50 protein-coding genes, 2 pseudogenes and 1 riboswitch (1 of these 53 running past the window's edge) are annotated in these 57671 nt (G+C 68.5%); of the genes and pseudogenes, 25 read left to right on the top strand and 27 right to left on the bottom strand.

Features of this window, described 5'->3' with window-relative positions:
- The 11 genes from secA2 to gcvP form a co-directional block, all read left to right on the top strand.
- On the top strand, nucleotides 1–1035 hold the 3' end of the coding sequence (gene secA2 / locus A5773_RS18670) for an accessory Sec system translocase SecA2 (protein WP_067792069.1). 1290 nt of this gene lie to the left of the window's left edge; 1035 of the gene's 2325 nt are visible here — the last part of the coding sequence; its start codon lies off the left edge, out of view; its stop codon occupies nucleotides 1033–1035.
- A gap of 97 nt (nucleotides 1036–1132) precedes the next feature.
- The gene (locus A5773_RS18665) at nucleotides 1133–1762 is read left to right on the top strand and encodes a CDP-alcohol phosphatidyltransferase family protein (RefSeq protein WP_066954123.1); all 630 of its coding nucleotides are present in this window, start codon (nucleotides 1133–1135) and stop codon (nucleotides 1760–1762) included.
- Nucleotides 1755–2687 (top strand): DUF881 domain-containing protein, encoded by a 933-nt coding sequence (locus tag A5773_RS18660; RefSeq protein WP_066954126.1) that lies wholly within the window; start codon nucleotides 1755–1757, stop codon nucleotides 2685–2687. The genes A5773_RS18665 and A5773_RS18660 overlap by 8 nt, the downstream gene beginning before the upstream one ends.
- A 55-nt stretch (nucleotides 2688–2742) precedes the next feature.
- Complete coding sequence (locus A5773_RS18655; RefSeq protein WP_007170008.1) at nucleotides 2743–3075, top strand: small basic family protein; 333 nt, start codon at nucleotides 2743–2745, stop codon at nucleotides 3073–3075.
- Nucleotides 3076–3120: 45 nt separating this feature from the next.
- Nucleotides 3121–3960 carry a DUF881 domain-containing protein gene (locus tag A5773_RS18650; RefSeq protein WP_066954685.1) on the top strand — a complete coding sequence of 280 codons (840 nt, stop codon included), beginning with the start codon at nucleotides 3121–3123 and terminating at the stop codon, nucleotides 3958–3960.
- A gap of 29 nt (nucleotides 3961–3989) precedes the next feature.
- Nucleotides 3990–4388, top strand: a complete 399-nt coding sequence (gene gcvH / locus A5773_RS18645) for a glycine cleavage system protein GcvH (RefSeq protein WP_066954128.1) — start codon at nucleotides 3990–3992, stop codon at nucleotides 4386–4388.
- A 261-nt stretch (nucleotides 4389–4649) separates the two neighbouring features.
- On the top strand, nucleotides 4650–5123 hold the full coding sequence (garA, locus tag A5773_RS18640; RefSeq protein WP_369817373.1) for a glycogen accumulation regulator GarA: 474 nt from the start codon (nucleotides 4650–4652) through the stop codon (nucleotides 5121–5123).
- Nucleotides 5123–5884, top strand: coding sequence for a MerR family transcriptional regulator (locus A5773_RS18635; RefSeq protein ID WP_066954135.1), 762 nt, complete (start codon nucleotides 5123–5125; stop codon nucleotides 5882–5884). The genes garA and A5773_RS18635 overlap by 1 nt, the downstream gene beginning before the upstream one ends.
- Nucleotides 5885–5989: 105 nt before the next feature.
- Nucleotides 5990–6484: a bifunctional nuclease family protein gene (locus A5773_RS18630; protein ID WP_046184273.1), complete on the top strand. Its 495-nt coding sequence runs from the start codon at nucleotides 5990–5992 to the stop codon at nucleotides 6482–6484.
- 273 nt (nucleotides 6485–6757) lie between these two features.
- Nucleotides 6758–7363 carry a MerR family transcriptional regulator gene (locus A5773_RS18625; RefSeq protein ID WP_066954138.1) on the top strand — a complete coding sequence of 202 codons (606 nt, stop codon included), beginning with the start codon at nucleotides 6758–6760 and terminating at the stop codon, nucleotides 7361–7363.
- Nucleotides 7364–7399: 36 nt separating this feature from the next.
- Nucleotides 7400–7497, top strand: a riboswitch (glycine riboswitch).
- 178 nt (nucleotides 7498–7675) lie between these two features.
- Nucleotides 7676–10513, top strand: a complete 2838-nt coding sequence (gcvP, locus tag A5773_RS18620) for an aminomethyl-transferring glycine dehydrogenase (RefSeq protein WP_067792066.1) — start codon at nucleotides 7676–7678, stop codon at nucleotides 10511–10513.
- 15 nt (nucleotides 10514–10528) lie between these two features.
- Here gcvP and A5773_RS18615 read toward each other — a convergent pair whose 3' ends face one another.
- The 5 genes from A5773_RS18615 to A5773_RS18595 all read right to left on the bottom strand — a co-directional run bounded on the left by A5773_RS18615 (nucleotide 10529) and on the right by A5773_RS18595 (nucleotide 18482).
- Nucleotides 10529–11401, bottom strand: a complete 873-nt coding sequence (locus tag A5773_RS18615) for a haloalkane dehalogenase (protein WP_066954144.1) — start codon at nucleotides 11399–11401, stop codon at nucleotides 10529–10531.
- A gap of 67 nt (nucleotides 11402–11468) precedes the next feature.
- On the bottom strand, nucleotides 11469–13496 hold the full coding sequence (locus tag A5773_RS18610) for a substrate-binding domain-containing protein (protein WP_066954147.1): 2028 nt from the start codon (nucleotides 13494–13496) through the stop codon (nucleotides 11469–11471).
- Between the two features lie 108 nt (nucleotides 13497–13604).
- Nucleotides 13605–15800 carry a malate synthase G gene (locus tag A5773_RS18605; protein WP_066954150.1) on the bottom strand — a complete coding sequence of 732 codons (2196 nt, stop codon included), beginning with the start codon at nucleotides 15798–15800 and terminating at the stop codon, nucleotides 13605–13607.
- A gap of 280 nt (nucleotides 15801–16080) precedes the next feature.
- Entirely contained in the window at nucleotides 16081–17121 is a 1041-nt protein-coding gene (locus A5773_RS18600; RefSeq protein WP_066954153.1) for a hemolysin family protein, read from the bottom strand.
- A complete protein-coding gene (locus A5773_RS18595; RefSeq protein ID WP_067792063.1) occupies nucleotides 17118–18482 on the bottom strand; it encodes a hemolysin family protein in 1365 nt (454 codons plus the stop codon). Before A5773_RS18595 ends, A5773_RS18600 begins: the two co-directional genes overlap by 4 nt.
- A gap of 295 nt (nucleotides 18483–18777) precedes the next feature.
- Here A5773_RS18595 and A5773_RS18590 point away from each other — a divergent pair, with 295 nt between their 5' ends.
- A complete protein-coding gene (locus tag A5773_RS18590) occupies nucleotides 18778–19404 on the top strand; it encodes a GNAT family N-acetyltransferase (RefSeq protein ID WP_067792060.1) in 627 nt (208 codons plus the stop codon).
- A gap of 25 nt (nucleotides 19405–19429) precedes the next feature.
- Here A5773_RS18590 and A5773_RS18585 read toward each other — a convergent pair whose 3' ends face one another.
- The 4 genes from A5773_RS18585 to A5773_RS18570 all read right to left on the bottom strand — a co-directional run bounded on the left by A5773_RS18585 (nucleotide 19430) and on the right by A5773_RS18570 (nucleotide 23854).
- Entirely contained in the window at nucleotides 19430–20866 is a 1437-nt protein-coding gene (locus A5773_RS18585; RefSeq protein WP_067792056.1) for a GuaB1 family IMP dehydrogenase-related protein, read from the bottom strand.
- Between the two features lie 41 nt (nucleotides 20867–20907).
- Nucleotides 20908–22365, bottom strand: coding sequence for an NADP-dependent phosphogluconate dehydrogenase (gene gndA, locus A5773_RS18580; protein WP_067792053.1), 1458 nt, complete (start codon nucleotides 22363–22365; stop codon nucleotides 20908–20910).
- A gap of 104 nt (nucleotides 22366–22469) precedes the next feature.
- On the bottom strand, nucleotides 22470–23420 hold the full coding sequence (locus tag A5773_RS18575) for a M56 family metallopeptidase (RefSeq protein ID WP_066954168.1): 951 nt from the start codon (nucleotides 23418–23420) through the stop codon (nucleotides 22470–22472).
- 14 nt (nucleotides 23421–23434) lie between these two features.
- Nucleotides 23435–23854 (bottom strand): BlaI/MecI/CopY family transcriptional regulator, encoded by a 420-nt coding sequence (locus tag A5773_RS18570; RefSeq protein WP_066954170.1) that lies wholly within the window; start codon nucleotides 23852–23854, stop codon nucleotides 23435–23437.
- 288 nt (nucleotides 23855–24142) lie between these two features.
- Here A5773_RS18570 and A5773_RS18565 point away from each other — a divergent pair, with 288 nt between their 5' ends.
- Nucleotides 24143–24556, top strand: a complete 414-nt coding sequence (locus tag A5773_RS18565) for a PaaI family thioesterase (RefSeq protein ID WP_066954173.1) — start codon at nucleotides 24143–24145, stop codon at nucleotides 24554–24556.
- Between the two features lie 85 nt (nucleotides 24557–24641).
- Here A5773_RS18565 and A5773_RS18560 read toward each other — a convergent pair whose 3' ends face one another.
- From A5773_RS18560 to A5773_RS18545, 4 genes are all read right to left on the bottom strand, one after another.
- The gene (locus tag A5773_RS18560; RefSeq protein WP_066954176.1) at nucleotides 24642–26030 is read right to left on the bottom strand and encodes an NAD(P)/FAD-dependent oxidoreductase; all 1389 of its coding nucleotides are present in this window, start codon (nucleotides 26028–26030) and stop codon (nucleotides 24642–24644) included.
- A 188-nt stretch (nucleotides 26031–26218) separates the two neighbouring features.
- Complete coding sequence (locus A5773_RS18555; RefSeq protein ID WP_066954179.1) at nucleotides 26219–26599, bottom strand: DUF4189 domain-containing protein; 381 nt, start codon at nucleotides 26597–26599, stop codon at nucleotides 26219–26221.
- Nucleotides 26600–26714: 115 nt separating this feature from the next.
- Nucleotides 26715–27632, bottom strand: a complete 918-nt coding sequence (locus tag A5773_RS18550; RefSeq protein ID WP_067792050.1) for an LLM class F420-dependent oxidoreductase — start codon at nucleotides 27630–27632, stop codon at nucleotides 26715–26717.
- A 59-nt stretch (nucleotides 27633–27691) separates the two neighbouring features.
- Entirely contained in the window at nucleotides 27692–28369 is a 678-nt protein-coding gene (locus A5773_RS18545; protein WP_066954185.1) for an SDR family oxidoreductase, read from the bottom strand.
- Nucleotides 28370–28620: 251 nt separating this feature from the next.
- Here A5773_RS18545 and modA point away from each other — a divergent pair, with 251 nt between their 5' ends.
- From modA to A5773_RS18515, 6 genes are all read left to right on the top strand, one after another.
- A complete protein-coding gene (gene modA / locus A5773_RS18540; RefSeq protein ID WP_067792047.1) occupies nucleotides 28621–29385 on the top strand; it encodes a molybdate ABC transporter substrate-binding protein in 765 nt (254 codons plus the stop codon).
- A 101-nt stretch (nucleotides 29386–29486) separates the two neighbouring features.
- Nucleotides 29487–30290, top strand: a complete 804-nt coding sequence (locus tag A5773_RS18535) for an ABC transporter permease (RefSeq protein ID WP_197507895.1) — start codon at nucleotides 29487–29489, stop codon at nucleotides 30288–30290.
- On the top strand, nucleotides 30287–31405 hold the full coding sequence (locus tag A5773_RS18530; RefSeq protein WP_067792041.1) for a sulfate/molybdate ABC transporter ATP-binding protein: 1119 nt from the start codon (nucleotides 30287–30289) through the stop codon (nucleotides 31403–31405). Before A5773_RS18535 ends, A5773_RS18530 begins: the two co-directional genes overlap by 4 nt.
- 107 nt (nucleotides 31406–31512) lie before the next feature.
- Entirely contained in the window at nucleotides 31513–32562 is a 1050-nt protein-coding gene (locus A5773_RS18525; RefSeq protein ID WP_067792038.1) for an alanine and proline-rich secreted protein Apa, read from the top strand.
- Between the two features lie 133 nt (nucleotides 32563–32695).
- Nucleotides 32696–32995 carry a GlsB/YeaQ/YmgE family stress response membrane protein gene (locus A5773_RS18520; RefSeq protein WP_066954198.1) on the top strand — a complete coding sequence of 100 codons (300 nt, stop codon included), beginning with the start codon at nucleotides 32696–32698 and terminating at the stop codon, nucleotides 32993–32995.
- A 46-nt stretch (nucleotides 32996–33041) separates the two neighbouring features.
- Nucleotides 33042–34070, top strand: a complete 1029-nt coding sequence (locus tag A5773_RS18515; RefSeq protein ID WP_067792036.1) for a zinc-binding alcohol dehydrogenase family protein — start codon at nucleotides 33042–33044, stop codon at nucleotides 34068–34070.
- A gap of 6 nt (nucleotides 34071–34076) precedes the next feature.
- Here the strand turns inward: A5773_RS18515 and A5773_RS18510 are convergent, their stop codons facing one another.
- The 3 genes from A5773_RS18510 to A5773_RS18500 form a co-directional block, all read right to left on the bottom strand.
- Nucleotides 34077–34841 carry a CPBP family intramembrane glutamic endopeptidase gene (locus A5773_RS18510; protein WP_067792033.1) on the bottom strand — a complete coding sequence of 255 codons (765 nt, stop codon included), beginning with the start codon at nucleotides 34839–34841 and terminating at the stop codon, nucleotides 34077–34079.
- A gap of 99 nt (nucleotides 34842–34940) precedes the next feature.
- Nucleotides 34941–37334 (bottom strand): phosphoketolase, encoded by a 2394-nt coding sequence (locus A5773_RS18505; RefSeq protein ID WP_067792030.1) that lies wholly within the window; start codon nucleotides 37332–37334, stop codon nucleotides 34941–34943.
- A gap of 160 nt (nucleotides 37335–37494) precedes the next feature.
- Entirely contained in the window at nucleotides 37495–38343 is an 849-nt protein-coding gene (locus A5773_RS18500; protein WP_067792027.1) for an SDR family oxidoreductase, read from the bottom strand.
- Nucleotides 38344–38415: 72 nt separating this feature from the next.
- Here A5773_RS18500 and A5773_RS18495 point away from each other — a divergent pair, with 72 nt between their 5' ends.
- Nucleotides 38416–38925 (top strand): GNAT family N-acetyltransferase, encoded by a 510-nt coding sequence (locus A5773_RS18495; protein WP_067792024.1) that lies wholly within the window; start codon nucleotides 38416–38418, stop codon nucleotides 38923–38925.
- 8 nt (nucleotides 38926–38933) lie between these two features.
- On the opposite strand, the pseudogene A5773_RS18490 reads toward A5773_RS18495, so the two are convergent.
- Nucleotides 38934–39429: pseudogene (locus A5773_RS18490) on the bottom strand (DUF427 domain-containing protein).
- 80 nt (nucleotides 39430–39509) lie between these two features.
- Complete coding sequence (locus A5773_RS18485; protein WP_066954220.1) at nucleotides 39510–40427, bottom strand: undecaprenyl-diphosphate phosphatase; 918 nt, start codon at nucleotides 40425–40427, stop codon at nucleotides 39510–39512.
- A gap of 152 nt (nucleotides 40428–40579) precedes the next feature.
- On the opposite strand from A5773_RS18485, the gene A5773_RS18480 reads away from it, so the two are divergent.
- The 3 genes from A5773_RS18480 (at nucleotide 40580) to A5773_RS18470 (ending at nucleotide 46737) form a co-directional block, all read left to right on the top strand.
- On the top strand, nucleotides 40580–42973 hold the full coding sequence (locus A5773_RS18480) for a CaiB/BaiF CoA transferase family protein (RefSeq protein ID WP_369817372.1): 2394 nt from the start codon (nucleotides 40580–40582) through the stop codon (nucleotides 42971–42973).
- 59 nt (nucleotides 42974–43032) lie between these two features.
- Complete coding sequence (locus A5773_RS18475; RefSeq protein ID WP_067792020.1) at nucleotides 43033–44517, top strand: acetyl-CoA acetyltransferase; 1485 nt, start codon at nucleotides 43033–43035, stop codon at nucleotides 44515–44517.
- A gap of 108 nt (nucleotides 44518–44625) precedes the next feature.
- Nucleotides 44626–46737 (top strand): NAD-dependent epimerase/dehydratase family protein, encoded by a 2112-nt coding sequence (locus A5773_RS18470; RefSeq protein ID WP_067792017.1) that lies wholly within the window; start codon nucleotides 44626–44628, stop codon nucleotides 46735–46737.
- Here A5773_RS18470 and A5773_RS18465 read toward each other — a convergent pair.
- From A5773_RS18465 to lon, 7 genes and pseudogenes are all read right to left on the bottom strand, one after another.
- Nucleotides 46726–47967, bottom strand: coding sequence for an NAD(P)/FAD-dependent oxidoreductase (locus A5773_RS18465; protein ID WP_067792014.1), 1242 nt, complete (start codon nucleotides 47965–47967; stop codon nucleotides 46726–46728). The genes A5773_RS18470 and A5773_RS18465 overlap by 12 nt on opposite strands.
- 49 nt (nucleotides 47968–48016) lie before the next feature.
- Nucleotides 48017–48742, bottom strand: coding sequence for a DUF72 domain-containing protein (locus A5773_RS18460; protein WP_066954234.1), 726 nt, complete (start codon nucleotides 48740–48742; stop codon nucleotides 48017–48019).
- Nucleotides 48739–49373, bottom strand: a pseudogene (locus tag A5773_RS18455) (endonuclease). The gene A5773_RS18460 and the pseudogene A5773_RS18455 overlap by 4 nt, the downstream one beginning before the upstream one ends.
- Before the next feature lie 43 nt (nucleotides 49374–49416).
- A complete protein-coding gene (locus A5773_RS18450; protein WP_066954240.1) occupies nucleotides 49417–49749 on the bottom strand; it encodes a TfoX/Sxy family protein in 333 nt (110 codons plus the stop codon).
- A 10-nt stretch (nucleotides 49750–49759) separates the two neighbouring features.
- Nucleotides 49760–50167: a nitroreductase family deazaflavin-dependent oxidoreductase gene (locus tag A5773_RS18445; protein ID WP_369817371.1), complete on the bottom strand. Its 408-nt coding sequence runs from the start codon at nucleotides 50165–50167 to the stop codon at nucleotides 49760–49762.
- A 57-nt stretch (nucleotides 50168–50224) separates the two neighbouring features.
- Complete coding sequence (locus A5773_RS26575) at nucleotides 50225–50680, bottom strand: hypothetical protein (protein WP_232001889.1); 456 nt, start codon at nucleotides 50678–50680, stop codon at nucleotides 50225–50227.
- Nucleotides 50681–51127: 447 nt separating this feature from the next.
- Entirely contained in the window at nucleotides 51128–53449 is a 2322-nt protein-coding gene (lon, locus tag A5773_RS18435) for an endopeptidase La (RefSeq protein WP_067792011.1), read from the bottom strand.
- 120 nt (nucleotides 53450–53569) lie between these two features.
- Between lon and A5773_RS18430 the strand changes: the two genes are divergently transcribed.
- Complete coding sequence (locus A5773_RS18430) at nucleotides 53570–54700, top strand: phytanoyl-CoA dioxygenase family protein (RefSeq protein WP_156664326.1); 1131 nt, start codon at nucleotides 53570–53572, stop codon at nucleotides 54698–54700.
- Nucleotides 54701–54705: 5 nt separating this feature from the next.
- Here the strand turns inward: A5773_RS18430 and A5773_RS18425 are convergent, their stop codons facing one another.
- On the bottom strand, nucleotides 54706–55950 hold the full coding sequence (locus tag A5773_RS18425) for an alpha-hydroxy acid oxidase (protein ID WP_067792008.1): 1245 nt from the start codon (nucleotides 55948–55950) through the stop codon (nucleotides 54706–54708).
- Between the two features lie 18 nt (nucleotides 55951–55968).
- On the opposite strand from A5773_RS18425, the gene A5773_RS18420 reads away from it, so the two are divergent.
- Nucleotides 55969–56406 (top strand): DUF1810 domain-containing protein, encoded by a 438-nt coding sequence (locus A5773_RS18420; protein ID WP_066954252.1) that lies wholly within the window; start codon nucleotides 55969–55971, stop codon nucleotides 56404–56406.
- Here A5773_RS18420 and A5773_RS18415 read toward each other — a convergent pair.
- Nucleotides 56392–57671, bottom strand: a 1280-nt coding sequence (locus tag A5773_RS18415; RefSeq protein ID WP_232001888.1) for an alpha-amylase family glycosyl hydrolase, incomplete at its 5' end; no start/stop codon positions are given. The two genes, A5773_RS18420 and A5773_RS18415, sit on opposite strands and share 15 nt — an antisense overlap.

Here is a 57671-nt window from a genome sequence, read left to right as displayed (position 1 = left end):
ATCGCCGAGGTGCATGAGACCGGGCAACCGGTGCTGGTCGGCACGCGGGACGTGGCCGAATCCGAGGAGCTGCACGAGCGGCTGCTGCGCCGGGGCGTACCCGCGGTGGTGCTAAACGCGAAGAACGACGCCGAGGAAGCCGAGGTCATCGCCGAGGCCGGGAAGTACGGGGCGGTCACCGTGTCGACGCAAATGGCGGGGCGCGGCACCGACATTCGGCTCGGCGGCTCCGACGAAGCCGACCATGACAGGGTCGCCGAACTCGGCGGGCTGCACGTGGTCGGCACCGGACGGCATCACACCGAGCGGCTGGACAACCAGCTGCGCGGCCGCGCCGGACGCCAGGGCGACCCCGGCTCGTCCGTGTTTTTCTCGAGTTGGGAAGACGACGTGGTGGCGGCCAACCTCGACCACAACAAGCTTCCGATGGAAACCGACGAAGACGGCCGGATCGTCAGCCCCAAGGCGGCCGGGCTGCTCGACCACGCCCAGCGCGTAGCCGAGGGCCGGATGCTCGACGTGCACGCTAATACCTGGCGCTACAACCACCTGATCGCCCAGCAGCGCGCCATCATCGTCGATCGGCGAAACACGTTGCTGCGCACCGCAAGCGCGCGCGAGGAGCTCGCCGAGCTGGCGCCCAAGCGGTACAAGGAGTTGTCGAAGGACATTCCCGAGGATCGCCTCGAGAAGATCTGCCGGCAGATCATGCTCTATCACCTCGACCGCGGCTGGGCCGATCATCTGGCGTACCTCGCCGACATCCGCGAAAGCATCCACCTGCGGGCGCTGGGCCGGCAGAATCCGCTGGACGAGTTCCACCGGCTGGCGGTCGACGCGTTCGCGTCGCTGGCCGCGGATGCGATCGAGGCCGCGCAGCAGACGTTCGAGACGGCGAACGTCCTCGAGGAGGAACAGGGCCTGGATCTGTCCAAGCTGGCCCGGCCCACCTCGACGTGGACCTACATGGTCAACGACAACCCGCTGTCCGACGACACGCTATCCACGCTGAGCCTGCCCGGCGTTTTCCGCTAGGTCGTCGACGGCGGGCGCCGAATGTGCGTCCAGCCGCACACCGGGGACCGAGTGTGCGTCCAGCCGCGCACTCGGCGTTCGACTAAGGTCACGGCTTATGGAGCCGGCGCTTCCGCCCAATCGGGTGCTGACGGTCCCCAACGCGCTGAGCGCGATCCGCCTGGTGCTCATCGGAGTGTTCGTCTACGCCCTGCTGGTCGCGCACGCCAACGGCTGGGCGGTCGGAATTTTGATGTTCAGCGGGGCGTCCGACTGGGCCGACGGCAAGATCGCCCGGCTGCTCGATCAGTCGTCGCGGCTCGGCGTTCTGCTCGACCCGGCGGTCGACCGCCTCTACATGGTCTGCGTTCCCGTCGTGATGGCGCTGAGCGGGATCGTGCCGTGGTGGTTTGTCGCCATCCTGCTGGCGCGCGACGGGCTGCTGGCCGCGACGCTGCCGCTGCTGTGGAGCCGCGGGCTGTCCGCGCTGCCCGTCACCTACATCGGAAAGGCCGCCACGTTCGCACTGATGTCCGGTTTTCCGCTGGTGCTGCTCGGGACGTGGGACGCCCTGTGGAGCAGGGTCGTCGGGGCCTGCGGCTGGGCGTTCCTGATCTGGGGCATGTACGGCTACCTCTGGGCGTTCACGCAGTACGTGGTGCAGATGACGTTGGTGCTGCGCCGGATGCCCCGGGTCAAACACGGCGGACGCCCGCCCGCCGCACCGAAGGCGGTCGAACATGGCTGACCCGGACCGCCTGCTCGGCGGCTACGACCCCAACGCCGGGCGCAGCGCCCACGTGGCGGCGCGCCCGCAGCTGATCCCGGTGCCGTCCCTGCTGCGTGCCCTGCTCTCCGAGCACCTGGACCCCGGCTACGCCGCGGCGGCGGCCAAACGCAGCGACGCCGCGGGGCACGGGCACGGGCACGGGCGCGACCGCGCCTTCGGCTGGCTGTGGCAGGCGTTGGCGGCGCTGCTGATCGCCACGGTCTTCGCCGCCGCCGTCGCGCAGGCCCGCTCGGTGGCGCCCGGTGTGCGCTCGGCGCAGCAACTGCTGCTGGGCAATGTGCGTTCCACCGAGAACACCGCGGCCAAACTCGCCCAGCGGCGCACCGAACTGTCCGCCCGGGTGGATGGCGTGCAGCGCCGCGCACTGGCCGACGACGCCGAAGGGCAGCGGCTGCTGGCCCGCCTCGATGCGCTCGGCCTGGCGGCGGCCAGCACGGCGGTCATCGGCCCCGGGCTGAAGGTCACCGTGACCGACCCGGGCGCCAGCCCGAACCTTTCCGACGTTTCCAAGCAGCGGCTCGGCGGCAGCAGGCAGATCATTTTGGACCGGGATCTGCAGCTGGTCGTCAACTCGTTGTGGGCCAGCGGCGCCGAGGCGATTTCGGTCGGCGGGGTCCGCATCGGGCCCAACGTGACCATCCGGCAAGCCGGCGGCGCGATCCTGGTTGACAACAATCCCACCAGCAGCCCGTACACGATCCTGGCGGTGGGGCCGCCCCGCGCGATGCGAGACGTCTTCGACCAGAGCTCCGGCCGACAGCGTCTTAAGCTGCTTGAGGTCTCCTACGGTGTCGTCGTCACCGTCGACGCCGCCGACGGGCTGACGCTGCCCGCGGGATCGATCCGGGATATCAAGTTCGCCAAACAGATTGGGCCACAGTGAGAACAGCCCTCGACAGGCATCTACGGCTTTGCGAGTCGCGGACGGGAACTCAAGCATGATCGGCATCGCGGCGCTGGCGATCGGCATCGTGCTCGGCCTGGTCTTCCACCCCGCCGTGCCCGAGGTCGTCCAGCCGTACCTGCCCATCGCGGTGGTCGCGGCGCTGGACGCGGTGTTCGGCGGGTTGCGCGCCTATCTGGAACGCATCTTCGATCCGAAAGTCTTCGTGATCTCCTTCGTGTTCAACGTTTTCGTGGCCGCACTGATCGTGTACGTCGGCGACCAGCTGGGCGTCGGTACCCAGTTGTCCACGGCGATCATCGTGGTGTTGGGAATCCGCATCTTCGGCAACGCCGCCGCCCTGCGGCGCCGGCTGTTCGGGGCGTGACGGAGCGATGTGCAGGAGCGGCGCGATGACCGGGAGGAGGCCAGCGTGAGCCAGGACCCGGCGGACGGCGCCGCCGAAAGTGGTGACGCAGCAAGCCCTACGCAGCACGGCCGCCACGAACTTCCCGCGAAACGCCCCCGCCCGGAGATCGGGCCGGTGCGCCGCACGGGACTGTCCGCGCTGGTCCGCGGCGGTCGTTCCCGGCTGGCTTTCGGGATGTTGGCGGCCCTGTTGTGTCTGCTGTTGGGCGTCGCCATCGTCACGCAGGTCCGCCAGAACGAATCGGGCGATTCGCTGGAAACGGCGCGCCCCGCGGACTTGTTGGTCTTGTTGGACTCGCTACGTCAGCGCGAGGCCACCCTCAACGCCGAAGTGAATGAACTGCAGAACACGCTGAATTCGCTGCAGGCGTCCGGTAATAACGACCAGGCCGCCATCCAGGCCGCGCAGGCCAAGCTGGCCGCGCTGTCCATCTTGGCCGGCGCGGTCGGCGCCACCGGGCCGGGCGTCACCGTCACGATCGACGACCCCGGGCCGGGGGTTTCGCCGGAGGTGATACTCGACGTGATCAACGAACTGCGTGCCGCCGGTGCCGAGGCGATCGAAATCAACGACGCGCACCAATCCGTCCGAGTCGGTGTCGATACCTGGGTAGTGGGTATGCCTGGCTCGCTGACGGTCGACGCCAAGACGCTGTCGCCCCCGTATTCGATTCTGGCGATTGGCGATCCGCCCACCCTGGCCGCGGCGATGAACATTCCGGGCGGCGCCGAGGACAGCATCAAGCGCGTCGGTGCGCGGATGTCCGTCCGGCAGGCCGACCGGGTGGACGTGACCACCTTGCGACAACCAAAACCGCACCAATACGCTCAGCCCGTCAAGTGAGCAATTCTCCCAACCGAACAGGACGACTTGTGAGCGATATCCCGCCCGATCTGCACTACACCGCCGAACACGAGTGGGTTCGCCGCAGCGGTGAGGACACCGTGCGCGTCGGTATCACCGACTTTGCGCAGTCGGCCCTGGGCGATGTCGTCTTTGTTCAGCTGCCCGAGGTGGGCACCGAACTGACCGCGGGTGAATCGTTCGGCGAGGTCGAGTCGACGAAATCGGTCTCGGATCTGTACGCCCCGGTGTCGGGCACGGTGTCCGCGGTCAACGGCGATCTGGAAGGCAGCCCGCAGCTGGTCAACTCCGAGCCCTACGGGGGCGGGTGGCTGCTGGACGTGCAGGTGCCGGACGTCGCCGCGCTGGAGTCGGCCATTTCGTCGCTGCTTGACGCCGAGGCCTACCGCGGAACACTGACCGAATGACGATTGCTAATGTGCCTGCCAGCCCCGCGCGGCGACGCGAGCGGTGCGGCGGGCCGGCGGGGGGAAGGCGGGCAATCGGTCTTCCGATCGTCGGGTGGGGGGCACATTGCAGGCCTATGCGCGGTACCGTCGACACATCGACACTTGAACGCACGAGTCTTGTAATCGGCAGTACCGGGCGAGAAAACCCAGTGAGCAGCCGGCCGAGCGGCCCGGTCAGACAACGCCACAGCGGCCAGTGAGGAGCAGCGCGTGACGGATATGGACTCCGGAAGTCCCCAAGACCAGACCTCTGACGAAGTCACGGTGGAGACGACTTCCGTCTTTCGTGCCGACTTCCTCAATGAACTGGACGCTCCCGCGCAGGCGGGCACCGAGAGCGCGGTCTCCGGGGTGGAAGGCCTCCCGGCAGGCTCCGCGCTGCTGGTCGTCAAACGGGGGCCTAACGCGGGGTCGCGCTTCTTGCTCGACCAGCCCATCACCTCCGCCGGCCGGCATCCCGACAGCGACATCTTTCTGGACGACGTCACCGTCAGTCGCCGCCACGCCGAATTCAGGTTGGAAAACAACGAATTCAGCGTGGTCGATGTCGGTAGCCTGAATGGCACGTACGTCAACCGGGAGCCCGTCGACTCGGCGGTGCTCGCCAACGGCGACGAGGTACAGATCGGCAAGTTCCGCTTGGTGTTTTTGACCGGGCCCAAGCAGGGTGAGGACGGAGGATCCGGAGGCTAGTGAGCGCACCCGATAGCCCGGCACTGGCCGGGATGTCGATTGGGGCGGTCCTGGAACTGTTGAGGCCGGACTTTCCCGATGTCACGATCTCCAAGATTCGCTTCCTGGAGGCCGAAGGACTGGTGACGCCGCAGCGCGCCGCGTCGGGTTATCGGAGATTTACCGCATACGACTGTGCCCGGTTGAGGTTCATCCTGACCGCGCAGCGCGACCACTACCTACCGCTCAAGGTCATCCGGTCGCAATTGGACGCGCAGCCCGACGGCGAACTGCCGCCCTTCGGCTCGCCCTACGCCGGGCCACGTCTGGTGTCGGTGGCGGGAGTTGGGGAGGCCAGTGCCGAGCCGGGCTCCGGGGCCGGTTCCGACGCGGCGGCGGTGGCGCCGTCGAGCATCCGGCTGAGTCGTGAAGATCTGCTGGAGCGCTCCGGGGTGGGCGACGACCTGTTGACGGCACTGCTCAAGGCGGGCGTGATCACCACCGGCCCGGGCGGCTTCTTCGACGAACACGCCGTGGTCATCCTGCAATGCGCGCGAGCGTTGTCGGAATACGGTGTGGAGCCGCGGCATCTGCGTGCTTTCCGCTCGGCAGCGGACCGGCAATCCGACCTGATCGCCCAAATCGCCGGGCCGCTAGTCAAAGCCGACAAGGCCGGCGCCCGCGATCGCGCCGACGACCTGGCGCGTGAGGTGGCGGCCCTCGCCATCACCTTGCACACGTCGCTGATCAAATCCGCCGTTCGCGACGTACTGCATCGCTGAGGACTAGACTTCGTCGATAGCTTGGTTTTCAGCGGCATAGCGACGATCCGGCGTCGTCGTTGCGCCAAGAACCGACACGGCAGCATATGCGGAGGGCAGACACAAATGGGTGAAGTTCGTGTTGTCGGCATTCGCGTTGAGCAGCCGCAGAACCAGCCGGTCCTGTTACTGCGCGAGACCGACGGCGACCGATACCTGCCGATCTGGATCGGTCAATCGGAGGCTGCCGCCATCGCGCTCGAGCAGCAAGGCGTCGAGCCGCCCCGCCCCCTGACACACGATCTGATCAGGGATGTCATTGCCGCGCTTGGTCATTCGCTGAAAGAGGTGCGGATCGTCGATCTGCAAGAGGGCACCTTCTACGCCGATCTGGTCTTCGACCGCAACATCACCGTGTCGGCTCGGCCGTCGGATTCGGTGGCAATAGCGCTGCGCGTCGGTGTTCCGATCTACGTCGAGGAGGCCGTGCTGGCCCAGGCCGGCCTGCTCATCCCCGACGAGACCGACGAAGAGGGGGGCACCGCCGTCCGCGAGGACGAGGTGGAGAAGTTCAAGGAGTTTCTCGACAGCGTGTCTCCGGACGACTTCAAGGCCACTTAGCCGGGTTTCGGGAGCGTCCGAGCGGCTTGGCGCGGCGCGGCAGTCGGGTACTACCCTGGACACCGACATCACGGGTGGATCTCGGGATGTCGACACGCCTGGCGGATAGCGCCCTCACTTGGCCCGACGGCAGCCATACTTTGATCACGACTTAAGGGCGCGGTAGCTATCGAACAGCGTAAGCTCTCTAGCACTCGGGCCTGAGCAAACGTGGCTGCGACGCAGCCAGTGACGCAGCTGGAAACGAAAGCGCGATCGGCGAGAGGAAGCACCGTGAGCGAGCAGCCACGCCAAGAACAGCTGGACCTAGCTGACCATCCGACCGCCGCACCGGAAGTGCCCGTGCAGCCCGGACTATTTCCCGACGACTCCGTACCGGACGAGCTGGTCGGGTACCGCGGTCCCAGCGCCTGCCAGATCGCCGGAATCACCTACCGCCAGCTGGACTACTGGGCGCGCACGTCGTTGGTGGTGCCGTCGATCCGCAGCGCGGCGGGCTCGGGCAGCCAGCGGCTCTACTCGTTCAAGGACATCCTGGTTCTCAAGATCGTCAAGCGGCTGCTCGACACCGGGATCTCGCTGCACAACATCCGGGTTGCCGTCGATCACCTGCGCCAGCGCGGCGTGCAGGATCTGGCCAACATCACCTTGTTCTCCGACGGCACCACGGTTTACGAATGCACCTCCGCCGAAGAGGTGGTCGACCTACTGCAGGGCGGGCAGGGCGTGTTCGGTATCGCCGTGTCGGGCGCAATGCGCGAGCTGACCGGCGTGATCGCCGACTTCCCCGGTGAGCGCGCCGACGGCGGCGAATCGATCGCCGCCCCGGAAGACGAGCTGGCGTCCCGGCGCAAGACCCGTGACCGCAAGATCGGTTAAGCGCACTCGCTCGACCGGGTAAACTGGGCTCCGCATCGCACTCGTGCGGGAGAGTTCCGTGACGGCCAGCCACGGACGCCGAAGGAGCAACACCTCTCCGCTAACCTCTCAGGCACCCGGACCGCCCGAGTTAACGATGCCTCTGGAAAGCGGTGCCGACCCTAGCGGTCGGCACCCGCCGATGGGGAAAGGCGCTCAGACATCAGCGGGCGCCGAATCTCTCAGGCGCCCGGCGCACGGGTGAAGACAGAGGGAGAGGACCGCTAGTCCTCTCCCTTGCACGCTTCGTCTCTGCCACCAGGAGTTTCGCCAGTGCCCGAGCAAACAACCTTCGCCGCCCGCCACATCGGTCCGGACGCCCAGGCCGTCGCGGCCATGCTGGCCGTCATCGGAGTCGACTCGCTCGACGAGCTGGCCGCCAAGGCCGTCCCGGCGGGCATCCTCGACAAGCTCACCGGCAGCGGTGCGGCACCGGGGCTGGATGAATTGCCGCCGGCCGTCACCGAGGCCGAGGCCCTGGCCGAGCTGCGGGCGCTCGCCGAGGCCAACACCGTGGCCGTGTCCATGATCGGGCAGGGCTATTACGACACGCTCACCCCGCCGGTGCTGCTGCGCAACGTGCTGGAGAACCCGGCCTGGTACACCGCCTACACGCCGTATCAGCCCGAGATCAGCCAGGGCAGGCTGGAAGCGCTGCTGAATTTCCAGACGATGGTTGCCGACCTGACCGGACTGGAAGTCGCCAACGCCTCGATGCTCGATGAGGGCACCGCGGCCGGCGAGGCCATGACGCTGATGCACCGCGCGACCCGCGGCACGTCGAACCGGCTGGTCGTCGACGCCGACCTGTTCGCTCAGACCGCGGCCGTGTTGGTGACGCGCGCCCAGCCGTTGGGCATCGAGATCGTCACCGCCGATCTACGCGAGGGTCTGCCCGAGGGCGACTTCTTCGGCGTCATCACCCAGCTGCCCGGCGCCAGCGGCCGCGTCACCGACTGGGCGGCCCTGGTGGAGCAGGCCCACGAACGTGGCGCGCTGGTTGCCGTCGGGGCCGACCTGCTGGCGTGCACGCTGATCACCCCACCCGGCGACATCGGTGCCGACGTTGCGTTCGGAACGACCCAACGATTCGGTGTGCCAATGGGATTCGGCGGCCCGCACGCCGGATACCTGTCGGTGCATTCCAAGCACGCCCGCCAGCTGCCGGGCCGGCTGGTCGGTGTGTCGCTGGACGCCGACGGGTCGCCGGCCTACCGGCTGGCGCTGCAGACGCGCGAGCAGCACATCCGCCGGGACAAGGCGACCAGCAACATCTGCACGGCGCAGGTGCTGCTGGCGGTGATGGCCGCGATGTACGCCAGCTACCACGGGGCCGACGGTCTGGTGCAGATCGCCCGCCGCGTGCACGCCCACGCCGAGGCCATTGCCGCCGCCCTGGGCTCGGCGGCCAACACAGCCTTGGTGCACGACGCGTTCTTCGACACCGTGCTGGCGCGGGTGCCGGGGCGCGCCGACGAGGTGGTGGCCGCGGCCAAGGCGAACGGCGTCAACGTGTGGCGCGTCGACGACGACCACGTGTCGGTCGCCTGCGACGAGGCCACCACGGACGCGCACGTGGCGGCGGTTCTGCAAGCCTTCGCCGGGTCGGCGGCCGAGCCCGTCGCCGTCGACATCGCGACCCGCACCTCGGAGTTCCTCACCCATCCGGCGTTCACGCAGTACCGCACCGAAACCGCGATGATGCGCTACCTGCGCACGCTGGCGGATAAAGATATCGCCTTGGACCGCAGCATGATTCCGCTCGGCTCGTGCACGATGAAGCTCAACGCCGCCGCGGAGATGGAACCGATCACCTGGCCGGAATTCGCGCGTCAGCATCCGTTCGCCCCGCCGTCGGACACCCCTGGCCTGCGCCGGCTGATCAGCGACCTGGAGAGCTGGCTGGTGCAGATCACCGGTTACGACGCCGTCTCGCTGCAGCCCAACGCCGGTTCGCAGGGCGAGTACGCCGGGCTGCTGGCCATCCACGACTACCACGCCAGCCGGGGCGAACCCCACCGCAACATCTGCCTGATCCCGTCCAGCGCGCACGGCACCAACGCGGCGTCGGCGGCGTTGGCCGGCATGCGGGTGGTGGTGGTGGCCTGCCACGACAACGGGGACGTCGATCTCGACGACCTGCGCGCCAAGGTCGCCGGGCACGGCGACGCGTTGTCGACGCTGATGATCACCTATCCGTCCACCCACGGTGTCTACGAACACGACATCGCCGAGATCTGCGCGGCCGTCCACGACGCCGGCGGCCAGGTGTATGTCGATGGCGCCAACCTCAACGCGCTCGTCGGCCTGGCTCGGCCGGGGAAGTTCGGCGGCGACGTCAGCCACTTGAACCTGCACAAGACGTTCTGCATCCCGCACGGGGGCGGGGGACCGGGGGTCGGTCCCGTGGCGGTGCGCGCGCACCTGGCCCCGTTCCTGCCCGGGCACCCGCATGCGCCCGAGTTGCCCGAAGGTCATCCGGTGTCGTCGGCGCCTTACGGGTCCGCCTCGATCCTGCCGATCAGCTGGGCCTACATCAGGATGATGGGCGCCGACGGCCTGCGGGCGGCGTCGCTGACCGCGATCGCGTCGGCCAACTACATCGCCCGCCGGCTCGACGAGTACTTCCCGGTGCTCTACACCGGCGAGAACGGCATGGTCGCCCACGAGTGCATCCTGGATCTGCGCCCGATCACCAAGTCGACCGGGGTCACCGTCGACGATGTCGCAAAGCGCTTGGCCGACTACGGCTTTCACGCGCCGACGATGAGCTTCCCGGTGGCCGGCACGCTCATGGTGGAGCCCACCGAGAGCGAGAGCCTGACCGAGGTCGACGCCTTCTGCGAAGCCATGATCGCCATCCGCGGGGAGATCGACCGGGTGGGTGCGGGGGAGTGGCCCGTTGACGACAATCCGCTGCGCGGCGCGCCGCACACCGCCGAATGCCTGTTGATCGCCGACTGGCAGCACCCGTACACGCGGGAAGAGGCCGCCTATCCGCTCGGGAAGAACTTCCGGCCGAAGGTGTGGCCGCCGGTACGGCGCATCGACGGCGCCTACGGCGACCGCCACCTCGTTTGCTCGTGCCCGCCGGTGGAGGCGTTCGCCTAAGTCGCGCAGGGTTGGTCAGCCGAAGCGGTCGATGATCGCCGCGGCGATCTGATCCGGTGCATCCTCCTGGATGAAGTGCTTGGCATTGGGCAGTTCGACGACGACGTGGTCGGGAAAGGTCGCGCGCATGCGCGGCAGGGTGGGGCCGGGCCGGAACGCGAAATCCTTCATGCCCCAAACGAACAGGGCGGGTTTGGCGCCCAGCTTGGCCGGCACTTCCCGGGCGAGCCGCGCCAGCAGGGGTCCGGCGGCCAGGATCTGCTTGGGCATCTCGGCGACGCCTTTGCGGGCCTCGGGGCCGGGTTGCACCGCCCGGTAGTGCTGCATCACCGCATCACTCGGCCGGTGCTCGGTTCCGGCGGGGATCAGACGCTCGACGAAGAAATTGCGGTGCAGGATCGCGTATTGCAGCGGCGGACTCGACATCACCCGGCTGAACATCTTCGTCGTGAATTCGTCGGTCGGCCAGAACCAGGTGTTGCCCAGGATGACGCCGCGCACCCGCTCGGCGCGCTCCACCGCGACCGCCATGCTGATGGGCCCACCCCAGTCCTGGCCCATCGTCAGGAAGCTCTCGAGGCCGAGGTGGTCGACCAACTCGCCGACCACCCGGGCGTGCTCCTCGATGGTGTATCCGAACGCCGCGGGCCGGTCCGAGAGCCCGAACCCGAGGTAATCCGGTGCGATGCAGCGGAATCTGTCGCGCAGCGCGATGACGATGTTGCGATAGAGGAAGCTCCAGGTCGGGTTGCCGTGGCACAGCAGGATCGGCGGCCCTTCGAAACCGGCGGGGCCCTCGTCGATGTAGTGCATGCGCCCCTGCGAGCTGTCGAACCAGCGCGACTCGAACGGGTAGAGCTGGGGGTCCGGGCTGAAGTCGATGCTCATGGCGCTCCTTCGGTAGCGCTCATGATGCTAGGCCCGGAGTGTGACAGGCACCCGCTCGCAGGCCCGCTCAGCTCAAGAAGGCGTTCATGGCCGCGGCGAGGTCCGGGGACGCCGATGTGGCGAGGTTCTGGTAGCCACCACCGCTGAGCTGGGCGACCGCTTCCCACGTCGCGCGGTCCGGGTCGCCGCCGAAGTCGATGACGTTCACCGCGATGGGCTTGGCCGGGTCCGCACTCTTGCGGATGAAATCCTGCAACCCGGGGCCGTCCAGGCTCTGGTCGGTGTGGGGACCCGCCGTGATGACCAATATCGAGTTGGTCTGGCCCGGGTGGTAATTGGCCTGCAGCTCTTGGTAGATCATGCGCAGCGTGGTGAACGACACGGCGCCGCCCGGCGACGAGTACTGCTTGTCCAACGCTGCGGTCAGCGCCGCCGAACGCGGCTGGCCGTTCACGGGGTCGCCCAGGGGCCCGCCGGCCACCTCCGAACGTCCCTCGTGGCCGTCGAACGTCCACAGCCCCACCACCGAGGTGGGTGGCAGCGCCCTGATCTTGTCCTGCAGTGCGGCGATGACGTTCGCCAGGCGCGACTTCCCGCCCTCCTGGCCGGGCATCGACTGGTCGAGCATGATGGTCGCGGCCAGCCCGCTCGACGGGCTGGCCATCGCCTCGGCCAGCGTCGCGCGCATCGCGTCGTCACCCACCGACACCGTCGCCGGTAGCGCCGGGAATGTGGTGACCGGGCTGCTCGGCGGCTTGACGCCGTTGACCCGGAAGCCGGCCTTTGCCAGCTTGGCGAGTTGGTCGGGCTTGTGCATGAAGCGGGCGAACTCGCTGGCCGCCGAGGTCTGGTCCCGCGTCAGCCACGAGCCGCTGAGCAGCACCGTGGGGTAGTCGGCGACCGGCGCCGGCCCGGACGGTAGCCAGGAGGCCAACATGCCCTTCGCGTCGGGCAACGATTGGCCGCGCTGGAACAGCTGCTGCTCGGTCGTGATCACCGCATGCACCGGGGCGGTTGCCGCGTCAGGGGGTCCGAACAGCGCGTCCATCGCCTCGGTCAGCGAGTTGTTCGCCAGCTTCGGTTGCGCGCTCAGCAAGGCGCGCACCGCGCCGGTGCCCTGGGTTGCCGGGGCGCCGGGAGGTGCCGATGCGGCCGCCACCGCTTCCCCGGCCAGGAACGCCGCGTCACCATTGCCAGTCATCGGCAGGGCCAGCCGCAGCGCCCCCCAGGCCGGCAGGTTCACGCCGGCCAAGCCGTTCGGGTTGGTCTGCAGCCCCGGGAGCGCCCCCCAATTCTGGTTGCCGAGCGCCCGCTGGAGTTCCGGGCGGACGGCGAGCACCACGGGCGACGTCACCAGCGAGCGGCTGTCGGTGATCGTCTTCTGCGCCGTGGCCCCGGCCAGCCGCGCGGCGGAGACCGAGCTGCCCGGAATCCACAACGCCGGCTGCCCGCCCAGCTCGGCGGGCCACTTGCCGATGAAGCCGTTCAGTACCGCGTCGGAGCCGGCCGGTTTGACGCTGACCTCCACGCAGTGGTCGCCGATGGGGCCGGCCGAGGAGTTGTAGGTCTCCGCGAACTGCTGCACCGAGTCGGCGATCGACGGGTCGGCGACGACGGCGACCGTCTCCTTACCGCCCACGCAACGCCCGGCGGCCTGGTGCGAGCGGTTGGATAACGCATCACCGAAGAAGCTCCACAGGATCACACTGCCCACCACCACGACGACGGCGACCAGGGCCACGATCACGCCGATGCTGACTCCGCGGCGGCCGCCCTCGCTGCGATGGCCGCCCCGCCAATCGCCGAGGCCGCGGTGGCCGCGGCCGAACAGTGACGGCGACGAGGCGGGCGGCTCCGCGCTCGGCGGCCCGGGCTGCCGCGCCGGGAACTCCGGGTAATCGTCGGCGGTGCCGGCCTCGAACGCGTCCTCGGCGGCGTAGGGGTCATCCTCGGCGTCGAAGTCGTCCTCGACCGGATAGTCACCCTCGTCGGCGTAGTCCTCGCCGACGGCGTCCCGGCGACGGTCGTCGGTGTCGCCACTTTCGTATGGCTCGTCGACGGAGTCCCCAGGGTCGGGCAAACTGTGCCTACCCATAGCGGTGTCCGTCGCCTTTCCGTCGATCCATCCGACTTGTTGTGAACCCGCCGCTGATCTTAGTCGTCAGCGGCACCGATGCTCCGCGAGCCCGATTAAGGCACGAGCTCAATTTGATTGCGTCGCGCGGGCCTTAACTTCGCGCCGGCGGCGATGCAGGATCGGCTCGGTGTAGCCGTTGGGCTGCTGCGTCCCGGTCAGGATCAAGTCCTGGGCGGCCAGGAACGCAATGCTGTCATCGAAGTTGGGCGCCATCGGCAGGTAGGCCGCGTCCTTGGCGTTCTGCGCGTCCACCAGCGGCGCCATCCGCTCCAGGCTGGCCCGCACGTCCTCCTCGGTGATCACCCCGTGGCGTAGCCAGTTGGCCAGCAGCTGACTCGAAATCCGCAGCGTGGCACGGTCTTCCATGAGCGCCACGTCGTGAATGTCGGGCACCTTCGAGCAGCCGACCCCCTGGGCGACCCAGCGCACCACGTAGCCGAGGATGGACTGGCAGTTGTTGTCGACCTCCTCGCGGATCTCCTCGGGGGCCCAAGCCAGTTCCTTGGCCAGCGGGACGGTCAACAACTCGTCGATGTTGGTGCGCTTCTGGCCCGCCAGCTCCTCCTGCACGGCGCCCACATCGACGTAGTGGTAGTGCATCGCGTGCAGGGTGGCGGCCGTCGGCGAGGGCACCCACGCGGTGGTGGCGCCCGCCTTGGGTTGGCCGATCTTCTGCTCGACCATGTCGGCCATCAGCTCGGTCATCGCCCACATGCCCTTGCCGATCTGCGCCTTGCCCTTGAAGCCGGCCGCCAGGCCGATGTCGACGTTGGCGTCCTCGTAGGCCTTGATCCAGGTGGTGTTCTTCATCGCACCCTTGCGGATCATCGGACCGGCCTCCATCGACGTGTGGATCTCGTCGCCGGTGCGGTCCAGGAAGCCGGTGTTGATGAACACCACCCGGTCGGCCGCGGCCTTGATGCACGCCTTGAGGTTGACGGTGGTCCGCCGCTCCTCGTCCATGATGCCGACCTTGAGGGTGGCCTGCGGCAGGCCCAGGACGTCCTCGACGCGGCTGAACAGCTCGCAGGTGAATGCGACCTCGTCGGGCCCGTGCATCTTCGGCTTGACGATGTAGATGGAACCGGTGCGGCTGTTGGCCAGCGGGCCGTTCGCATCCCCGGTCTTGAGCCCGTGGATCGCCGTCAGGCCGGTGAACAGCGCGTCCATGATGCCCTCGAACACCTCGTTACCGTCGGCGTCGACGATGGCGTCGTTGGTCATCAGGTGGCCGACGTTGCGGACGAACAACAGGCTGCGGCCCGGCAGCGTCAGCTCGCCCTCGCCGTCGGGCGTGGTGTAGGTGCGGTCCTGGTTCAGCACCCGGGTGAAGGTCTCGCCGCCCTTGGCGACCTCCTCGGACAGATCGCCCTTGTTCAGCCCCAGCCAGTTGCGGTAACCCAGCACCTTGTCGTCGGCATCGACGGCGGCGACCGAGTCCTCGAAGTCCATGATCGTGGTGACGGCCGATTCCAGGATCACGTCCTTGATGCCGGCGCGGTCGGTCTTGCCGATCGACGACTCGGGGTCGACGAGGATCTCGATGTGCAGACCGTGGTTCACCAGGAGCACCGACCAGTCGGGGGAGCCGAGCTCGCCGGTGTAGCCGGCGAACTTCTCCGGGCTGGCCAGGCCAACGGATCCGTCGGCGGTCGCGACCTTCAGCTGGCCGTCCTCGACGGCCAGTCCCGTCGCGTCGGCCCAGGACCCGGATTCCAGCGGGACCGCCTGGTCGAGGAAGTTGCGCGCATAGGCGATGACCTTGTCGCCGCGAATCTTGTTGTAGCTGGTGCCCTTTTCGGCACCGTCGCTCTCGGGGATGACGTCGGTGCCGTACAGGGCGTCGTAGAGCGAGCCCCAGCGCGCGTTCGCGGCGTTGAGCGCGAACCGGGCGTTGAGCACCGGCACCACCAGCTGCGGTCCCGCGGTCGTGGTGATCTCGTCATCGACGCCGGACGTCGTGATCGTGAAATCCTCGGGTTCGGGCAGCAGGTAACCGATTTCGGTAATGAACTGGCGGTACGCCTCGACGTCGAACGGCTCGATCACGCGTTGGCGGTGCCACTTGTCGATCTGGGCCTGCAGCTCATCGCGGCGGTTCAACAGATCCCGGTTCTTCGGCGTGAGGTCGGTGACGACTTTGTCGACTCCGGCCCAGAAGCTGTCCGGGTCGATGTCGGTGCCGGGCAGGGCCTCGTTGTTCACGAAGTCGTAGAGCACTCGGGCGACGCGCAGGTTCCCCGCCGACACGCGATCAGTCATGTTTCTCCTCCATAATGAAGCCTCACCAAGCCGCCATTGGCTCGGAGTGGCAATGTCTTCAGCGTACCGAGCAGCAGCCTGGTGAGCGTATCCGCCCAAACCTGCCACACCAGGTCAAGCCGCGCTGACAGCTCTAACCATGCCGCTGCGGCGAGCCCGGGGATCGAATTCCAGCAACGCACCTGTGCGCCTGGGATCCTGCGCCGTCCAGCACTTTCTTGACTGGTAGCCGTTGAAAATCATACGGGCTCGCTGAGGTCCCGCTTCGCGACCTGTACCCCTATGCGTCGCGCATCGTGCCGACGAGGTCTTCAACCAGGTCTTCCATGGCCACCATCGCGACCACGTCGCCGCTAGCGCCGGTCACCAGCGCGAGATGGCTGTTGCTGCGGCGCATCCGCGACAAAGCGTCGGCCAGCGGCAGTGACTTGGGCAGCCGCGGCAGCGGCCGCACCATCGCCAGGTCGATCACCGTCCGTGGGTCGTCACCGAGCGTGAGCATGTCCTTGATGTGCAGGTAGCCGATGAAGTCGCCGTTGACGTTGGCCACCGGGAACCGTGAGTAGCCGGTCTGGGCCAGGGCCTCTTCGACGGCGCCGACCGTCGGGCCGGTGCCCGCCGCGGCCACCCGCACCGCGTGGACATCGGCGAGCGGGACCGCCACGTCGCCAACGACGCGGGTGCCGATTTGCAGCGCCCGGGTCAGCCTGGTGTGCTCCTCGCGGTCCAGCAGCCCTTCGGATCGCGATTCGGCGATCATCTCGCTCAATTCGACGGGGGAGACGCTGATTTCGAGCTCTTCCTTGGGTTCCACGCCCAGTGCTCGCACCACCACGCTGGCGCATTTGTTGTAGAACACGATGAACGGCCGCGCGGCTCGCACATAGGCCAGGTAGGGCGGCACCAGCAGCATCGCCGTGCGCTCGGGACCGGCCAGCGCGATGTTCTTGGGCACCATCTCGCCCAGCAGCACATGCAGCGTCACCACGATCGCCAACGCGATCGCGAACGACAGCGTGTGCAGCAGCGTCGGGTGAATGGTGGTCAGGCCCAGTGCCGTGCGCAGCAGGTCGGCGACCGCCGACTCGCCGATCCGCCCGAGCAGCAGCGAGGCGGCGGTGACTCCGAGCTGCGCCCCCGCCAGCATGGCCGGCAGCTGCTCTCCGGCGCGCATCACCGTGACCGCGCGGGCCTTGCCCTGTTCGGCGAGCGCTTCGAGGCGGTCGCGCCGGGCCGAGATCAACGAGAATTCCGCCCCGACGAAGAAGGCGTTGACGCCGATCAGCAGCATCGCCAGGAACACGCCCATGGTGTTGTTCATCGGGAGCCCCCGGCCGCCGGGCTGTCGCCGCGCAGCTCGATCAACTCGAGCAGGTCGATGCGGCGCCCCTCCATCCGGATGACGGTCGCTTGCCAGCTCAGCGACGTGTCCAGCAACCCGTCGGCGTCCAGGGCCGGCAACTTGACCGTTTCACCGGCCACCGGGATGTGGCCGAATTCACGCAACGCCAGTCCGCCAATGGTCTCGTAGGGTCCCTCGGGCGCGCGGAAGCCGGTCGCGGCGGCGACCTCGTCGATGCGCAGCAACCCCGAGACGCGCCAACCGGTTCCGGCCGCCACCACATCCGGGGTGGCGTCGTCGTGTTCGTCGCGGACATCGCCGACGATCTCTTCGATCAGGTCCTCGACCGTCACCATGCCCGCCGTGCCGCCGTATTCGTCGACCACCATCGCGGTCTGCAGGCTGTTGGCGCGGATCTCGCCCATGACGGCGTCGCCGTCCAGCGTCGACGGCACCACGGGAACGGGCTGCGCCACCGTGATCAGCGACGTGCCCGCCCGCTCGGCCGCCGGGATGGCCAGCACCTGTTTGACGTGCACGATGCCGACGGTTTCGTCGAGGTCGCCATCGACGATCGGGAAGCGCGAGTACCCCGACTCCGCCGCCGCGGCCACCAGGTCGGCGACCGTGTCGTCGGTCTGCAGCGCCACGATCTTCGACCTGGGCGTCATCAATTCTTCGGCGGTCCGGGCGCCGAATTGCAGGGAGCGCCGCACCAGCGATGCGGTGGCCGCATCCAGTGAGCCGCTGCGCGCCGAAGAACGCACCAGCGACAGCAGCTCCTGCGGCGACCGCGCCGAGCGCAGCTCCTCGGCCGGCTCGATACCCAGCTGGCGCACGATCCAGTTCGCCGCGCCGTTCGTCAGCCGGATCGCCGGGGTGAAAAACAAAGAGAACAGCAGCTGGACGCCCACGACGGCCCGCGCGGTGGACAGCGGTCGGGCGACCGCCAGGTACTTCGGGACCAGCTCGCCGAACACCATCGATACCGAGGTGACGATGACCAACGCCAGGAACGCCATGATCGCGTCGGCCACCCGGTCGGATATCCCGATCGCGTCAAACCACGGATGCGGCAGGTCGGCCAGCATGGGATCGGTCAGATAGCCGGCCGCCAATGTGGTGGCGGAGATGCCCAATTGAGCGCCGGATAGCTGGAACGACAACTTGTGGTGGGCGCGTCGGATCGCCCGGTCACGGCGTCCGCCGCCGCGGGCGTTCGCCTCCACGGCGCTGCGGTCCAGCGTGGTGAGCGAGAACTCGGCGGCGACGAAGATCGCGTTGCCGAAGATGAGCACCGCGATGGCCACGACGCTGAGCACGGTGACGGTGACGTTCATGGGTCAAGCCGCCCGTTGGCCGATTGCCTGCTGAGACCCGACGGGGGAGGCTCCGCATCGGGCGGCTCGTCCGACGGCTGCCGCACCCGAAATCCCATGGCCTGCACGGGTGCCTGCGGCACGTCGATCCCTTCGCTGCCTGAATCCGGTGCGGACGCGGTCGCCTCCGTCTTTGCTGACTTATGGTAGCCCGGTCCGTCCCGCGCGCGGCCGACCACCGGTTTCGTCGGCGCCACCCCGCCACCCGCCACCCGACTATGGGTTGCCTAACCTTACTCGGTAGGCTGTGCGCACTATGGCGCCCGAAGCCCCTCCCGAAACCCCATCCGCGCAAGCACTTCCGCGCGAGCGCTTCGACATCGCCGACGAGATCGCGCGCATAGGCCCGCCGCCGGTCCCCGCCCTGGAGCCGCCGTTCGCGCTGCGGGTCGCTCGACGCGGGGATGCCGGCATGGTGTCGGAGTGGATGAACCGCCCGCACCTGGCGGCGGCCTGGGAATACGACTGGCCGACGCCGCGGTGGGAGCGGCATCTGGGCGCACAGCTCGACGGGACGTATTCGCTGCCACTGCTCGGAAGCATCCGCGGAAAGGATTGCGCCTATCTCGAGTTGTATTGGGGTGCAAAGGATTTGATTTCGCATTATTACGAGGCCGAGGCTTATGACCTGGGGCTGCACGCCGCCATCGCCGACTCGGCCCTGGTGAACCGGGGGCTGGGCCCGATGCTGTTGCCGCGCATCGTGGCCAGCGCATTTTCCATGGAGCCTCGTTGCCGGCGCATCATGTTCGACCCCGATCACCGCAACACCGCGGCGCGTCGGTTGTGCGAGAACGCCGGATGCACGTTCCTCGGGGAGCACGACGCCAGAAACCGGCGGATGTCGCTTTACGCGCTGGAACGTCCGAACACCGACGCATAGCCCTCGCCATTCCGGGCCGAACGGGTCACCAACCCAGTGGCAGCGGATGGCCTTCGGCGAAGCCCGCGGTCGACTGCACCCCGACGACGGCGCGCTCATGCAGCTCCGTGAGGTTGGCGGCGCCGACGTACGTGCACGTGCTGCGCACGCCCGAGGTGATGTGGTCGATCAAGTCCTCGACGCCGCCGCGGTCGGGGTCCAATCCCATCCGCGACGTCGAAATGCCTTCTTCGAAAAGCGCTTTGCGCGCGCGCTCGAACGCGGTGTCGGCGGCGCTGCGGGCGACCACCGCCCGCTTGGACGCCATGCCGTAACTCTCCTTGTAGGGCTGGTCCTCGCGATCGCGCATCAGGTCCCCGGGCGATTCGTAGGTGCCGGCGAACCACGATCCGATCATCACGTTGGACGCCCCGGCCACCAGCGCCAGCGCCACGTCCCGCGGATGGCGGACGCCGCCGTCGGCCCACACATGCCCTCCCAATTGCCTTGCCGCCGAAGCGCATTCGACCACAGCCGAGAATTGCGGGCGGCCCACGGCGGTCATCATCCGGGTGGTGCACATCGCCCCCGGCCCGACGCCGACCTTGACGATGTCGGCCCCGGCGCCGAGCAGGTCGCGGGTGCCTTCCGCCGAGACGACGTTGCCCGCCACCAGCGGGACGCCCAGTTCGAGCGAGGACACCGTGCGGATCGCATCGAGTGTCTTCACCTGATGCCCGTGCGCGGTATCGATGACGAGCACGTCGACGCCCGCCTCGGCCAGGGAGCGCGCCCTGGCCCCCGCATCGCCGTTGATGCCGACGGCCGCGCCGATCCGCAGCCGCCCGCGCGCGTCGACCGCCGGGGCGTACAGGCCGGTCCGGACGGCCCCGGTGCGGGTCAGCACGCCGGCCAGCGTGCCGTCCGCGTTGGTCACCACGGCAACCCCGATCGGGGCGTGCTCGAGCAGGTCGAAGATCTTGCGCGGCTCGGTGCCGACCGGGGCGGTGACGAAGTCGGTGATCGCTACGTCACGCACCCTGGTGAACCGGTCAACGCCGAGGCAGCACGATTCGCTGACCAGGCCCATCGGGCGGCCCTCGAAGACGACGACGGCGACCCCGTGCGCACGCTTGTGGATCAGCGCGGTCGCATCCGACACCGAATCGTCGGCCGCCAGGACCACCGGGGTGTCGAGAACGAGGTCACGGCTCTTGACGAAATCCAACGTCTGCTGCACGGCGGTGATCGGGAGATCCTGCGGCAGGATGACCAGGCCGCCGCGGCGCGCGACCGTCTCGGCCATCCTGCGCCCGGCCACCGCGGTCATGTTGGCCACCACCACGGGGATGGTGGTGCCCGAGCCGTCGTTGGTGGACAGGTCGACGTCGAAGCGCGACTCGACCTCTGACCGGCCCGGCATGACGAAGACGTCGTTGTACGTCAGGTCGTAGCCGGGCCCATGCCCGTCCAGGAATCTCATCGTCGTCGCCGTGCCCCCTCGTGTCCTCCAGTAGTACCCCGCTAGGCGGGCACTTCGCTGCGGTCCCCGCTCCAGAGCGTGTGGAACCGCTTGTCCGGGTCGTCGTCGATCCGGCCGTAGGTGTGCGCGCCGAAGAAGTCCCGCAAGCCCTGGGTCAGCGCCGCGGGCAGCCGCTCGGTGCGCAGGGCGTCGTAGTAGGACAGCGCCGAGGAGAAGCCCGGGATCGGGATGCCCAGCTGCGTGGCGGTCACCACGACGCGGCGCCAGCCGTCGATCGCGGCCTCGATCGCGCTGCGGAAGTAGGGCGCGACGATCAGCGTGGGCAGGTCGGGGTCTTCGTCGAACGCGTCTTTGATGCGGTTGAGGAACTTCGCCCGGATGATGCAGCCGCCGCGCCAGATGGTGGCCAGGTCGCCCGGTGTGACGCCCCAGTCGTATTCGGCGCTGCCGGCCTGAATCTGGTTGAAGCCCTGCGCATAAGCGATGATCTTGGACGCGTACAGGGCCTGACGGACGTCCTCGACGAACTGCTGCGCATCTTCCGGCTTGGCTCCCAGCTCGCCCGAGGCCAGCCCGGTGGTGGCCTTGCGCTGCGTCACCGAACCCGACAGCGCGCGGGCGAATACCGCCTCGGCGATGCCGGTCACCGGCACGCCGAGGTCCAAAGCCGACTTCACCGTCCAGCGGCCGGTGCCCTTCTGCTCGGCCTCGTCGAGGATGACGTCGACGAGCGGCTTGCCGGTCTTGGCGTCCTTCTGCCGCAGCACCTGCGCGGTGATTTCGACCAGGAAGCTATCCAGGTCGCCTTTGTTCCACTCGTCGAACACGTCCGCGATCTCGTCGGCGGTCTTGCCGAGCCCGTCGCGCAGCAGCTGGTAGGCCTCGCCGATCAGCTGCATGTCGGAGTACTCGATGCCGTTGTGCACCATCTTGACGAAGTGACCGGCGCCGTCCGGGCCGATGTGGGTGCAGCACGGGACGCCGTCGACGTGCGCGGAGATCTCCTCGAGCAGCGGGCCCAGCGACGTGTACGACTCGGCGGGGCCGCCCGGCATGATCGACGGGCCGTTGAGCGCGCCTTCCTCCCCGCCCGAGATTCCGGCGCCGACGAAGTGCAGGCCCCGTTCGCGCATCGCCTTCTCGCGGCGAATGGTGTCGGTGTAGAGGGCGTTGCCGCCGTCGATGATGATGTCGCCTTCTTCCATGGCGTCGGCGAGCTCGTTGATGACGGCGTCGGTGGGGTCACCGGCCTTGACCATGATGAGCACCCGCCGCGGCTTCTCCAAGGCGTCCAGAAACTCCGCAATGGTCTCCGACCGCACGAACTTGCCCTCGTCACCATGCTCTTTGAGCAGCGCGTCGGTCTTGGCGACCGACCGGTTGTGCAGCGCCACCGTGTAACCGTGCCGCGCGAAATTGCGAGCGATGTTCGAACCCATTACCGCCAGGCCTGTGACGCCGATTTGCGCGGTCGCGGTCTGTGCATCCGACGAACCCATGTCTTCGCCTCGTCTCTCAGTCGGAGAACCTTGCCCAAAAGCTTTCCGTCACACTGTGGCACAGCGGACATGCGCCCGCCCGGGGTGATGGCTCCGGCGTCGCCTCAGAGGTTGAACAGGCGCCGCAATTCCGTGAGCCACGGGACCGCCAATGCGACGGTGGGCACCACGAACACGGCCGCCGCCGCGAGGTATGCGGCCGCCGACAGCGCCAGGCTGTTGCCATCGCCGCACAGCCGGCGCACGCGGACCACCGTGCTGGGGCCGCCCGCGGCCAACGCGCCCGACGGCGCCCGCCCGGACGCGCAGGCAACCAGGGCCCGCGCCAGGGGAGCGCGCCCCGCCGCGCGCACGGCGGCGTCGTCGGCGAGTAGCTCGACGAGCAGTTGAACCGCGCCGAGAGCGTTCGCGCTGCGCACCAGCCGCGGGAACGCGGCGTGCACCGCGGTGAATGCCTCGAGAACCAGGTCGTGCCGGGCTCGCAGATGAGCCCGCTCGTGGGTGAGGATCGCCGCGACTTCCGCATCGGCGAGCGTGCTCAGCGCCCCCTCGCTGACCACCACCCGGCTGCGCACGCCGGGCAGGCAGTAGGCCAGCGGCTGCGCAACATCCAGGACGCGAAGGTCGCGCGTGTGGGCGCAGGGCTGGGGGAGCGCGGCGTCGTGGCCGACGCCGACCAGATCGACCACCATGCGGTGGTGGGCGCGCCGTCGCCGGTTGGCGATGGCCACCCGCATCACCGCGACCACCAATCGGGCGCCGACCAGCACGGTCAGCGCAAAAACGCCGACGTATGCCGCCCACAGCGGCCAGCCGAGCCGGCCGGCATCGCCGACGATGCTGGTGGTGGGCCGGCCGTCGGGACCGGGCATGAGCAGCCGAGTGGCGATCGCGATGCCGGCGCTGAATGCGGAGAGGACCGCGGCCAGCGCGATGGCCTGCCACAACACCATCGCGGCGCGGGGAGCGCGCAGCGGCCAGCTCGCGCGTGCCAACAAGGCCGGCACCGGACCGACCAGCAGCACCGCGAGGATGGTGAAGGCCAGCGCGGACACGCTGTCAGTCTCCCTCAGTCCTCCGTCAACGCGCCAGCGGATGGCGAGTTGTTGCGTTGATTGGCTTCCAGTTCGGCGAGCGCTCGCCGCAGGGCGTCCGCTTCATCGGCGCCCACCCGCTCGACGAAGTGGACCAGGGCGGCCTGCCGGCCGCCGGAATCCTCGGCCTGGGCCAGCGCGTCGACCATGAGGCCGGCGACGAGCTCGTCGCGGCCGTGCACGGGTGCGTATCGGTGCGCGCGGTCGTCCCGGATCTGGGAGACCAGATTCTTCTTGGCAAGCCGTTGCAGGACGGTCATGATCGTCGTGTAGGCAAGGTCGCGTCGCGCGGATAACGCGTCGTGGACCTGCCGGACCGTTTGCGGTTCCGGCGCGGACCACAAGTGGTCCATCACGGCGCGTTCCAGATCCCCGAGCCGGGTCAGTTTCGCCATAGTGCGTTCTCTCCTGAGCGTCGAGCAACATCCTACTCCGGGTTACTACCGACGGTCGTACCCAAAGCTTCCCACGGCCGGCCGAATTGGTGCTTGCGAAATTAGGACAGCCTTGCCTATGCTAACCGAGTCGAGCGAACGACGACCGCGGCGAGTCCTGAGGGCTGCAGTGACCCCCGGTCGCCTCGATCGGCGAGCCCCGTGTCCCAGCGGCACGGGGCTCAGCCGTTTCTTGGGCGCCCGTCCCGCCGCGAGCGCCGACATCGACCGATGGTGTAGACACAGAACGTGCCTCAGCCTCCGGAAACGACCTTGCCGCCGGATTTCACCGCGCCCTTCGATCAGGAGATCGGGCTGCAATTCACCGAACTCAGCCCCGACGGCGCCCGCGCCCAGCTCGAGGTCACCCCCAAACTGCTGCAGCCGATGGGCCTCGTGCACGGCGGTGTCTACTGCTCGATCATCGAAAGCATGGCCAGCGTCGCGGCCTACACCTGGCTCGCCACCCGCGGCGGCGGGAATGTCGTGGGAGTCAACAACAACACGGACTTTCTGCGTTCCATCGGATCGGGGATGGTGTACGGCGCCGCCGAGCCGATCCACCGCGGCCGGCGCCAACAGTTGTGGCTGGTCACCATCACCGACGCCGACGACCGGGTGGTCGCCCGCGGCCAGGTGCGGCTGCAGAACCTCGAGGCGTAGCGAACCGGTATTCACCAATTACGCTATCCCGCAATGGCTTTCGCGAATACCGCGATTCGACGCCAGTACGTGGCGGGCCGACCGGTTAGCTAGCCCGCCTGGCGGCCGCAGGGCGCTTCGCCTCCGCGGCGAGCACCGCCAGCTGTTCGATGCGGGTGCGGGCGAAGGCCTGTTGCTCGGTGATGGTCAGCTGGCCGCGCCGCGTGCTCAGGAACGTCACCGTCCACGACAGCAGCGTGCTGACCTTGGTCTTGAACCCGACCAGGTAAACCAGGTGCAGCACCAACCACATCAGCCAGGCGATGAAGCCGCTGAACTCCAGCGGGCCGACCTTGGCCACCGCGGAAAACCGCGAAACGGTGGCCATGGAGCCCTTGTCGAAGTACTGGAACGGTTCGCGCTCTGCCGGATTGGCGCCGCCCAGTTCGGCTTTGATCATGCCGGCGACGTACTTGGCGCCCTGAATCGCGCCCTGAGCCACGCCCGGAACGCCTTCGACGGCGGCCATGTCACCGATCACGAACACGTTCGGGTGGCCCGGGACCGACAGGTCGGGCAGCACCTTGACCCGCCCGGCGCGGTCGAGTTCCACCGACGACTGCTCGGCAAGGTCTCGGCCCAGCCCGCTGGCCTGCACGCCCGCGGACCACACCTTGCATGCGGACTCGATGCGCCGGATGGTGCCGTCGGAGTCTTTGACCGTGATGCCGTTGCGGTCGACATCGGTGACCATCGCGCCCAACTGGATCTCGACACCCATCTTCTCCAGTCGGGCGCGCGCCCGCGCGCCCAGTTTGTCGCCGAAGGGCGGCAATACGGCGGGGGCCGCGTCGAGCAGGATTACTCGCGCCTTGGTGGAGTCGATGCCGCGGAACGAGCCCTTCAGCGTGTGGGCCGCCAATTCCGCTATCTGCCCGGCCATTTCGACGCCGGTGGGTCCGGCGCCGATGACGGTGAACGTCAGCAGCTTGGCGCGTCGTTCCGGATCACGCGAGCGTTCGGCTTGTTCGAACGCGCTGAGGATCCGGCCGCGCACCTCCAGTGCGTCGTCGATCGACTTCATGCCGGGCGCGAATTCGGCGAAGTGGTCGTTGCCGAAGTACGACTGTCCGGCGCCCGCGGCGATAATCAGGCTGTCGTAAGGGGTTTCGTAGGTGTGGCCGAGCAAATCGGATACGACGTACTTGCCGGCAAGATCGACATGCGTGACGTCACCGAGCAGCACCTGAACGTTGCGCTGCCGGCGCAGGACGACGCGGGTGGGCGGGGCGATGTCGCCTTCGGAGACGATGCCCGTCGCCACCTGGTACAGCAATGGCTGGAACAGGTGGTGCGTGGTGCGCGCGATCAGTTTGATGTCGACATCGGCGTGCTTGAGTTTCTTTGCCGCGTTCAGCCCACCGAATCCCGAACCGATGATGACGACCTGGTGGCGACGTTCGGTTCCAGCTGTGGTTTCCGGTGGGGGGATCATGTTTCCGCTGCTCCTGACGGGGGCTTTTGGACACGCGACTGCAGTTAGCCACAACGCTAGTCAGGCGGATACCCGGAAACCTAGTTGATACCCATGTGTTGTTTGCAACACTAACGGTGTGCGGGCCGAAGTGCCTGGTGGGCATCGGGCACTGTGGCGCAGTTATCAGCTATTGCACGAAGCCGGCATCACTGGCTGGAGCCCTCGCCCGCACAGTGGTCGTGGCCTGCCTGGATCGTTCCGCCGGGGGCACGCTCGAGCGCCTGGGCTTCGGCTTCTTCGCGGGTCGGACCCCAGCCGCCGAAGTATCGGGATTTGGCCGCATTCAAGACGAGTGCCACGCACCCGCCCTGCCCGCTGGCCAGCAGCCGGCAGTCGCTGATGCTCTTGCGGCACGACTCCATCACCGCCTTCTCGGCCGCGCCCTGGCTGGCCGCTCCGTCGGCGATGTTGATGTGGCCGGTGGAGTCCGAGATCGCCATGGCGATCCAGTTGTTGTCCGCATGGGCGATCGGCGGCGCGGCGAACGCTACGCCGGCCGCGACCGCCGCCAGGGCTCGTTTCTTCATGGCCGTCCCGGCCCCTTACTTCTGCGCTGCGCCGTTGTGGCACAGGTAAACGCTGCTACATGGAGTATTACCGCGGCGGCACCAATCCGCGACCCCACATGAGCGGCGTCGGCGGCTACAGGCCGACGACCGGGCGCAGCGCTTCTCCCACCGCGCTGATCACGCCGGGGGTGTAGAAGGGCAGGTTGATGATCACGCCGCCGATGCCGGCGTCCACCACTTTGGTCTTGATCTGGTCGGCGACCGAATCCGGGCCGCCGACCACCATGCGCTGCGTCATCTCGGCGGGAACCTGGTCGGCCTTCGCGTTCTCGTCGATCAGCACGGTGGTCAGGGTGCTGGTTTCCAGCGTCGCCGGGTCCCGGCCGATCTCCTCGCACCGCCGCCGCACAACCTCCAATTTGCCTGGCAGCTCGTCGAATCCGGCGATCACGTTGAGGTGATCGAAGTGGCGCGCGGCCAGCGGGATCGTCTTCTTCTCGCCGCTACCGCCGATCATCAGCGGAATGTGTTCGCGGAAGCGCGGATTCGCCATGGCCTCGCGGACCTGGTACCAGTTGCCCGAGAAGGTTGGCCGCTCGCCCTTGATCATCGGCAGGATGATCTGCAGCGCTTCCTCGAGCCGGTTGAACCTGTCGGTGAAGGTGCCGAATTCGAAGCCCAGCTGGTCGTGTTCGAGTTCGAACCACCCGGTACCGATGCCCAGGATCGCGCGGCCCTGGCTCACCACGTCGAGGGTGGTGATGATCTTCGCCAGTAGCGAGGGGCTGCGGTAGGTGTTGCCGGTTACCAAGGTGCCCAACTGAACTCGTTCGGTGGCGGTGGCCAGCGCCCCCAGGGCGGTGTAGGCCTCCAGCATCGGCTGGTCGGGATCGCCCAGCATGGGGAGTTGGTAGAAGTGGTCCATTACGAAAACCGAGTCGAAACCAGCCGATTCGGCCTCGCGGGCCTGAGCCAGAACAGTGGGGAAGAGTTGCTCCACCCCGGTGCCGTAGGAGAAGTTGGGTATCTGCAGACCGAGTCGAATAGCCACGCGATCTACCGTAGTGCGGCGCCGGGCGCGACGATACCGCTCGGCGGGGGATTACGCCCTCAGCCGAATTGGGTGAGCGCGCCGTGGCTGACGTGCAGCGTCTGGCCGGTGATGTGGCGGGCCGCCGGGGTGGTCAGGAACAGCGCCAATCGGGCCACCTCGCCGGCGACCGACGGCGGCGTGCGGGAGAGACCGTCGTAGCCGGGCTGGGCGCTGCGCCCGCTGGCCACGGCGTTGACCGTGATCCCTCGGGTGCCGAAGATGCCCGCCTGGCCCGCGACCCAATTCGACAGGGTCGCTTTGATGGCGGCGTCAACGCTTCCGGCCGGCGGGTTCTCGGGCACCACGCTGATGATGGAGCCACCCGAGCGCAGATGATCACCGACGGTCTGCACCGTCAATACCGCCGAGAGCACAGTTGCGTCCAACGCATTCCGCCATGCAGTGGCCGTGTCGGCGATCGAGTAGGTGCGCGGGTCGCCGGCTTCCCAGGAGGGCGCCGGTACGTTGACGATGGTGTCCAGATGATGGGGGAACGAGGCGCGGGCCTCGGTCAGGCTTGCCGGGTCGGTGGTGTCGCAGACGATCGCGTCCACGTCCAATTCCTTGGCGGCGACCTCCAGGTCGCTGCGCCGCGCACCCACGAGGGTCACCTTGTGACCGGCATCGCGGAAGCCTTCGGCCACTGTGCGCCCCAGTTCGGTGTCTCCACCGGTGACCAGCACCTCCACTGCCATGACCTCCTCGTGTTCAACGTTGAACCCAGACCCGGGCAGTTCCGTGTGGCCATCCACAGGACGCCGGGGGATTTGCCTGGGATCTCAGCGCGTTATGGCATCGATCTGCCTAGATGTTACTGGACAGTAGCTAGTCGGCGAAATTGTTGACGCTGCGACGCGCGGATCATTTGCATAACTACTCGGCGGACACTTTTTTGCGACGTTAGCCCCGCAAGCGGGCCGCATCCTCGGCGGGTTAGGGTGCACGCATGCGGCGGATCGGGATCGTGGCCGGCGTGGTGTCGTTGGTCCTGGCGACGGGCCTGGCCGGGTGCGGTTCGAAACCGTCCCCGCAGGGGTCGGGAAGGCTGGTGGTGTTCGCCGCCGCCTCGCTCAAGCCCGCGTTCACTCAGATCAGCGCGCAGTTCAAGACCCAAAACGCGGGCAGCAACGTCGAATTCGACTTCGCGGGATCCTCCGAACTGGCCACCCAGTTGACGCAGGGCGCGACCGCCGACGTCTTCGCGTCGGCGGACACCGCACAGATGGACACCGTCGCCAAGGCCGGACTGGTGTCGGGTAACCCGACGAACTTCGCCTCGAACACGCTGGTGATCGTCACCGCGCCGGGCAACCCCAAGCAGGTCGGCTCATTCGCCGACCTCGCGCGGCCGGGGCTGGGCGTGGTGATCTGCCAGAAGCCGGTCCCGTGCGGATCGGCGACCCAGCGGGTCGAAGACCGCACCGGCGTCCACCTCAACCCGGTGAGCGAGGAACCGAGCGTGACGGACGTCCTCAACAAGGTCACCACCGGCCAGGCGGATGCCGGGCTGGTTTACGTGACCGATGCGCACAGCGCCGGGGACAAGGTGACCCCCGTCAGCTTTCCGGAGGCCGCCGGCGCCGTGAACGTCTATCCGATCGCCGTGCTGAAGAACGCCCCGCAACCGGCGCTGGCGCAACGGTTCCTGGCCATGGTGACCGGCGGCACCGGTCAGAACATCCTGGCCCAGTACGGCTTCGTCAAGCCCTGACGCGTGCACCCGGCGGAACTGCCGCACGCTGGCCGTTTCCCAACACGCCCAGCGCTAGGTTGAGCCGGGGTAGATCTCCGGCCAGGTTTAAGGAGGCACGTATTAGAGAGCCTCGCACGCACCTGCCTCGGTGGGTGTACCTCCCCGCCGCGGTGGGGACCGCGTTCGTGGTGCTGCCGTTGCTGGCCATCGCGATCAAAGTCGACTGGCCGAACTTCTGGTCGTTGATCACGAGCCCGTCGTCACGGACGGCCCTGCTGCTCAGCCTCAAGACCGCCGCGGCCAGCACCCTGCTGTGCGTGCTGGTCGGCGTGCCGATGGCGTTGGTGCTGGCCCGCAGCACGGCGCGGCCGGTCCGGCTGATGCGGCCGTTGATCCTGCTGCCGTTGGTGCTGCCGCCGGTGGTGGGTGGGATCGCGCTGCTCTACGCGTTCGGGCGGCTCGGATTGCTCGGCCGGTACCTCGAAGCCGCCGGCATCAGCATCGCGTTCAGCACCACCGCGGTGGTGTTGGCGCAGACGTTCGTCTCGCTGCCGTTCCTGGTGATTTCCCTGGAGGGCGCGGCGCGCACCGCCGGCGCCGACTTCGAGGTCGTGGCGGCGACCCTTGGGGCGCGTCCCAGCACCGTCTGGTGGCGAGTCACCCTCCCGCTGCTGCTGCCGGGCCTGATGTCGGGGACGGTGCTGGCGTTCGCCCGCTCGCTGGGGGAGTTCGGCGCGACTCTGACGTTCGCCGGGTCGCGCCAAGGAGTCACCCGCACGCTGCCGCTGGAGATCTACCTGCAGCGGGTGACCGACGCCGACGCGGCGGTGGCGTTGTCGATCCTGTTGGTCGCCGTGGCGGCGGTAGTGGTGCTGGGGTTGGGCGCGCGCCGTCTGACCGGCGCCGAAGCGAGGCAACCGTGAGTGACCTGCAGCTGCGCGCCGTCGTGGCGGATCGCCCGCTGGACGTCGAGTTCTCCGTCTCGGCGGGCGAAGTGCTGGCGGTCCTCGGACCGAACGGCGCGGGCAAGTCGACCGCGCTGCACGTCATCGCGGGGCTGATTCGCCCGGATCGCGGGTGGGTCCGGTTGGGGGACCGGGTGCTGACCGACACCGAGGCCGGGGTGGACGTGACAACCCACGACCGCCGCGTCGGCCTGCTGTTGCAGGACCCGCTGTTGTTCCCGCACATGAGCGTCGCCGCCAACGTGGCGTTCGGGCCGCGCCGCCGGCGTGGCCGGCTGCGCCCCGCCCGGGCAGCGGAGAAGGCGACGGCGCTGCGCTGGCTGCGCGAGGTGGACGCCGAGCCGCTGGCCGACCGGAAGGCGCGCCAGCTGTCCGGCGGTCAGGCCCAGCGGGTGGCGATCGCGCGCGCGCTGGCCGCCGAGCCCGACGTGTTGCTGCTCGACGAGCCGCTGACGGGTCTCGACGTCGCCGCGGCCGCGGGGATCCGCGCGGCGTTGCGCGGCGCGGTCGGCCGCACCGGCTGCGCGGTCGTGCTGATCACGCACGACCTGCTCGACGTGTTCACCCTGGCCGACCGGGTGCTGGTGCTGGAAGCCGGCAAAATCTCCGAGATCGGCCCGGTCTCCGACGTGCTGACGGCGCCGCGCAGCCACTTCGGGGCGCGCATCGCCGGCATCAACCTGGTCAACGGGACGGTCGGCCCGGACGGCTCGCTGCACGCGCGCTCGGGCACCCGCTGGCACGCGGTCCCCAGCCTCGAGGGCGGCGACCAGCTTGCTGAGGGACGGACCGCGATCGCGGTCTTCCCGCCCACGGCGGTGGCGGTTTATCGGGAGCGGCCACACGGTAGCCCGCGCAACACGGTCGAGGTGACGGTGGCCGAGATGGACATTCGCGGGTCGGCGGTGCTGGTGCGCGGCGGGCAGCAACCCGATGGTGCCCCCGGGCTGGCCGCGGAAATCACCGTCGACGCCGCCTCCGAGCTGCGGCTGGCACCCGGGGAGCAGGTGTGGTTCTCCGTCAAAGCCCATGAGGTGGCGTTGTATCCGGCGCGCAGCGAAAGGGGCAATTGAGCGCCTGGCCGCGCTGCGGGTTGCACATCGGCAACATCGGCAAAACGGCATCGCAATTGTCCGCAAGGCTCCTTGCGTCACAGCGGTAACACGGTAGGTTCGTCGCCATGGACCAGGTGGAACCCAACTCGACGCGTCGCAAAGGTCTGTGGGCGACGCTGGCGATAGCCACGGTGACCAGTGCCAGCGCCGTCACGCTCGCTTTGCCGGCGACCTCGTACGCCGACCCGGAAGTCCCGACTCCGGTCCCGCCGGCGACGACGACCGCCCCACCTCCCGCGGCCGCCCCGGCCGCTCCCGCAACCACTCCGCCGCCGGCCGCTGCGGCGCCCGGCGCTCCTCCGGCGCCGGTCGATCCCAACGCGCCCGTGCCGCCGCCACCGCCGCCCGTCGATCCGAACGCGCCGCCACCTCCGCCGGCTGACCCCAACGCCGGGCGGATCGCCAACGCCGTGGGTGGCTTCAGCTACGTCCTTCCCCCCGGCTGGGTGGAGTCGGACGCGTCGCACCTCGACTACGGCTCGGCGCTGCTGAGCAAGACGACGGGGCAGCCGCCGCTGCCCGACCAGCCGCCGCCGGTGGCCAACGACACCCGCATCGTGATGGGCCGCCTGGACCAAAAGCTTTACGCCAGTGCCGAAGCCAACAACTCCAAGGCCGCGGTGCGGCTCGGCTCGGACATGGGTGAGTTCTTCCTGCCGTATCCGGGCACCCGAATCAACCAGGAAAGCACCTCGCTCACCGGGGCCAACGGCGTCACCGGCAGCGCGTCGTACTACGAGGTCAAGTTCAGCGACGCCTCCAAGCCCAATGGCCAGATTTGGACCGGCGTCGTCGGGCTGCCCGCAGCGAACACGCCGAACGGCGGACCGCCGCAACGCTGGTTCGTGGTGTGGCTCGGCACGGCAAACGACCCGGTCGACAAGGGCGCGGCCAAGGCGCTGGCCGAGTCCATCCAGCCCTGGGCGGGCCCGCCCGCGCCGGCCGCTGGTGCCCAGCCGGCCCCGGGCGCCCAACCCGCGCCCGCGGCGCCGGCAGCCCCGGCACCCGCTCCGGCTCCAGGAGCCCCGGCGCCCTCACCGGCTCCGGCGCCCGCGGCGGCGGGAGAGGTCAGCCCCGCTCCAGCGCCGGCGCCACAGCGGACGCAATCGACCTGACGTGCGATCGGCGCGTCAGGATGATGCGCCAACCGTCTCCGAAACGGAACCTATTCCGTTACGCAAAGCGGGTATACCGAGATGATGGCCCAGCAACTCGCTGGGCTTTGCCAGCGATTGCAAGGAGACCCGCATGGACGTCATGGCAGCTACCGAATATCTGGCCCGCTCAACAACGTTCACCAGCGTCGGCATCATTGGATACATCATCATCGGTGGTCTGGCGGGTGCGCTCGCCAGCAGGATCATCAGGGGCAGCGGCGCCGGCATCCTGATGGACATCGTGATCGGCATCATCGGCGCCTTGATCGGCGGCTTCATCCTGAGCTTCTTCGTCAACACCGCGGGTGGTGGCCTGATCTTCACCTTCCTCACCGCGTTGCTCGGGTCGCTGATCCTGCTCTGGATCGTCGGCATGGTGCGGCGGACCTGATCAGTTAGCACGTTGCGGCCGTGGTGGTTAGCGGCATGATGGACGAATGGTTCCACCGCTAACCTCCACGACCATGCGCGCGTGGCGGGTGCGCCGGCCCGGTCCGATCGATACCGGCCCGCTGGAGCAAATCACCGCCGACGTGCCGCGCCCCGGGCCGGCGGAGTTGCTGGTCGCCGTGCGGGCCTGCGGGGTTTGCCGCACCGACCTGCACGTCACCGAGGGCGACCTGCCCGTACACCGCGACCACGTCACGCCCGGCCACGAGGTGGTGGGCGAAGTCGTCGAGGTTGGCCCGGAGGCGGGCGACGAATTCCGGGTGGGAGACCGGGTGGGGATCGCCTGGCTGCGCCACACCTGCGGCGTGTGCAAGTACTGCCGCCGCGGCGACGAGAACCTCTGCCCTCAATCTCGCTACACCGGCTGGGACGCCGACGGCGGCTACGCCGAATTCGCCACTGTTCCAGCCGCTTTCGCGCACCGACTGCCGGGCGGTTACAGCGACAGCGAGTTGGCGCCGTTGCTGTGCGCCGGCATCATCGGCTATCGCTCCCTGCTGCGCGCCGATCTGCCACCGGGCGGACGGCTGGGTCTGTATGGGTTCGGCGGCAGCGCCCACATCACCGCGCAGGTCGCGTTGGCGCAGGGCGCCGAGGTGCACGTGATGACGCGGGGAGCCGAGGCGCGCGAACTGGCGATCCAGCTCGGCGCGGCGTCGGCGCAGGGCGCGGCCGACCCGCCACCGATGCCGCTGGATGCGGCCATCCTGTTCGCACCGGTCGGTGACCTGGTGCTGCCCGCGCTGGAAGCGTTGGACCGCGGCGGCACGTTGGCGATCGCCGGCATCCACCTGTCCGATATCCCGCCGCTCAACTACCAGCGTCATCTGTTCCAGGAACGCCAGGTTCGCTCGGTCACGTCCAACACGCGGGCCGACGCGCGGGCGTTCCTCGACTTCGCGGGCGAACACCATATCGAGGTGACCACGCCGGAGTACCCGCTGAGCCAGGCGGATCGCGCGCTGGGCGATCTCAGCGCGGGCAGGATCGCGGGCGCGGCGGTGCTGCTGGTGTGACCGGCCTCAGGCAGTCAGGTGCCAGACCAGGGCGGCGGCCAGTGCCCCGAGTCCGTTCAGCGACCAGTGCAGCGCGATCGGCGCGATCAGGCTGCCGCTGCGACGACGTAGCCAGCTGAAGATGAATCCCGCCGCTCCCGTGGCCAGCACGGCGCCGGTCACCCCGGCCATCATCCCGACGACGCCGCCGCCGAGAATACGGGTGAAGCCGACGTTGCTGCTGGTAAGCCCGAGCGACGTCGCGACGTGCCACAGCCCGAAAAGCAACGATCCCGCCAGCGCGACGCCGCGGAACCCCCACGCCCGATGCAGCGCGCCGTGCAGCACGCCGCGGAACGCCAGCTCCTCCGGGATCACGGTCTGCAGCGGGATGATGACCATCGATGCGATCAGGGCGCCGGAGACCGTCGCGTAGCGGTGGTTCAGGAACATCGGCCGGGTCATGGGGAGCAGCACCCCCACGGCGATCACCGCGGCCACAACCAGCACCGCGGCCACCGCATAGCCCAGCCCCGACTTCCAGTGTTCGCGTCCCAAGCCCAGATCGGACCAGTCCAGACCGTTGGCGCGCATCAGGAACACCAGGCCGACGGCGGCGGCGGGGACGACGGCGATGCCGGCCCACGGGGTGGTGAAGTGCGCGACCAGGTTGGTCAGCACCAAGACGGCGATGACGACGACGATGTCGAGGTGGATGCGAACCCGGTGCAGCGCCGAGAGCTGCGAGATCACCGGATGGTGAATGTCGGGCGTCTCGGCGGCGTCAAGCATTCATCCAGCTTACCGATGGCCCCCGCCGCGACGGCCCAACGAGATTGCCGTCACGGTCGCGGTGGCGCCCCAAGCGCAGCCGCGGCGGTAATCTCGGCGTCAGGACTGCCCGCCTGATCGGTCGTCTCGCTCCCAGGTCCAGCCGGCGATCCGCGGGTCATCCTCGCCGTGCTCACGGGTGTAGATGCGCGCGGCGAGCCGGGCGTCGACCATCCGCTGGCGCAGCTCGGCCGCCCGGCTGGCCAGCCCGTCGACCCGGTCGATGACGTCCATCACCAAATGGAAGCGGTCCAGATCGTTCAACATCACCATGTCGAACGGCGTCGTGGTGGTGCCCCGCTCCTTGAACCCGCGCACGTGGATGTGCGGGTGGTTGGTGCGGCGGTAGGTGAGCCGGTGAATCAGCCAGGGGTAGCCGTGGTAGGCGAAGATGACCGGCTTGTCGCGGGTGAACAGCGCGTCGAACTCCTTGTCCGGCAGGCCGTGCGGGTGCTCGGAATCCGGCTGCAGCCGCATCAGGTCGACCACGTTGACCACCCGGACCGCCAACTCCGGCAGTTCGCGGCGCAGGATGTCGGCGGCGGCCAGCGTCTCCAGCGTCGGGATGTCCCCGGCGCAGGCCAGCACCACGTCGGGTTCGCCGCTGGCGGTGCTCGCCCACGGCCAGATGCCCACGCCGCGCGCGCAGTGCGCGATGGCCTGATCCATGTCCAGGTAGGCCAGCGCCGGCTGCTTGCCGGCGACGATGACGTTGATGTAGTCGCGGCTGCGCAGGCAGTGGTCCGCCACCGACAGCAGCGTGTTGCCGTCCGGTGGCAGGTACACCCGGGTCAGTTCGGCCCGCTTGTTGGCCACCAGGTCGATGAAGCCGGGGTCTTGGTGTGACGCGCCGTTGTGGTCCTGGCGCCACACGTGCGAGGACAGCAGGTAGTTCAGCGACGCGATCGGCCGCCGCCACGGCAGCTCGAGGCTGGTGGCGAGCCACTTGGCGTGCTGGTTGAGCATCGAGTCGACGATGTGGACGAACGCCTCGTAGCAGTTGAACAGGCCGTGCCGACCGGTCAGCAGGTAGCCCTCCAGCCAGCCCTGGCACAGGTGCTCGGAGAGCACCTCCATCACCCGCCCGTCGGCGGCGAGGTTCTCGTCGTCGGGCCCGAGCTCGGAGAGCCAGACCTTGGCCGTCGCCCCGTAGACGGCGTCCAGCCGGTTGGAGGCCGTTTCGTCCGGGCCCATCAGGCGGAACCGGTCGGAGTTGCGGGCGATCACGTCCCGCAGGAACGTGCCCAGCACCCGGGTCGCCTCGTGCGTCACCACCGCCGGCCGCGACACCGTGACCGCGTAGTCGCGGAAGTCCGGCAGGTCCAGGTCGTGCAGCAGCAGGCCGCCGTTGGCGTGTGGGTTGGCGCTCATCCGGCGGTCGCCGAGAGGCGCCAGCGCTCGCAGCTCGGCGCGCAGCTTGCCGTCGGCGTCGAAAAGCTCCTCAGGCCGGTAGCTGCGCAGCCACTCCTCGAGCTCCGCGCGGTGCTGGGGATTGTCGTGCGTCTCGGCCAGCGGAACCTGATGGGCTCGCCAGGTGCCCTCGACCTTCTTGCCGTCCACTATCTTCGGACCGGTCCAGCCCTTGGGCGTGCGCAGCACGATCATCGGCCAGACGGGCCGCGGCATCGCGTTGCCGTTGCGGGCGGCGCTTTGGATGGCCGCGATGTCGTCGAAGGCGTCGTCGAACGCGGCCGCCAGCTGCTGGTGCACGTTGGCCGGGTCGTCACCGGCGACCGTGATGGGCCGGTAACCGTAGCCGCGCAGCAGTGCCTCGAGTTCGGCGTGGGGGATGCGCGCGAGCACGGTCGGGTTGGCGATCTTGTAGCCGTTGAGCTGCAGGATGGGCAGGACCGCGCCGTCGGTGACCGGGTTGAGGAATTTGTTGGAGTGCCAGCTGGCGGCCAGCGGCCCGGTCTCGGCCTCGCCGTCGCCGATCACACAGGCCACCACCAGATCGGGGTTGTCGAAGGCCGCGCCGTAGGCGTGCACCAGCGCATAGCCGAGTTCACCGCCCTCGTGGATGGAGCCGGGCGTCTGGGCGGCGACGTGGCTGGGGATGCCGCCGGGAAAAGAGAACTGCCGGAACAGCTTTCGCAGTCCTTCGGCGTCCTCCTCGATGGCGGTGTACACCTCGCTGTAGGTGCCTTCGAGATACGCGTTGGCGACCAGCGCGGGTCCGCCGTGCCCGGGCCCGGTGACGTAGATGACGCTGGAGTCGCGGTCGCGGATGATTCGGTTCAGGTGCGCATAGATCAGGTTCAGCGCCGGGGTGGTGCCCCAGTGGCCCAGCAGCCGCGGTTTGACGTGCTCGGGCGACAGCGGTTCGCTCAGCAGCGGGTTGTCCAGCAGATAGATCTGTCCGACCGACAGATAGTTGGCGGCGCGCCAGTATGCGTTGATCAGGTCGAGTTCGTCGTCGGCAAGGGGAGCGGTTGTCTGGGTTTCTAGGCTCACCCCGCCGATTGTCCGCGCCCGCGGTCAACGGCGCCCGACGCGGTACTCCGTCCTGATGGCGGCGACCCGCTTCGCCCGGCTCCGCCGCGCTCGCGATCGCCGACTACTCCTGATGGCGGCGACCCGCTTCGCCCGGCTCCGCCGCGCTCGCGATCGCCGACTACTCTTCGCCGCGAGCGCGCGACTCGTAGGCCTTGCGCTTCTCCGCGTCGACGTGGTCGGTGAAGACGTGCTCGCCGCCGAGCGCGCGGTTCAGCCCCTCCGACAGCGCGCGCGGCATGAACTTCTGCGACGCGATGATGGCGCCGGCCGCCTTCGTGACCCGCACCCGCGGGCGGGGATGCGCCACCAATTTGACGATCGCCTCCGCGATGTCGGCCGGTTCGGCGTTCTTGATCCCCTTGGCCCCCGAGGTGCCGGCGATCAACTCGGTGTTCACGAACGTCGGCATGACGACCGAGAACTTCACCCCCGCCGTTCGGCATTCGAGCCGGGCGGTATCGGTGAAGCCGATCACCGCGTGCTTGCTGGCGCAGTAGGTGGCCGCCCCGGCGATGTAGGTTTCCCCGGCGAGCGACGCGACGTTGATGACGTGTCCGGACCGGCGGGGGATCATGCGCTGGGCGGCCAGCTTGCTGCCCAGGATGACGCCGTAGACATTGATGTCGAGGACGCGCCGGGTGACGGCGTCCGGCTCGTCGACCATCCGGCCGAGCGGCATGATGCCGGCGTTGTTGACCAGCACGTCGATCGGGCCGAGTTGGCGCTCGACCTCGTCCAGGAAGTCCGCGAACGAGTGCGGGTCGGTGACGTCGAGCTTGCCGTACACGTCCAGGCCCAGCGCGGCGCCGGATTCCTTCACCCGCACTTCGTCGATGTCACCGATGGCCACTTTGGCGCCCAGATTGTGGAACGCGGTCGCGGTGGCCAACCCGATGCCCCGGGCGCCACCGGTGATCACGATTACCTTGCCGCGGACCTTCAGCCCAACGGACGCCGTGTCTGCCATTTTCGTACCCTCCGGAAGTCTTGACGGGTGTCAACTAGGCAATCTGACCCCAGATCGTCGAATACTGCAACGATGACCCAGGTGCGGGCGGCGGTCCCGGCGGACGCCTACGAAGTGGCCTGTTTGCATGTGCGCTCTTGGCGGTCGGCCTACCTGGGGCTCATCGCTCAGGACTACCTGGACAGTCTCACCCCGGAGGCGTTGGCCGACCGCTACACCTTCGGCCGCGTGGGATTGCGGATGCCGTCCACCTTGGTCGCGGTCGAGGGGTCGGCGATCCGCGGCTTCGCCACCACGGGCCTGTGCCGCGAAAGCGACCTACCGAACTTCGGTGAGCTGATGGCGCTGTATGTCGACCCGGCCTATCTGGGTGCTGGGGTGGGGAGCTCGCTCATGACGGCCGCCCGTGAGCGGCTGCGGCGTGTCGGTGTGGACGGCGCCGTGCTGTGGGCCCTGGAGGGCAACACCAAGGCTCGACGATTCTACGAGCGTGGCGGGTGGCGGCCCGACGGGGCTTGCCGCCCAGCGGTTTTCGGCAATGACACGCGGCGCTTGGTTCGTTACCGGATAGAACCGGTGTAGCGGCGCCATCACCAACCCGTCGAGCCGGGAACGCCTTTGAACGGGCCGGTCACCCAGCTGGTGATCCAGCCACCGTAGAAGCCGCCGGGTTGGGGCACGACCACCTCTCCGTTGACCGTGCAACGGTCGACGTTGGCGGCCATCACCGCGACCGCCCCGGCGATGGCTTCGAATCCGGGCGTCGGACTCAGATAGCTCCAAGCGGATTTCCGGGCGACGACCCCGCCGCCGATCAGGTCGTAATAGGTTGCCCGGCCTTTCCATTCACACCAAGAGCCGCCGGACGTCTTCCGCAGGGCCCCGTCGGCAAACGCGTCGCGTGGGAGGTAATAGGTCGGCGGAACTGGTCTCCAGCACCCGCCAGGCGCGACGGGTTGATGCGATGACTACTCCGCCCAACTCGACGGTGATGCGACCGGTGAACGGCTCGACGCGGGGTGGGCGCGGATAGTCCCACACCGACTCCTGGCGCGGTCCGAGGCCTTCAGATGGGGAGCGGCTCATGTGCGTTGCCTCGACTCGTCGGTTACTTCGTGCCTCCGGCCAGGCTACGGGCAGCCTAGGGCCAGTAGTCGTTCATCGCCTCAGCGGATGGCGAGCCACACCAGGCTGGCGCCGCCGGCCAGGGCGCAGTAGATGGCAAACGGTGTGAGGGTGCGGGTTTGGAAGTACTGCGTCAGAAACCGCACGGCGAGGTAGGCGCATACGAAGGAGGCGATGCTCCCGGCCAGTACCTGGCCGCCTATTCCGGTCGCTTGGGGTCCGAACAACTCCGGGATCTTGTACACGCCGGCGGCCAGGATGATCGGCGTCGCCAACAAGAAGGAGAACCGGGCGGCATCCTCGTGGGACAAGCCGCGCCACAGGCCCGCCACCATGGTGATGCCCGAACGGCTGATGCCGGGGAGCAGCGCCAGGATCTGTGCGGCGCCGATCAGGATGCCGCGGCGCAGGGGCAGTTGAGCCAGGCGGTTGTCGACGGCCTCGCCGGTATGGGCAGGTTGTTCGCCGACCGGCTGCTCGTGGTCGGGCGCGGGCGCGACGCGCCGGCGAAGCACTTCGCCCGCGTAAAGCGCGATGCCGTTGAGCAGCAGGAAAATCGCCGCCGGGATGGGCTTGCCGAGTGTGGTGCGGAACGTCTTTTCCAGGACCAGCCCCGCCAGCCCGACCGGAATGGTGGCCCCCACGATGAGCCAGGCGAGCCGCTCATCGGGGGTGTTGATCCGGCGATGCCGCAAGGACGACACAAATCCGGCCACGATGCGCAGCCAGTCCCGCCAGAAGAACACCAGCAACGCGGCGGCGGTGGCCACATGCAGGCCGACGATGAACGCCAGGTAGGGCGATTCGGGGGCCGAGACGCTCAGGTCCTCGGCCCACCGGCCGCCGACCACCGCGGGCACCAACACCGCATGCCCGAGGCTGGAAACCGGGAACAGCTCGGTGACGCCCTGGAACGCGCCGACCACCACCGCCTCGATGTAGGTCAAGTGCGCGCTCATATATCAGATGCCTCCGTCGGATCGTTTCGCCCGTGGCCTCGCCGATCGGCCTGTGACGATAGCCGACCGAGAGTTCGCCCACCCAATCAGCTTGCCTGGTTGGCTTTTTGGCTGGTGAGGCGACCGTCCACACCGGCGGGTACGGTGTGCTGATGTCCGACGGGTTGCTCGACGCCGTGCGCGTCCTCGACTTGTCGAGCGGCAACGGCGACGCGGTGACGCGCCTGTTAGCCGACTTGGGCGCCGACGTGCTCAAGGTCGAACCCCCTACCGGAAGCCCGGCACGCGATGCGCGGCCGACGCTGGCCGGTGCGAGCATCCCGTTTGCCGTGCACAACGTGAACAAGCGCAGCGTCGTACTGGACCCTTTCGACGAGGACGACTGCGGCGTGTTCCTCGACCTGGCCGCCGAGGCCGACATCGTCGTCGACGACGGCTTCTATGGGGAGGCGCCCACCTTCGGCACCTCGGTGGAGGAACTGGCCGCCCAGCACCCGCATCTGGTGGTGCTCTCGATCACCGACTTCGGCGCGACGGGGCCGCGGTCGCTGTGGCGGGCCACCGATCCGGTGTTGTACGCGATGTGCGGCTCTCTGTCACGCTCAGGCCCCACCACCGGCACCCCCGTGTTGCCCCCGGACGGTATCGCGTCGGCCACCGCCGCGGCCCAGGCGGCGTGGGCAACCCTTGTGGCGTATTACAACCGATTGCGTTCAGGCACAGGCGAATACATTGACTTCTCGCGCTTCGACGCCGTGGTCATGTCGCTCGACCCGGCATTCGGTGCTCATGGACAGGCCGCCGCCGGCATCCGCCGCACCGGGCAGTGGCGGGGGCGCCCGAAGAACCAGGACGCGTACCCGATCTACCCCTGCAAAGACGGTTACGTCCGGCTGTGCGTGATGGCGCCGCGCCAATGGCGGGGCCTGCGGCGCTGGCTGGGCGAGCCGGACGATTTCCAGGACCCGAAATACGACGTGATCGCCGCACGCTTCGCCGCGTGGCCGCAGATCAGCGAGTTGGTCCAGGCGTTGTTCGCCGGACAGTCCATGAAGGATCTGGTGGCCGCGGGGCAGGCTCACGGTGTGCCGATCGCCGCCGTGCTGACGCCGTCGTGGGCGATGAATTCCGAGCATTTTCAGTCGGTGGGCGCGATCACCGACGCCGAGCTCGTCCCGGGGGTGCGGACGAGCGTGCCGACCGGCTATTTCGTCGTCGATGGGCGGCACGCGGGTTTCCGAAGCCCGGCCCCGGCCGCCGGGCAGGACGGACCGGGCTGGCGGGGGAACCCGGCGGTCGTGCAATCGCCCTCCGGCCGCGTCGGCGACTATCCGTTTGCGGGCCTTCGCATCCTGGATCTGGGCATCATCGTCGCCGGCGGCGAGCTGAGCCGGCTCTTCGGCGACCTCGGCGCCGAGGTCATCAAAATCGAAAGCGCCGAATACCCGGACGGGTTGCGGCAGGCCCGCGTCGGTGAGGCCATGAGCGAGTCGTTCGCCTGGACGCATCGCAACAACCTGGCGATGGGCCTGGATCTGCGCAGCCCCGCGGGCAAGCAGATCTTCACCCGGCTCGTCGCCGAGTCCGACGCCGTCTTCGCCAACTTCAAGCCGGGAACGCTTACCGCGCTTGGCTTTTCCTACCACGATCTGCATGCCGTCAACCCGCGGATCGTACTCGCCGAGAGTAGCGCCTACGGCGACCAAGGCCCGTGGAGCACCCGCATGGGCTACGGGCCGCTGGTCCGCGCCGCGACCGGTGTCACCCGGTTGTGGACTGCCGACGAACCGGAGAACCGGAATCACGCTGGGCGGCATGCCTTTTACGACGCGACGACCGTCTTTCCCGACCACGTCGTCGGGCGGATCACCGCGATCGCGGCGCTGGCCGCGCTGATCCACCGCCACCGGACGGGCGGCGGGTCGCACGTGCACATCTCGCAAGCCGAAGCCGTCATCAACCAACTCGACACCTTGTACGTCACCCAGGCCGCCCTGGCCGCGGGCGTGCCGAGAATCTCCGAGGCCACCAGCCTGCACGCGGTCTATCCGTGCGCGGGCGACGACGAGTGGTGCGTCATCTCGATCGAATCCGACGACGAATGGCGTTGTGCCGCAGGTGTTTTCCATCACCCGGAATGGGGCGACGATCCGCGCTTCGCGACCGGCGAGGCGCGGCTGGCGAACCGGCAGGAGTTGGTCGAATTGGTGTCGGCCTGGACCCGCATGCGCACCCCGGTCCGGGCCGCCCAGCTGCTGCAATCCTCCGGGGTTGCCGCCGGGCCGATGAACCGGCCGCCGGACATCTTGGAAGACCCCCAGCTGGTCGAGCGGAAACTCTATGCCGAGATGCTGCACCCCCTCATCGAGCGTCCGCTGCCGGCCGAGACGGGCCCCGCGCCGTTCCAGCACATCCCGCGGGCGCCTCAGCGGCCCGCGCCGCTGCCCGGCCAGGACACCGTCGACGTCTGCCGCAGGCTGCTCGGTATGCGCCCGCAGGAGATCGACCGCCTCATCAGCGACGGCGTGCTGTTCGGTCCCCCATAACGCGCGCGGAATCCGGCCCGCGCGACCAGACGGATCGATAGCCACGCTAAATTCGTCCTATGACCGTGGACCCCAGGACACCCGTGCTGATCGGCTACGGCCAGGTCAACCACCGCGACGAGATCGACCCGGACAAGCGGTCCGTCGAGCCGGTGGACCTGATGGCGGCGGCCGCCCGACGAGCCGCCGATTCGCGGGTGATCGAGGCGGTCGATTCCATCCGCGTGGTGAACATCCTGTCGGCGCATTACCGCGACCCAGGGCTACTGCTCGGCGAGCGGATCGGTGCGACGGACTTCACCACGTTGTACAGCCCCGTCGGCGGGAACGTGCCGCAGTCGCTGGTCAATCAGGCCTGCCTGCACATCCAGCGGGGCAGCGCCCAGGTGGTGCTGCTGGCCGGCGCCGAGACGTGGCGCACCCGCCGGGGCCTGCGGGCCAAGGGCGGCAAACTCGAGTGGACCGTTCAGGACGACTCCGTCCCGATGGCCGCGGTCAGCGGCGACGACGTCCCGATGGCCGGCGACGCGGAAATCAGGATCCGGCTGGACCGGCCGGCCTTCGTCTACCCGCTGTTCGAGCAGGCCCTGCGGATCGCGAACGGCGAATCGGTTGAGCACCACCGCAAGCGCATCGGCGAACTGTGGGCCCGCTTCAACGCCGTTGCGGTCGACAATCCACACGCATGGATCCGCAAACCGGTGACCGCCGAGGAGATCTGCGAGCCCGGCCCGCAGAACCGGATGATCAGCTGGCCGTACACCAAGCTGATGAACTCCAACAACATGGTCGATCAGGGCGCCGCGCTCGTCTTGACCTCGGTGGAGGAGGCCAGCCGCCTGCAGATCCCCGCCGATCGCTGGATCTACCCGCATGCGGGCACCGACGCGCATGACACCTCCGCCATCGCCGAGCGTGACGAGCTGCACCGCTCTCCGGCCATCCGGATCGCCGGTGGCCGCGCGCTGGAGCTGGCGGGACTGGGCATCGACGAAGTCGACTACGTCGACCTGTATTCCTGCTTTCCCTCGGCCGTTCAGGTGGCGGCGGCCGAACTGGGCCTGCCCGTCGACGATCCCGCGCGCCCGCTCACCGTCACCGGGGGTTTGACGTTCGCAGGCGGCCCGTGGAGCAACTACGTGATGCACTCGATCGCCACCATGGCGGAGTTGCTGGCGGCCAATCCGGGGCGGCGCGGCCTGATCACCGCCAACGGCGGCTTCCTTACCAAGCACAGCTTCGGCGTGTACGGCACCGAGCCGCCCGCCGAGTTCCGTTGGGAGGACGTGCAACCGGTCGTCGACCGAGAGCCCACCCGGGACGGCTTGGTGGAATGGGAAGGGGTCGGGACGGTGGAAGCGTGGACGACACCGTTCGATCGCGAGGGGCGACCGGAAAAGGCCTTCTTGGCCGTGCGCACGCCCGACGGGGCGCGGACCCTCGCCCTGATCACGGACGGCGCGGCGGCGCAGGTAACCGTGCGTGAAGACATCGGCGGCGTCAAGGTGGCCGTCGCCGCGGACGGCAGCGCCACGCTCCAATAACCCGGCGAGGCTTTCCCGCAAGCTCAGGGTGCCGTTTGCCCAGTAACGGTCGCTAGGTCATGCCGTCTTGCCTATTGTTTAGTTTGAGGTCGGGGAGGTGAGACCCAGGTGCAGATCCTGGTTACCGACGCCACCGGCGCACTCGGGCGGCTGGTCGCACGGCAGTTGATCGCTGCCGGGCACACGGTCAGCGGCATTGCTGAGAGGCCGCATCCCTGCCTAGACCGCAACGTCGACCTGGTTTGCGCATCGCTGCGCACCCCGGTCCTGCGGGAGCTCACCGAGGAAGCCGACGCGGTGATCCACCTGGCCCCCGTCGACACCACCGCACCCGGCAGCGCCGACATCGAGGGTCTGGCGCACGTAACCGATGTGGCCGCCCGCGCCGTCGCCCGGCTGCTGTTCGTGTCCCAGGCCGCGGGACGGCCGGAACTGTACAAGCCGGCCGAGGAACTGGTCTCCACCAGTTGGGGGCCCAGCCTGGTCGTCCGGAGCGCCCCGCCGGTGGGCCGGCAGCTCGACTGGATGGTGTGCCGCACGGTGGCCACGCTGCTGCGCACCAAGGTTTCGGCGGAGCCGATACGGGTGCTGCACGTCGACGATTTGGTGCGCTTCCTGGTTTCGGCGCTGAACACCGACCGCTCCGGTGTGGTGGACCTCGCCTCCCCGGACACCGTCAACGTGATCACGGCGTGGCGGATGCTGCGATCCGCCGACCCGCGGTCCCGGCTGAATCGGGTGCGCAGCTGGCCCCGGCTCATTCCGAACATGGATATCGCTGCGGTGCAAGAGGATTGGGCGTTCGAGTTCGGCTGGCAGGCGGTCGAGGCAGTGGCCGACACCGCCCGGGGCCTGGTCGGCCGTCAGATCACCGCCGTGGGTGCCACCGGCCACGGGCGCCAACTGGCGCTCCCGGTCGAGGTCGCCCCACGCCCCGATCCCTCCGGCGAGGAGCGCAGCGCCGCGCCCGAGGGCGTCGAGGGCGAATTCGACGACCGGGTCGATCCGCGCTTCCCGATTTTCAGTGCGGGCAGCCTCGGCGAGGCGCTGCCCGGGCCGCTCACCCCGATCACGCTGGATGTTCAGCTGAGCGGATTGCGCGCCGCGAACCGGGTGCTCAGTCACGTCCTGGCGCTGGGCGGCGTGGTGGGCCAGGAGTGGGGCAACCGGGCCGTCGCCGTGTTCGGGCATCGGCCCTACGTTGGGGTGTCGGTCAACATGGTCGCGGCCGCGCAGCTGCCCGGCTGGGACCAGGATGCCGTCGCACGCAACGCCCTCGTCGGCCGGCCGCACGTCGGAGACCCCCTGCCGTTCGGTGAGCCCGCGCTGGCGGGCGGTGCCCTCGGCTACGTCGCCAAAGCCGTCGTCGCGGGGCGATCGCTGGCCCTGTTGCGCCATCTCAAGTCCGACACACGGGCGTACGGCGCGGCAGCCGAAACCGAACACCTCGACGCCGCGCAGCTGGGCTCGCTGCCCGACGCCGGCCTGGAGGTCCGGATTCGCTTGCTGCGGGACCGCATTCACCAAGGCTGGATCCTCACGGCGTTGTGGCTGATTGATTCCGGCGTCACCGCGGCGGCACTGGAGCGCAGCAAGGCGGCGCGCAGCGTGCCCGGGGTGGACATGATCATGGACAGCACCGTCGTCGCGACCGAGACCGCCGAACTGGCCGCGGTGCTGCGGGCCGACCCGCCGTTGTGTGCGCTCGCCCAGGAAGGCAATCTCGCCAGCATCCGCGCGTTATCATCCACCACCGCCGCGGCGGTCGATGCGGCCGTCGCCCGCGTCGCGCACCGTGGTCCCGGGGAGGCCGAGCTGGCCAGCCAGACTTATGCCGACGATCCGGCGATGCTGCTGCGCGCGGCCGGGGAAGTCGCGGTGGCCGACGCCGCCTCGCCCGACGCGCCGCCACCGACGCTGGCCCAACGCCTGATCACCAGCGCCCGCGACTCCCGCGAGCTGGCCCACGACACCACCCTGCGATTCACCCATGAACTCCGGATGACGTTGCGGGAATTGGGATCTCGTCGAGTCGCGGCGGACCTGATCGACGTCGTCGAGGACGTGTACTACCTGACGTGTGACGAGCTGGTCACCATGCCGGGCGACGCCCGGCTGCGGATCAAACGCCGCCGCGCCGAACGGGAAAGGTTGCAGGTGCAGCGCCCGCCCGACGTGATTGACGGGACGTGGGTGCCCGTGGAACCGTCAGCCCAATAGCTCGGCCAGCGGGACCTCCGTGTCGGCCAGCTTGTCGGGGTCGACCGAGCTCCGGGACCTGATCAGCGCTTTGACGTCGTCGAGCACATCCCAGACGTTGACGTTCATCCCGGCCAGCACCCGGTCGCCGCCGTCTAGCCAAAACGCGACGAATTCCCGTCCGGCAACGTGGCCCCGGAACAACACGCGCTCGACGCCGGGGGCGTGCCCGACATACTCCATCCCGAGGTCGTACTGGTCGGTGAAGAAATAGGGCAGCTCGGCGTATTCGCCTGGGTTGCCGAGCATCCCGGCCGCCGCCACCGCGGGTTGCTTGAGCGCATTGGCCCAGTGCTCCGTGCGGATCCGGTCGCCGAACAGGGGGTGCTCTGCGGCGGCGATGTCGCCGACCGCGTAGATGTCCGGATCGCTGGTGCGCAGTGACGCGTCGACCAGCACGCCGCCTTGAGAGCCCGAGCCCATGGCGAGCCCGGCTTGTTCGGCGAGTTCGACGTTCGGCTTAGCGCCGACGGCCACCAACACCGCATCAGCCGGCACCGTCGAGCCATCCCGCATTTTCAGCCCGGTGGCTTTGCCGCCGGTTGTCGTGATCTCCTCCACCTGCGCCTCGAGCCGTAAGTCCACCCCATGATCGCGATGAAGCCGGGCGAACACTTCACCCACCGTCTCGCCGAGCGCGGCCATCAGCGGTTGCTTGGCCGTCTCGACGACGGTCACGTCGACTCCACGCTGGCGGGCGCCGGCGGCCACCTCCAGGCCGATCCAGCCGGCTCCCACCACCGCCAGCGAAGATCCTTCGGCGAGAATCGAATCCAGCGACACAGCATCGTCGTAGGTGCGCAGATAGTGGACCGCGTGGGCATCGGACCCGGGTATCGGCGGCCGCCGAGAGGCCGACCCCATCGCCAGCAACAGCTTCTCGTACCGCATCGTGGAGCCGTCGGGAAGCGAGACGAGATGTTCGGCGGGGTTCACGGCGGACACCCGGGAACCGAGCCTCAAGTCGACATCGTGGTCGTGGTACCAGTCGGAGTTGTGCACGGTGAAATCGTTTAGCGACTTCTTCCCGGCCAGATACTCCTTGGAAAGCGGAGGTCGCTCGTAGGGCAGACGTTTCTCTTCAGCAAATAAGGTGAGATGCCCATCGAACCCGCTGTCGCGCAACGCTTCTACCGCTTTTGCTCCAGCAAGTCCGCCGCCGATGATAACGAAGGTGATCGAGCTGGCCATGATTGTCACTCCGTCCTGCAATCGACATTCCCAGCCTACTCGCGCCTGCTCACCGCAAAAGTTCTTGCAACGTCAGCGCATTGCGCACCGCGTGGCCGCCGAGGTCGTTGTTGAAATACATCCACACGTCCTTGCCGTCGTCCTGCCACCCGGCGATCCGCTCCGCCCACCGCCGCAGCTCGTCGTCCGTGTAGCAGCCCGCATAGATCGCGTCCTGATCCGGCCCGTGCATCCGGATGTACACCAGATCGGTGGTCGCCCGCGGCACGCACGCCAGCCCGGCGCCGCTCATGACCACGTAGGCGGCGCGGCGGCGGGCCAGCAAGTCGTAGACGGCCTCGTCGTTCCAGGACGGGTGGCGCAGCTCGACGGCCAAGCGGATCGACGCCGGCACGCTACCCAGGAAGGCATCCAGGCGCGAGTCGTCGCGCTGCAGCTCGGGATGCAGTTGAACCAGCAACACCCCGGCGCGATCGCCCAGCAGTTCCCAACAGCGCTCGAAGCGCTCGACCCACGGCCCGGCGGATGCCAGGCGGCGGTAGTGGGTCAGTCCTCGATGCGCCTTGACCGACATCCTGAAGCCGTCCGGCAACTGTTGACGCCATCCCGCGAAGGTCGAATCCTTCGGCCAGCGGTAGAAACTCGCGTTCAACTCGACGGTGTCGAACACCTCGATGTAGCGTGCCAGCCGGCGCGCGGTGGGCAGGCCACGCGGGTACAGCACGTCGGCCCAATGGTTGTAGGACCATCCGGAGGTACCGATCCGCACGGTCAACCGCTCACCCGCCGGCGCAGGTCGTCGTCCAGCGATGTCCTGATGAGCGCGGCGGCCAGCCGCGCGTTGCTTTGCGGCGCAAGGGCTCCGAGCTTCGCCGGTTGGGTAGGCAGACCCAACTGCTTCGCCGCGGCGGTGGCGCGGCCGTCGAAATACGGCCGCACCCAGGTCCACACGTCCTGCACCTCGCGCAGGTATATGTCGGCCCCGGTATCCCCGATTCCCTTGAACCCTTGAGGAACCGCTTCGCCGCGGTGACATCACGCCCACTGCGGTCCGCGAGTTCGCGCAGATCGCCGGAGTGCTCGTCGCGCACGCGTTCGGCCATCTCGGTGAGGCGGGTGGCCGAGCTTTCGTCGTAGCGGACGTAGTGGGCACGGCCGAAGGCCTCGATCATCGTCTGCCGATCCGAGGTCAGCACCGCCTTGGGCGTGCGCAGGCCCGCCTTGAACAGTTCGCGCCCGGCGCCCATGGCGATGGCGGCATCGATCGGTTTGCTGGCCAGCATGCAGATGACCAGCAGCTGAAACAGCGGCATCGGCTTGTCGGCGAGCTTAATTCGCGCCTCGGCGGCGTACGTGGTCCCGGCAACGTCGAGCAGCCGTCGCACCAGTTGCTGGCGTTCGGACATACCTGTCCACGTACCCGCGCCGAGTGCTGGCAAACCGCGCCGGTCACTTGGCCGGCAGGGTGCGCGCGTAGCCGACGCCGCGGGCCACCCAGCCCTCGAGCTGTCGTTTGGTCCGCATTCCGGCTGGCTCCACCCGTACCCAGCCGCGAACGTCGCGGCCCGCCATCACCATTGGGCTGACGTGAGCGCGCCGCAGCATTTTGTCGAGCTCGTCCGCCGGCACCCTGACCAGCAGGCCGCCCTGACCGCTGACGGCCACGGACATGTTGCCGTTCACCAGGAACGCGAGACCGCCGAACATGCGCTTCTCCTCGACCCCGCGCTCGGAGGCGAGAAGTTCGCGGATCTCGTCGGCCAGGTACTCGTCGTACGCCATGCGCGGCGCGTCAGTCCAGATCCACCCGAATGGTCAGCAGGTCACTGCCCATCAGCCGCACCACCGCGCTGTTGAGCCGCGGGAGGTCGCCGAGCCGCCGCAGCGGATCGTCGTCGGGCAGGAGGTGAGCGGTGCCGCTGCGCCATCGGCCGCCGATGCGCACCCGCACGGCGGGGCTGGCCTTGATGTTGTGGACGTAGTCGGAGTGCTCGCCGTGTTCGGAGACCATCCAGAATTGGTTGTCGACCAGGCGTCCGCCCACGGCGGTGCGCCGCGGCTTGCCGCTCTTGCGGCCGGTGGTTTCCAGGATGATCCCCGGCATCTGCCGGCCGACCGGGTTGACGAGCAGCCGCTGCACGCGGTGGACGACTTGGCGTTTGAGAGTCACGGTTTCATTCAACGCCGAGCTTGGCGCCATGTCACCGTGCAACGAAAACAACCGCCCCCGAAGGGGCGGCTGCCTCGTCATGCCGTTTTAGGTCCCGGGGTTGACCCCGCCGCTGACCTGGCCGGAGCCTGAGGTCCCGCCTGCGGGAGTGAACACCTGGAAACCGGTAGTCGTGTTGACGCCCCACTGACCCAGCTGCGGGTTGAATACGACGGGAAGCTGGGTCCCGTCGGGGTCACCCACTGGCGGCACCCAGGTGGCTGGGAGCCCGTAGCGGACCGGGTCGTTGTAGTGCCCCGGCGGGGGGAACCCGTTCTGTCCCGGGGGAAATGGGCTGCCCGGCTCGTTGCAGTTGACGCCCGGGGCGCCCGGGTTACAAATCGGCTGTCCCGGCACGTGTTGGCCCGGACCCGGTACGTCCCGGTCGCCTCCTGGCACATTCGGGCCCGGAATGTTCGGATTCGGCACATTCGGACCGTCCGGACCGGCTTGTGCGATTCCGGCGCCGATTCCCAGCGCCGCGGACGTGATACTTCCGGCCATGAGAGCGCCGGCTGTGATTTTGCTCAGATTCATAAGTGAACCCCCTTGTCGAGCGATTTGGCCGCCTGAATAGCAGCTGAACCAATTGACTTGGTGATTCGCTCACCCCACCGCCCTCACGGGCAGCCGAACCTCCAACCCCCTGATACCCGACACATGGACGCGGAAAACCTCCGTTGCCCTGCCGCCGGCGTCAGGCCAGGTCAGCCGCTCGCGCCGGGCGGGGGACCGCAACGCCGACGGCGCGTAAACCGACTCTCGCGGAACGCCGAAGGTCAGCGAACGGCGGGGGATGGATGATCCCCTCCGGCTCGACTGTCGGCCCCAATGTCGGCGGGAAGGTTGCCAATGCGGAGCAAATCTGCGCGAGATCACGGCCATCAACGGATCTCAACGCGCTTGACCGGGATGCGAGCGAGTTTGCTACGCATCCCGGCCAAGCTCATGTCAAGCAGCGACCGTAACGGTCTCGGCCGCCGGCTCGAGCGCCTGCCTGACGATGTCGGCGACGTCGGTCATCGGTTTGACCGTCAGCGCGTCGAGCACCTCCGCGGGCACGTCATCCAGGTCGGGCTCGTTGCGCGCCGGAATGAAGACCGTTGCCAGGCCGGCCCGTTGGGCCGCCAGCAGCTTCTGCTTCACGCCGCCGATCGGCAACACCCGCCCGTTCAGCGTGACCTCGCCGGTCATGCCGACGTCGGAGCGCACCTGACGTCCGGTGGCCATCGAGACCAGCGCGGTCACCATGGTGACACCGGCCGAGGGTCCGTCCTTGGGCACCGCTCCCGCGGGAACGTGCACGTGGATGCGCCGGTCGAGGGCCTTGGGATCGACGCCCAACTCGGCGGCGTGGGAGCGCACGTAGGACAGCGCGATCTGCGCCGACTCCTTCATCACGTCACCCAGCTGACCGGTGAGCTGTAAACCCGCCTCGCCGTCCGTCGCGCCCGCTTCGATATAGAGCACGTCGCCGCCCAGGCCGGTGACGGCCAGGCCGGTGGCGACGCCGGGCACGGCCGTGCGTTCGGCCGACTCCGGGGTGAAACGCGGGCGGCCGAGGTATTCGACCAGATCCGGCTCGTCGATGGTGATCGGCTCGGGCGTCTCCGCGAGCTTGGTCGTCACCTTGCGCAGCGCCTTGGCCAGCAGCCGCTCGAACTGGCGCACGCCGGGCTCCCGGGTGTAGTCGGCGGCGATCTTGCGCAGAGCGGCGTCGGTCAGCGTGACCTCGTCCTCGGTCAGCGCCGCCCGGTCCCGCTGGCGGGGCAGCAGGTAGTCCCGGGCGATGGCGACCTTGTCGTCCTCGGTGTAGCCGTCGATCTGCACCAACTCCATGCGGTCCAGCAGGGCCGACGGGATGTTCTCGATGACGTTGGCGGTGGCCAGGAACACCACGTCGGACAGGTCCAGGTCCAGGTCCAGGTAGTGGTCGCGGAACGTGTGGTTTTGCGCCGGGTCGAGCACCTCGAGCAGCGCCGCACTCGGGTCGCCCCGATAGTCGGACCCGACCTTGTCGATCTCGTCCAGCAGCACAACGGGGTTCATCGAGCCCGCCTCGCCGATGGCCCGCACGATCCGGCCCGGCAACGCGCCCACATAGGTGCGCCGGTGCCCGCGGATCTCGGCCTCGTCGCGCACACCGCCCAGGGCGACGCGCACGAACTTGCGGCCCAGCGCGCGGGCGACGCTCTCGCCCAGCGACGTCTTGCCGACGCCGGGCGGACCGGCGAGCACCATTACCGCGCCGGAACCGCGGCCGCCGACGACCTGTAGCCCCCGCTGAGCGCGGCGGGCCCGCACGGCCAGGTATTCGACGATGCGGTCCTTGACGTCGTCCAGCCCGTGGTGGTCGGCGTCCAACACCTCGCGCGCGGCCTTCAGGTCGGTGGAGTCGTCGGTCCTGACGTTCCAGGGCAGGTCGAGCACGGTGTCCAGCCAGGTGCAGATCCAGCCGCTTTCCGGGCTTTGGTCGCTGGACCGTTCCAGCTTGCCGACCTCGCGCAGCGCGGCCTCGCGCACCTTCTCAGGCAGGTCGGCCGCTTCCACGCGTGCCCGGTAGTCATCGGACCCGTCGGGCTCGCCCTCACCCAATTCCTTGCGGATGGCGGCCAGCTGTTGGCGCAGCAGGAACTCCTTCTGCGTCTTCTCCATGCCCTCGCGCACGTCCTCGGCGATCTTGTCGTTGACCTCGACCTCGGCGAGGTGGTCGCTGGTCCAGTCGATCAGCACCCGGAGCCGCTCGGCGACATCCTCGGTCTCGACCAGTTGCCGCTTCTGCTCGCTGGACAGGTAGGACGCGTAGCCGGAGGTGTCGGCCAACGCCGACGGGTCGGTGAGCCGGTTGACGTAGTCGACGATCTCCCAGGCCTCGCGCCGTTGCAGCATGGCCAGCAGCAGCTTCTTGTACTCGGCCGTCAGCGCCTTGACTTCGTCGGTCGGCTCGATGTCGGGGACCTCGGTGACCTCGACCCACAGCGCCGCCCCCGGCCCGGACGCACCGGCCCCGATCTGGGCCCTGCGCTCACCGCGCACGACGGCCGCGGTGCCGCCGCCTGCGATGCGTCCGACCTGCAAAATCTTGGCGATCACACCGTGCGACGGGTATCGGTCGTCCAACCGGGGCGCGATCAGCAGCTGCCCGGATTCACTCGCCTGAGCAGCGTCGATTGCCGCCCGCGCGGCCTCGTCGAGCGCGATCGGAACGACCATTCCGGGCAACACGATGGTGTCGGCGATAAACAGCACCGGCACCGATTTGGCTTCAGCCATCAATCCTCCAAAAACTGAGTCTGATGCGCTCAACCCAGGTGGGCGCCGGTTTGTTCCCCTCCGAGGCTCCGCGGCGGGTAAGTGGTGGCTATCACGTTGGCGGTCTTGGATAATCGGTCCGTGCCGCTGACGCACCCCGCCTCGACCGCCCTCGACCCGGATGTCCTGGAATCCGCGGCCAGAGACATCGCTTCCGTCGGCGCCATCACCTTCCTCGTCGACGACGATGCCGTCACCTATGCCGTCGATGGCTCGACGATCCGCATCAACGAGGGGCAGCGCACTGGAGACGCCGTCGTGCGGCTGTCCCGACGGGCGTGGGACGACATGGTTGGCCAGATCCGCACGGTCATCAACCTCCTGCTCAGCGACGAGTTGTCCTTCGAGCGGGGTGGCTTCGACCAGCTGGCCGACTGGGACCCGGTCCTGCGGTACCTGCACGCCGGCGTCCCGCCCTACGATCCGGCCCGCGCCGACCTGAAGCTGCGCGACCCGCTCGCCACATTCACGCTCGACGCGGACGACGCCGAGTTGTGCGCACAGCTGCAGACCATGGGCTACCTGCACGTCAGCGGCGTGTTCGACGCCGATGAGATGCGGGCCGCCAACCGTGAGGTCGACCGCCTTGCGGCCCGGGCCCGGCCGGGGGATGACCGGTCGTGGTGGGTCACCGACGAGGACGGCGGCAGCGTGCTGTGCCGGTTGGTCTACGCAACGCTGCGCTCGCCTGTCCTCGCCGCCTTGGAAAACGATCCCCGGGTGCGCAGGCTGGGCACCCTCATCAATCCCGCGCTGCGGCCCGCACCCGACCGGATGGAAGGCAGCGCGGTGTTGCTCAAAGTGCCAGGCAACCCCAGCGGGCTGTCGAACATCCCCTGGCATCAGGACTGCGGCATGGGTGGGCACGCTCTCATGTGCCCCGCGGTCAGCATCGGAATTCAACTGACCGGCTCGGAGGCGTCGACCGGCAACCTTCAGGTGGTGCCGGGCAGCCACGGTCAGGCGATTCATTACCGCTGGGAACATCGGCTCCAACGGGTACCGGTGGTGAGCATCGACACCGCCCCCGGCGACGTGACCGTCCACGTCCAGGACCTGATGCACGCCTCACCCCGGCCGACCGGCGCCGGCGGCCGGCGCACGATGTACGTCACGCACTACCCGCCCCAACTCTTCGAGCACGTCGGGCCCGGCGAGGCCTTCAACGACCTGGTACGCAACCGCACGGAGCGCGTCGCCCGCCTGCAGTAGCGCCGTCAGGCGGGCGGTTCGACAGGCCCCAGGCGTCGCAGTTGTGTGACGTGGTTGGGGGAGAGCTCCTCGAGGCAGGTGACACCCAACAGACGCATGGTGCGCATCACGCCTTCGGCCATGATGTCGATCGCGCGGGCGACGCCGGGTTCGCCCCCGGCCATCAGCCCGTACAGGTAGGCCCGCCCGACGAGCGTGCACCGCGCGCCCAGCGCGATCGCCGCCACGATGTCGGCACCCGACATGATGCCGGTGTCCAGCAGGATCTCGGTGTGCTTGCCGACCTCACGCGAGACCGAGGGCAACAGGTGGAACGGCACCGGGGCCCGATCAAGTTGGCGCCCACCGTGATTCGACAACACGATGCCGTCGACGCCGCGATCGACGACGGCACGGGCGTCGTCGAGCGTCTGGATGCCCTTGACGACCAACTTGCCGGGCCACTGGGCCTTGATCCACTCCAGGTCATCGAAGGTGAGGCTGGTGTCGAACATGGTGCTCAGATACTCGGCGACGGTTCCCGACCAGCGGTCCAGCGACGCGAACGCCAGCGGCTCGGTGGTCAACAGGTCGAACCACCATTTCGGGTGCGGCACCGCATCCAGGACGGTGCGCAGCGTCAGCGTCGGCGGGATCGTCATCCCGTTGCGGTTGTCGCGCAGCCGGGCGCCGGAGACCGGAACGTCGACAGTGACCAGCAGGCTGTCGAATCCCGCATCGGCAGCGCGCTGGACCAGTGCCATCGAGCGTTCCCGGTCGCGCCACATGTAGAGCTGAAACCACTTCCTGCCCTGCGGAACAGCGGTCACCAGGTCCTCGATCGCGCAGGTGCCGAGCGTGGACAGCGAGAACGGAATGCCGGCCTTGGCCGCCGCCGCCGCGCCGGCGATCTCGCCCTCGGTGTGCATCAGTCGGGTGAAGCCGGTGGGCGCGATGCCGAATGGCAGGACCACCGGCTGGCCCAGCACATTCCAGCCGGCGGTGACATTGCTGACATCACGCAGGATCGTCGGGTGAAACTCGATGTCGCGGAACGCTTGCCGGGCGCGCTGGATGGAAAGCTCGTCCTCGGCGGCGCCGTCGGTGTAGTCGAACGCCGCCTTGGGCGTGCGACGTTTGGCAATGCGTCGCAGATCTTCGATGGTGTGCGCGGCATCGAGGCGGCGCTTGGTCGCGTCGAACTGCGGGCGCTTGAACTGGATCAGCGGCGCGAGGTCGCGCAACTTGGGCACTCGTCGTTTGACCGCCATATGTGCAACCGTAGTCACATGGAATCGGCGAGCGACCCCTTCGACCTCAACCGCTTCGTCGACGCGCAGGCCCCGGTGTACCGAAACGTGGTCGAAGAGCTGCGCTCCGGACGCAAACGCAGTCACTGGATGTGGTTTGTCTTCCCGCAGTTACGCGGCCTGGGTGGCAGCCCGACCGCGGTGCATTACGGCATCTCCTCGCTCGAGGAGGCGCGCGCCTATCTGCGCCATGAGCTGCTCGGCCCGCGGTTGCGTGAGTGCGCCCGGTTGGTTAACCAGGTGCAGGGCCGATCGGTCGCGGACATCTTCGGCTCGCCCGACGACCTCAAGCTGCGCTCGTCGATGACGCTGTTCGCCCGCGCCACGGACGATAACGAGGAATTCCGCGCGGTCCTCGACAAGTACTACGACGGCCGGCAGGACCAGCTGACTCTGGAACGCCTAGGCCGGGCTTAAGATTCGCCACCCATGCGGTTCCACGACCAGCAAGTTCACCACCTCTTGCGGCGGGGCCGACGAGCCGCCGATGACCCGCCGGCGAGACGTGCCCAGTTCCGACAGCGCCACGCGCATCGGCTCGTCGTCGATGTTGAGCGCGACCAGCAGCGCGTCGTCGCCGCTGCGGGTCTCGTAGAGGTAATGCCGGTTTTCCAGCCGCAGCGCGGTGGTCGAGGCACGGTGCAGCCACGGGTGACGGCGGCGCAACCCGACCAGGAACTGGTGCAACGCCCAGATTTCCGCCCCGAACGCATCTAATTCCAATGGGGGAGAGGCGAACTCGGGGCGCACGGCGTCGTCCCCGCCATAGCGCTCCTCCTTGACACCGCGGAATCCCAGCTCGTCGCCCGCGTACACGCTGGGCACGCCGCCGACGGTGAGCAGCAGCACCAGGGCGTGCGCCACGTGCCGGGGGTTATCCAGCTGGCTGGCTATCCGGGTGACGTCGTGGTTGCCGATGAAGGTGAGCGGGACGAAGCCGGCCAGGAACTCGCCATGCCGCTGCAACGCCCAGTCCAGCTCGAAGAAGTTGCCGTCGTTGAGGCTGCTCCAGATCGCCTTCCACAACTCGTATTGCGTCGCCGAGTCGAACGTCGCGGCCCGCACGACGGCGGCGTAGTCGCCATGGATGAGCTCGCCGACGAACCAGGCTTCGGGGAAGCGCTTTCGCACCCGCGGCAGCGTTGAGGCCCAAAACCGTTCCGGCACCGTGTAAGCCGCGTCGAGTCGCCAGCCGTCGGCGCCGCGTTCCAGCCAGTGCGCCATCACGTCCGCGGTGTAGTCGATCACTTCGGGGTTGTCGTGGTTGAGCGTGATCAGCTCGGAGTGGCCCTCGAAGGTGTGAAAGCGTCCCGGGCGCCCGCGAAACCAGCGCGCCGCGGCCCCGTCGTTCGGCGCCTCCTGGTAACGGGGGAAATCCACGCCGACGTGATTGAACACGCCGTCGAGCAGGATGCGCAGGCCGCGCCGACGGGCCTCGGCGACGAGGTGGTCGAAATCGGCGTCATCACCGAGCCGGGGGTCGATGCGGTAATGGTCGGTGGTGTCGTAACCGTGGGTGCGCGAGGCGAAGATCGGGCCCAGCGCAACGCCGGATGCGCCCAGTGCGATGGCGTGGTCGAACCAGTCGACGAGCCGCCGCCCCCCCGGGTTGTGCCGCGGCGGGCGGGGCCGACGAAGGAAAGCGGCCCCCCCACCCCCCGCGGAAGAGGGGGGTTTTAAAA

It is taken from the genome of Mycobacterium sp. 852014-52450_SCH5900713 (assembly GCF_001667075.1).
Taxonomy (GTDB): Bacteria; Actinomycetota; Actinomycetes; order Mycobacteriales; family Mycobacteriaceae; genus Mycobacterium.
The sequence above is the reverse complement of the archived record's forward strand: the minus strand, read 5'-3'. Positions and strand labels throughout refer to the sequence as shown.

Bases quoted from the DNA above. Each gene is read 5' to 3' on its own strand.
- A5773_RS18665 (WP_066954123.1), top strand. From the start codon at position 1,133: ATGGAGCCGGCGCTTCCGCCCAATCGGGTGCTGACGGTCCCCAACGCG.
- A5773_RS18660 (WP_066954126.1), top strand. From the start codon at position 1,755: ATGGCTGACCCGGACCGCCTGCTCGGCGGCTACGACCCCAACGCCGGG.
- A5773_RS18655 (WP_007170008.1), top strand. From the start codon at position 2,743: ATGATCGGCATCGCGGCGCTGGCGATCGGCATCGTGCTCGGCCTGGTC.
- garA (WP_369817373.1), top strand. From the start codon at position 4,650: ATGGACTCCGGAAGTCCCCAAGACCAGACCTCTGACGAAGTCACGGTG.
- A5773_RS18630 (WP_046184273.1), top strand. From the start codon at position 5,990: ATGGGTGAAGTTCGTGTTGTCGGCATTCGCGTTGAGCAGCCGCAGAAC.
- A5773_RS18615 (WP_066954144.1), bottom strand. From the start codon at position 11,401: ATGAGCATCGACTTCAGCCCGGACCCCCAGCTCTACCCGTTCGAGTCG.
- A5773_RS18610 (WP_066954147.1), bottom strand. From the start codon at position 13,496: ATGGGTAGGCACAGTTTGCCCGACCCTGGGGACTCCGTCGACGAGCCA.
- A5773_RS18605 (WP_066954150.1), bottom strand. From the start codon at position 15,800: ATGACTGATCGCGTGTCGGCGGGGAACCTGCGCGTCGCCCGAGTGCTC.
- A5773_RS18600 (WP_066954153.1), bottom strand. From the start codon at position 17,121: ATGAACAACACCATGGGCGTGTTCCTGGCGATGCTGCTGATCGGCGTC.
- A5773_RS18595 (WP_067792063.1), bottom strand. From the start codon at position 18,482: ATGAACGTCACCGTCACCGTGCTCAGCGTCGTGGCCATCGCGGTGCTC.
- A5773_RS18590 (WP_067792060.1), top strand. From the start codon at position 18,778: ATGGCGCCCGAAGCCCCTCCCGAAACCCCATCCGCGCAAGCACTTCCG.
- A5773_RS18585 (WP_067792056.1), bottom strand. From the start codon at position 20,866: ATGAGATTCCTGGACGGGCATGGGCCCGGCTACGACCTGACGTACAAC.
- gndA (WP_067792053.1), bottom strand. From the start codon at position 22,365: ATGGGTTCGTCGGATGCACAGACCGCGACCGCGCAAATCGGCGTCACA.
- A5773_RS18570 (WP_066954170.1), bottom strand. From the start codon at position 23,854: ATGGCGAAACTGACCCGGCTCGGGGATCTGGAACGCGCCGTGATGGAC.
- A5773_RS18560 (WP_066954176.1), bottom strand. From the start codon at position 26,030: ATGATCCCCCCACCGGAAACCACAGCTGGAACCGAACGTCGCCACCAG.
- A5773_RS18555 (WP_066954179.1), bottom strand. From the start codon at position 26,599: ATGAAGAAACGAGCCCTGGCGGCGGTCGCGGCCGGCGTAGCGTTCGCC.
- A5773_RS18545 (WP_066954185.1), bottom strand. From the start codon at position 28,369: ATGGCAGTGGAGGTGCTGGTCACCGGTGGAGACACCGAACTGGGGCGC.
- modA (WP_067792047.1), top strand. From the start codon at position 28,621: ATGCGGCGGATCGGGATCGTGGCCGGCGTGGTGTCGTTGGTCCTGGCG.
- A5773_RS18525 (WP_067792038.1), top strand. From the start codon at position 31,513: ATGGACCAGGTGGAACCCAACTCGACGCGTCGCAAAGGTCTGTGGGCG.
- A5773_RS18520 (WP_066954198.1), top strand. From the start codon at position 32,696: ATGGACGTCATGGCAGCTACCGAATATCTGGCCCGCTCAACAACGTTC.
- A5773_RS18515 (WP_067792036.1), top strand. From the start codon at position 33,042: ATGGTTCCACCGCTAACCTCCACGACCATGCGCGCGTGGCGGGTGCGC.
- A5773_RS18510 (WP_067792033.1), bottom strand. From the start codon at position 34,841: ATGCTTGACGCCGCCGAGACGCCCGACATTCACCATCCGGTGATCTCG.
- A5773_RS18500 (WP_067792027.1), bottom strand. From the start codon at position 38,343: ATGGCAGACACGGCGTCCGTTGGGCTGAAGGTCCGCGGCAAGGTAATC.
- A5773_RS18495 (WP_067792024.1), top strand. From the start codon at position 38,416: ATGACCCAGGTGCGGGCGGCGGTCCCGGCGGACGCCTACGAAGTGGCC.
- A5773_RS18485 (WP_066954220.1), bottom strand. From the start codon at position 40,427: ATGAGCGCGCACTTGACCTACATCGAGGCGGTGGTGGTCGGCGCGTTC.
- A5773_RS18480 (WP_369817372.1), top strand. From the start codon at position 40,580: ATGTCCGACGGGTTGCTCGACGCCGTGCGCGTCCTCGACTTGTCGAGC.
- A5773_RS18475 (WP_067792020.1), top strand. From the start codon at position 43,033: ATGACCGTGGACCCCAGGACACCCGTGCTGATCGGCTACGGCCAGGTC.
- A5773_RS18465 (WP_067792014.1), bottom strand. From the start codon at position 47,967: ATGGCCAGCTCGATCACCTTCGTTATCATCGGCGGCGGACTTGCTGGA.
- A5773_RS18450 (WP_066954240.1), bottom strand. From the start codon at position 49,749: ATGGCGTACGACGAGTACCTGGCCGACGAGATCCGCGAACTTCTCGCC.
- A5773_RS18445 (WP_369817371.1), bottom strand. From the start codon at position 50,167: ATGGCGCCAAGCTCGGCGTTGAATGAAACCGTGACTCTCAAACGCCAA.
- A5773_RS26575 (WP_232001889.1), bottom strand. From the start codon at position 50,680: ATGGCCGGAAGTATCACGTCCGCGGCGCTGGGAATCGGCGCCGGAATC.
- lon (WP_067792011.1), bottom strand. From the start codon at position 53,449: ATGGCTGAAGCCAAATCGGTGCCGGTGCTGTTTATCGCCGACACCATC.
- A5773_RS18425 (WP_067792008.1), bottom strand. From the start codon at position 55,950: ATGGCGGTCAAACGACGAGTGCCCAAGTTGCGCGACCTCGCGCCGCTG.
- A5773_RS18420 (WP_066954252.1), top strand. From the start codon at position 55,969: ATGGAATCGGCGAGCGACCCCTTCGACCTCAACCGCTTCGTCGACGCG.